This is a genomic window from Micromonospora noduli, from assembly GCF_003264365.1.
Taxonomy (GTDB): Bacteria; Actinomycetota; Actinomycetes; order Mycobacteriales; family Micromonosporaceae; genus Micromonospora; species Micromonospora noduli.
Window position 1 is genome coordinate 56,319 of the sequence record NZ_PYAK01000020.1, and the last position, 46,482, is coordinate 102,800.

The window sequence follows — 46,482 nt, forward strand, 5'->3', positions numbered from 1 at the left end:
CCTCGAAACGCTCCCGCGCCGGCGCGTCTGTCACGGTGAACTGCACCCGACCATCCAACCACCCGGCCCGGCGGCGCTCGCTGCGAGGCCGGCAGGGGACGCGACCCCACGCGCATTGTCCCGGCCGAAACGGGAACGCAACGCCTCCGGGCACATCGTGGGAGGAGACACGTCACCATGGCGAATCCATCGACGGACGGCGGCTTCGCCGTCGTCGAGATGTTCACGTCCCAGGGCTGCAACAGTTGCCCTCCCGCGGAGGAGTTGCTGAGCGAGATCGAGCGCGACGCACGGGACCGGGGCCAGAACGTCTTCACCCTCGGGTTCCACGTCGACTACTGGGACGACCTGGGTTGGCCCGACCAGTTCGCGGACGCGGCGTACACCGCGCGCCAGGAGGCGTACGCCCGCGCGTTCGGCACCCGAGGCCTGTACACCCCGCAGATGGTCGTCAACGGCACCGTCGAGTTCGTCGGTTCCGACCGCCGCCGGACGGCCGCCGCGATCATGTCCGCCATGGCCTCGACCGCCACCACACCACTGGCGCTCTCCATTGCCAACCTGGGCAATGACCGGGTGATGGTGGACTACCGGACCGAACAGCCACCGGAGCGCGCGGTGTTGCAGGTGGCGGTCGTGGAACGGGACCTGACCAGTGAGATCGCCCGGGGGGAGAACGCCGGGCGGACGCTGCGGCAGGACAACGTCGTACGCGCCTTCAGGTCGGTGGGCCTGGACGCCGAGCGGGGGCAGGTGGAGCTGGCGACACCACCTGGTCTCGATCCGGGAAGCGCCAGCGTGGTCGGCTATGTCCAGGAGAACGGCGAACGGGCGATCGTCGGCGCCACGGCCATCGACCTGTCCACCGCGTAATCTCGGCCCATGCGGATGGTGCGGGGTGCGAGGGTTTTCGGTGGCTGACGCGGACGACGTACGTCGGGTGGCGCTGGCCCTGCCGCACACGGTGGAGAACCCCAGTGACGGCTTCGACTTCCGGGTGGCCGACAAGGGCTTCGTCTGGTCCTATCCGGAACGGACACCGGGAAAGCCTCGGGTGATCCGGCTGGACATCGCTGTGCTGTTCGTCGGCGACGAGGCCGAGAAGCAGGCTCTCCTGCTCGGGGAGCCCGAGGTCTTCTTCACCGCGCCCGGTTACGACGGGCTGCCCCTGGTGTTGCTGCGTCTGGCGGCGGTCGACCTGGACCGGTTGACCGAGCTGGTGACTGACGCGTGGCGGATGCGCGTGCCGGACGCGCTGGTGAACGACCGAGAGGGCGAACCGCTGGGCGACCGTGCGGGCGCCGGCAAATAACGACATCAGCACGCAACGCGTTTGACACATTGACGGGGATCTCGGTACTCCATTACCGTGGCCGAGAGAGCGCTCTCTCACCTGACCTTCCCCCCAATTCAGACGCAAAGCGCTGGACCCGGCAAGGGCCGCACCCGGCGCGCGCGATGGAGGCACGATGAAACCTCCCGTCCCCCACCGCCGATGGGCCCTGGCCGCCGCCACCGCGCTGGCCCTGGTCGTCGGCGGCCTCGCCGTCCCCGTCACCCGCGCGGCCGAGGCCGCACCCGTCGGCGCCGGCAGCTACACCACCACCCCGGTCGGCCCGCTCCCCAGCGGCTGCGGCGCGATGTCCAGCAACCCCCGACAGTTCGCCACCGCCAACGCGCCCGCCGGGCCGATCCCCACCAACGACTGGTGGTCCTCGCTGCTGTGGAAGCGCACCGACTGCTCGTTCAGTGAGCCGCTGCACGCTCACCCGATCTCGTACGACACCTTCGGCGACGGGCTCGGCTTCTCCGCCAACTCCACGCCCGCCATCAGCGGCACCGCCACCGGTGTCGGTGAGTTCCACTACCCGTACGTGCAGGACATCCGGGTCGGTGTGGCCGGGCTCGCCGCACCCCTGGTGAAGGTCGACGGCTGGACGGACTGGACGGTCAGCCCGCACTGGAGCGACGGCACGCGCACCATGCGCGCGACCATCGGCCATGGTCTGCCCTTCGCGTACTTCCAGACCACCGGGGGGAACGCGCAGATCAGCACCGCCGGCACCCCGGACGTCTGGTCCAACAGCGGCGCCACCATCGGCTTCCGGGTCAACGGCCACGACTACGTCGGGTTCGCGCCCGGCGGCGCCAGCTGGACCGTGGCGTCCGGCCGGATCTCGTCCACCCTGGCCGGCCGCGGCTACTTCTCCGTGGCCCTGCTGCCGCCGACGTCCAGCGCGACCGAGCGCGCCGCGCTGGCCGCGACCTACGGTCAGTACGCGCACGCCCACGTGACCGGCACCCAGGTCTCGTACGCCTACAACCCCGCGACCAGCGGCCTGACCACCACGTACGCGTTCACCACGACCGCCCGGGAGGGCACCGCCACGCAGACAGTGGTCAGCCTCTACCCGCACCAGTGGAAGTCGCTGAGCGGTTCCACAGCGATCACGCCGACCTACCCGTCGGCGCGTGGCCGGATGAAGGTGCTCACCGGCGTCAACCAGTTCCGCACCGCCATGAAGTTCCAGGGCATCCTGCCGGAGCTGCCGGCCGTCGGCGACGGCAGCGGTGGTGATTTGTCGACGCTCACCGGGCACCTGGCCGCCACCCGCGCCAACCCGATGGACCAACGCGGCAACGACACCTACTGGACCGGCAAGGGGCTCGGCCGGGCCGCGCGGATCGCCGAGATCGCCGATCAGGTCAACGACACCACGACGCGCGACAGCGCGCTGAACGCGATCCGCAGCACGCTCACCGACTGGTTCACCGCGTCCAGCGGCAAGACCAGCCGAGTCTTCTACTACGACAACAACTGGGGCACCCTGATCGGCTACCCGGCGTCGTACGGGTCCGACCAGGAGCTCAACGACCACCACTTCCACTACGGCTACTACATCGCCGCTGCCGCGACCCTGGCGAAGTTCGACCCGGCCTGGGCGGCCACCAGCCGCTACGGCGGCATGGTCGACCTGCTGATCCGCGACGCCAACAACTACCGCCGCGGCGACACCCAGTTCCCGTACCTGCGCGACTTCGACATCTACGCCGGGCACGACTGGGCGTCCGGGCACGGCTCCTTCGGCTCCGGCAACAACCAGGAGTCCTCGTCGGAGGGGATGAACTTCGCGAGCGCCCTCATCCAGTGGGGGCAGACGACGGGTAACACCGCCATCCGCGACGCCGGCGTCTTCCTCTACACCACCCAGGCCGCCGCCATCCAGGAGTACTGGTTCGACGTCGGCGACCAGAACTTCCCCGCCGCGTTCGGGCACTCGACGGTCGGCATGGTCTGGGGTGACGGCGGGGCGTACGCCACCTGGTTCAGCGGCGAGCCGGAGATGATCCAGGGCATCAACCTGCTGCCGGTCACCGGCGGTCACCTCTACCTGGGCAACAACCCGGCGTACGTGCGGACCAACTATGCCGAGCTCGTCCGCAACAACGGCGGACAACCGACGGTGTGGCAGGACATCCTCTGGCAGTTCCAGGCCCTCGGCGATCCCGACGCGGCGCTGGCGAACCTCCGCGCGAACCCGGGCTACACCCCGGAGGAGGGCGAGAGCCGGGCGCACACGTTCCACTGGATCCGTAACCTCGCCGCCCTCGGCAACGTCGACACAACGGTGACCGGCAACCATCCGCTGTCGGCGGTCTTCTCCCGCAACGGGGCCCGCACCTACGTGGCGTCGAACCCGACGGCGACGCCGATCACTGTGACGTTCTCCAACGGCACCACGCTCGCCGTGGGAGCCGGCAAGACGGCCACCACCGGGGCGTACACCTGGAGTGGCGGCAACGCGGCCGGCGGTGTCCCCCCGACGACGCCGACGGACCCCCCACCGACGACCGACCCGCCGACGCCCCCGGGCAACCCGACGCGGTACCTGCTGCCCGGGGGCGGGTTGGGCGCCGCCGGTAGCCCGGCCACGACGACGGTCGCGGCGGCAAACGGAAACCACGACGGTACGCCCACCAACGCCCAGGTCTTCACGGCGACCGGCCTCAACCTCGCCTACGCCGGCGGGCAGACGGCATTCGACCTGTTCGTGGACGCCGGGACGGCGGTCGGCAACGGCGTGCAGGTGCGGATCTCCTACGACCTCACCGGCAACGGCAGTTGGGAACGGGTGGAGACGCTGCGCTACTTCGCCACCGACCCGGTCACCGGCTACGAGCACTACACGCAGAACGCCGGCCTGTCCTCGGCCACCGGCACCTTGGGCGCGCTGAGCAACGGCACGATCCGGGTGGAGGTCTGGTCGGCGATCGGCAACAACCCGACCACGCTGGGCATCGGCAACCAGTCGGTGTTGCGGCTTCCGTACTCCTGATCGACAGGTTCGAACGCGACACGACGTCGGCCGGTGTGGAGGACCAGGATCGGTCCTCCACACCGGCCGACGCTGTGCGGTCAGTCAGTCGTTCTCAGGAGGCGGTGCAGGTAGGCGTGATGCCGGCCCCACTGCCAGTGCCCTGGAAACCAAACTCGGTGACCTGGCCCGCGCCGAGGCGGCCGTTGTAGTCCACATTGGTGAACCGCACCGTGCCGGTCGAGCCACTGGCCGTCGCGCTCCAGGTGTTGGTGACACTCGCACCACTGGCAAGGGTGACGCCGACGTTCCACCCGTTGGTTCCGGCGGACCCGGCGGTCACCTTCACTGTGGCCACGAAGCCACCGGTCCACGAGTTCAGTGACACCGACGCCGAGCAACCACCCGTCCCCGGCGGCGGGGTGGTGGGCGGGTCCGTCGGCGGGTCGGTCGGCGGGTCGGTCGGCGGGTCCGTGGGGATGGCGGGGCCGGCGTTGAGGGCGTTCAGAACGTTGGTGTACGCGGCCTTCTTGTTGCCGTTGCAGTCGAACAGCAGGGCGTTGTCGGAACCACGCCACGAGTCGCAGTCCCGCACACCCCACACCGTGATGCCGGTGCAGCGCGAGACGTTCATGCAGGCACGGGTGACGGCGCCGAAGATGTTGGCCTGGTTGCCGCCGGTCATCACGTCCAGCTCGGTGATCTGCACATCCACACCGAGATCGGCGAACCGCTGCAGGTTGGCCTGGTAGTCACCGGCCAGCGAGGTGCCCAGGTGCGACTGGAAGCCCACGCAGTCGATCGGCACGCCACGGGACTTGAAGTCCCGCACCATGTTGTAGATGCCCGTCGACTTCGCGTTGATCCCGTCGGTGTTGTAGTCGTTGTAACACAACTTCGCACCCGGATCCGCGGCCCGCGCCGCCCGGAACGCCGCCTCGATCCAGTCGTTACCGGTGCGCTGCAGGTTCGAGTCACGACGCCCACCGCTACCACCGTCAGCGAACGCCTCGTTCACCACATCCCACGAGTGGATCTTCCCTCGGAAATGCGTCGCGACCTGGGTGACGTGGTTGATCGCCGCGTTACGCAACGCGCTGCCGGACATGCCCTGCGCCCAGCCCGGCTGCTGCTGATGCCACAGCAGCGCGTGGCCGCGCACGCTCATACCGTTGGCCTGCGCGTGACTGACCAGACGATCGCCGCCGGTGTAGCTGAACCGACCCTGCTGCGGCTCGGTCGCGTCCCACTTCATCTCGTTCTCGGCCACGACACTGTTGAACTCACGGTTCAGGATGGTCGCGTACACGCTGGTGGAGAGCTTGCCCGTCGCGACGGCCGCGCCGAAGTAACGGCCCTTCTCGGCCGCCGAGGCCCGCAGGGTCGTGCCGGCGCTGGCCGTGGAGGTCAGCGTCATCGTCATGCCGGCGGCGAGGGCGCCGGTAACGGCGATGGTCACCGCCGCTCGCAGGGCTCTTCTGTGATTCATGCGGATTCCTTCTCTGTGGTGGTGCAGCGATGGAGACGCACGCCCGAATCCGCTCCTGCGACATGGGAGACGTCAGCAACGGTCGCCGTCGCGGCAGCGGTGCGGGGAGTCCTGACCCGACGTCCGGCATGCCCTGGGCGGACGTCGCGGGTCGAGGTGCCACAGCAGGTTCGCCCGGTGAACCACAGGTGCGGCTGCCCTCAACCATCGACTGTGAGCGATAACATGCCGTTCGTCAAGTCGTAACCAACCGCGCTGGGAAACCTGTCGCTCCGTCGCAGTGGTGGGGCACGTCGCCGTGCTGCCGGAGCCGCGCCGAGCACGGCTCCGGCAGCACCCGTCACTGGAACGTAGCGTCGTCGACGAGGAGGCTGTCGGTGCCCTCGGCCGTCTCGACGTAGAAGGCGGCGCTGGTCAGGGTGCCGCTCCACGACACTGTCGTGATGCCGGTGAGCAGGGTCCAGCCGTTGACGTTCACCCCCACCGCAGGCGTCAGCTGGAGGTAGTTCGTCGTGCCGTTCGCGGTCAGCGACAGCGTCGCCTTCGCCGACGGGGTGCCGCCCTGTGCTCGTACCCAGACGTTCGTGGTGTAGCTCTTGCCGTTGGTGAGCTTGGCGGTCACGTCCTGACTGGGGCCGTTCCAGGCGCCGGTCCGGCCGGTGATCGACAGTGATCCGCTGCCGCCGTGCGCGACAGTGGTGTTCCTGGCGAGGGTGCCGCTGCCGTGCACACCCCAGCCCGTCGTGCCGTTCTCCACGTCGCCGTTGGTGATCAGGTTGGTGGCGCTGCCGCCACCGGTGCCGCCGAACTGCCACCAGTTGATGTTGAACAGGTTGCCGCTGCCGCCGGCGAAGCGCAGGTAGAGATCATGGGTGCCGGTCGCTCCGCTGACCGAACAGGTGCTGGTGGTCCAGGTCTGCCAGCCGCCGGTGCCGCCCACGGTGCAGGTGCCCACGGTCGGGCCGTTGGCGCTGTCGAGGCGTACCTCGATCCGGCCGCCGCTGGTGGCCGACGCGACCCGGGCGCTGAACGCTGTCGCACCCGCGCCGAACGCGACGCCCTTGACCTTGATGTAGTCGCCGTTCTCGATCCAACCGACGTTCATCCCGCCCTCGCTGGACGCCTCGGTCTCGATCCCCGAGCCCCAGGCGATCGTCTCCGCCTCCTGTCGCACGTACGGGTTCAGCGTGCCCACCTGCGGGGCACCGGTGTTCGTCATCGTGATGGCCGGGAACAGGCCATTGCTGGTGTAACTGAACTTCTCCACCGCGACCGAACGGGTGTAACCACCGCCACCGGGCAACGCCCCGTTGTGATAGAAGAAATACGAACCACCCTGGAAGTCGATCACACCCGCGTGATTGGTGAAGCTAGCGCCCTGCCGCGGCATGATCGTTCCCCGATATGTCCACGGCCCCGTCGGCCCGGTCGCTGTGGAGTACGCGATGAACTCGGAGCAGCACTCGGCCGCGAACACGTTGTAGTACAACCCGTTGCGCTTGAACACCCACGGCCCCTCCTCATACAGCGTCGGCCGACTCGCATTACCGTTACGGGTACCGAACCCCGCCGTCGTGAGGGGAATGCGTGTCGCACTGCCGGAGAACGAAATCATGTCCGGGTTCAACTTCACGTACCACAGACCCGGGTTACCCCAGTACAGATACGCCTGCCCGTCATCGTCGATGAACGCGTGCGGGTCGATTTCGTTGTTGCCGACCAGTGGTCGACCGAGCGCGTCGCGGAACGGCCCGGTAGGGCTGTCGGCCACCCCGACGCCGATGACCATCTGCCCGTTGGAGCGCTGGCGCACCGGCACGTACCAGTAGAACTTTCCGTTACGCGGAACGACCTGCCCGGCCCACGCGTTGGCGTCCGCCCACGCGAACGTCGCCAGATTCATCGGCGAGCCGTGATCGGTCCAGTTCACCATGTCGGCGGACGAGTACACCCGCCACTCACGCATTGTGAAATAGGTGGAACCGTCCTCGTCATGTCCGGTGTAGAGGTAGACGCGGCCGTTGTGCACCATCGGCGCCGGGTCGGCGGTGTAGATGTTCTGGACGATGGGGTTGTCGGCCTTGGCCGTCCCCGGGATCAGTGCGAGGACACAGCCCATGCTTGCCAGCCAGGCGATGGCGCGCCTGGCCCAGCGGGTGGCCCGAGTTGTGGTTCGATCCTTCACTTTCACGATTACTCCCACAGAGAGTGCGCGTGCGGATGTCTGACTGGGCGAGCGGCCGCCGTCGCGGCGGCCGCCCGAATGGGCTTTGCCGTTCGCGCGCCGGGCAGCACGACCGGCGGGCGTGTTAGCGCTAACAGTCTTAAGTGATTACCCCCTCCCCCATCTGAACTGGATTTTTCTGAGGCGCGGGATGACCGTCGTAACCACATCGCAGCATTGAGGTATCGACGTTGACATCGAAGATTTACGATGCACGGTACTGAGCTACCGGACGGGCGTCAACGGAGGGAAGGCCGTCGTCAACCGTCACGCACGGTAACGCTCCGATGATCGCGAGCCAGCCGGATGTCCGTTTCGGACCACAGCCGCCACCGGATGCGGTGACCCGGGCCAGGTCCTCGCGGGAATGGGTCACCGAGGTGCCCCGGGGGTTGCGGGCGTGTTAACGACGAACTATGTTAGCGATCACATCGATGTGCCGCGATAAGCGCAGGGGTGGGCACCCGGCGTCCACGGCGACCCACGTCCCACCCACCCCACCGCACCCGGCGTCGGCCCCCTTTGCCGCCGACGACCCACCGCCATCGATGGCGGGCCCGACGTACCCGGCCACCTGGAGGTTCCCCATGCCACCCCTGCCCCTCAGCCGCCGCCACCTGCTTCAGGCCGCCGGAGCCACCGTGGTGGTCTCCGCTAGCGGCGTCGCCGTCTCCCCCGGGAGCGCGTCCGCGGCCGTCGTGCCCCCGGCCCGGCCCGACATCGGCGTCTCGGCGTACGCCTTCGATCCGGGTCAGGTACGACTCACCTCCGGCCGTTGGATGGACAACCAGACCCGGACGCTCAACTACCTGCGGTTCGTCGACGTCGACCGGATGCTCTACAACTTCCGCGCCAACCACCGGCTGTCCACAAACGGCGCCGCCACCAACGGGGGCTGGGACGCACCGAACTTCCCGTTCCGGACCCACATGCAGGGCCACTTCCTGAGCGCGTGGGCGTACGCGTACGCGGTGCTGGGCGACACGACCTGCCGGGACAAGGCCAACTACATGGTGGCCGAGTTGGCCAAGTGCCAGGCCAACAACTCCGCCGCCGGGTTCGGCGCGGGCTACCTCTCCGGCTTCCCGGAGTCCGACTTCACCGCGCTCGAGGCACGGACACTTTCCAACGGCAACGTGCCCTACTACTGCATCCACAAGACCCTCGCCGGTCTGCTCGACGTCTGGCGCTACATCGGCAACACCCAGGCCCGTACGGTGCTGCTGGCCCTCGCCGGCTGGGTCGACACCCGGACCAGCCGGCTGAGCTCCAGCCAGATGCAGTCGATGCTGGGCACCGAGTTCGGGGGCATGAACGACGTGCTCGCCGACATCTACCAGCAGACCGGCGACAGCCGATGGCTCACCACCGCGCAGCGGTTCGACCACAACTCCGTGTTCAACCCCCTGGCCTCCGGCCAGGACCAGCTCAACGGGCTGCACGCCAACACGCAGGTGCCCAAGTGGATCGGCGCCGCCCGGGAGTTCAAGGCCACCGGGACCACCCGTTACCGGGACATCGCCAGCAACGCGTGGCGAATCACCGTCGGCGCGCACACCTACGTCATCGGCGGCAACAGCCAGGCGGAGCACTTCCGGCCGCCGAACGCCATCGCCGGCTACCTCAGCAACGACACCTGCGAGCAGTGCAACACGTTCAACATGCTCAAGCTGACCCGGGAGCTGTGGCTGCTCGACCCGAACCGGGCGGACTACTTCGACTTCTACGAGCGCGCGCTGATCAACCACCTGATCGGCGGGCAGAACCCGGCCGACAGCCACGGCCACATCACCTACTTCACCCCGCTGCGGCCGGGCGGACGTCGCGGTGTGGGCCCGGCGTGGGGTGGCGGCACCTGGAGCACCGACTACAACTCGTTCTGGTGCTGCCAGGGCACCGGCCTGGAGATCAACACGAGGTTGATGGACTCCATCTACTTCTACAACGGCACCACACTGAGCGTGAACCTGTTCACGCCGTCGGTGCTGAACTGGACGCAGCGCGGCATCACGGTCACCCAGACCACCAGCTTCCCGGTCAGTGACACCACCACGCTGACCCTGTCCGGCTCGATGAGCGGGTCGTGGAGCATCCGGGTGCGGATCCCGTCCTGGACCAGCGGCGCGACGATCGCCGTCAACGGCACGGTGGAGAACGTCACCACCACGCCGGGCAGCTACGCCACTGTCACGCGCACCTGGGCCGCGGGCGACACCATCACCGTGCGGCTGCCGATGCAGGTCGCCGTCAAGGCCGCCAACGACAACGCCAACGTCGGCGCGATCACGTACGGCCCCTCGGTGCTGGCCGGCAACTACGGCAACACGGCCCTGAGCACCCTGCCCACCCTCACCGTCTCCTCGATCACCCGGACCAGCACCAGCTCGCTCGCGTTCACCGCCAGCGCCAACGGGTCCACTGTGAACCTCGCCCCCTTCTACGACGCCCACGGCTACAACTACACGGTCTACTGGAACACCAGCGGCAGCGGCGGCCCCACCGGCAGCTATCGCCTGGTCAACGTCGGCACCGGGCTGGTCCTCGGTGTCCAGAACATGTCCACCGCCGACGGTGGTCTGGCCGTGCAGTGGGCCGACAGCGGCACAGCGGACCACAACTGGGTGGTCATCACCGACGGCAACGCGGTCCGGTTCCGCAACGTCAACAGCGGCAAGGTCCTGGGCGTGGAGAACATGTCCACCGCCGACAACGCCCGCGTCCTGCAGTGGGCCGACAACGGCACCGCCGATCACCGGTGGATCCTCGTGGACAACGGCGACGGCACCTACAAGATCCGCAACGTCAACAGCAACAAGCTGCTCGGGATCCTGAACGGGTCAACCGCCTGGGGAGCGCAGGCCGTGCAGGATCCGGACAACGGCAGCGCTGACAACCGGTGGAGGCTGGTCCGCAACGCCTGACCTCCGCCCCGCTCGACGGGCTCACCGGCGCGGTCACCCGAAGGCCGCGCCGGTGACGCCGAGCGGGCGCCCGCCAGCGGTCGTACAGTGGGGAGGGTCCTGGCCCCAGTGAACGTGGCGGACGTGTCGGCTCGTGCCGCTTCCGCCCGGAAGGAGCACAGTGAACCGCCCCCTCCGCACCACGCTCGGCGGCGCGTTGACCGCCGCCATGCTGGCCACCGTCGCCGTCGCGCCGGCGCAGGCGCACCCCGCCGGGCGGCCGCCGGCCGTCCTCGCCCTCCCCGACGGGTTCCAGCCCGAGGGCATCGCCACCGCCGGCCGGTACGCCTACTTCGGCTCCCGCGCTACCGGTGCCATCCAGCGCGTCGACCTGGTCACCGGCCGGGGCACGACGATCGGCGCGGCCACCGGCACGCCGTCGCTCGGCCTCAAGGTCGACCCGCGTGGCCGGCTCTTCGTCTCCGGTGGCACGGCTGGCGACGCCCGCGTGCTCGACACCCGCACCGGCGAGGTGCTGGCCCGCTACCAGTTCGCCACCGCCCCGACGTTCGTCAACGACGTCGTGCTGACCCGCGACGCGGCATACTTCACCGACTCGAACCGGCCGGTGCTCTACCGGCTGCCGCTCGGTCGCCGTGGGGCGCTGCCGCCGGCCGACGCCTTCACCACGATCACGCTGACCGGCGCGTACGAGCAGGTCGGCACGGGGGTCAACCTCAACGGCATCGCCACCACACCGGACGGCCGGGCGCTGATCGTCGTCCAGTCCACCACCGGCACCCTGTACCGGGTCGACCCGGCGACCGGGGCGAGCACCGTCGTGGACGTGCCAGGCCACACCTTCACCAACGGCGATGGGCTGTTACTGCTCGGCCGCACCCTCTACGTCGTGCAGAACCGCCTCAACCAGATCGCGGTGGTCCGGCTGAACCACGCCGGCACCGCCGGAGCGCTCACCGAAACCATCACCGATCCGAACTTCGACGTACCCACCACCGTGGCCAAGGCGCTGGGCCGGCTCTACCTGCCCAACGCCCGGTTCACCACGCCACCGACCCCCACCACGCCCTACACGGCCGTCGCGGTCCGCACACACTGAGCGACCCGAGGGGGTACGCGCCGCGCGGGTGCCCCCTCGGCCCACCGCTCTGGATCTCGATCGCCGATCGGCCGCCAGTAGGATCACTGGCACCCGGCGACGACTGTCGCCTCGTGCCCCCCGGAGTTCGTGTGGCTGCCCGTCCGTACCGGTTCCTGCGCCGAACCCTGGCCGTGGGCTGCCTTCTCGCCGCCGCCGCACTGCCGGCCGCGCGGCCGGCCACACCGTCGGCCACACCGCCGACCACGCCCACCAACGTCATCCCGGAACCCACGGTCCTGCGGATGCTCCAGATGAACCTCTGCAACAGTGGCCTCGCCGGCTGCTACACCGGCCACGCGATGGCCAGGGCCGCCGAGGTGATCACCGCCGAGGCGCCCGACCTGGTCACCCTCAACGAGATCTGCGCGGGCGACCTGTCGACCCTGCGCGGGGTGTTCCAAACCGTCCACCCTGGCCAGACCATCGTGGCCGCGTTTCAGGCCGCCGGCGACCGCCCGAGCGGAGACGACACCCGCTGTCGCAACGGCCAACGGTTCGGCATCGGGCTGCTGGCCCACGTGCGGACGCCGGCCGCCCCGAGCAACGTGTACGCCGGAACCCACCCGACGCAGGACCTCGCGGACCCCGAGGAACGAGCCTGGCTCTGCGTCGACGTCGACGGCGCCCTGCTCGCCTGCACCACGCACCTGTCGGCCACCGGCTACCGTGTGGCGCTCACCCAGTGCGACCACCTGCTCGACACCATCCTGCCGACGATCGCCCGCGACGCCGGGTACGAGCCCACCGTGCTGGGCGGCGACCTCAACCTGCGCGCCGGGCACGACCCCGACGTGCGGTCCTGCACCCCGCCGGGCCATCAGCGGGTCGACGACGGCCGACTGCAACACATCACGGCGACCACCGACATCACGCTCTGCTGTCGCGCCCTGGTGCCCATGCGCGGCGCCACCGACCACCCCGGGCTGTTGGCCACCCTCACCATCGGCCCCAGCCGCCGGCCGGCCTGATCCGCCTCCTCAGCGGGCGCGGACGGCGCGGGCCGGCCGTACGGCGTCAGCGCGGCGGCGTGTCCCGGCGGGACGGGAACGGAGTACCGGGCTGGCCGAGGGTGGAGCGGGCGCGCAACCCGACCGGGTCGGGAGCAGCGGTGGGCACCGGAGCCGCCGGCTCCGAGAGCCGCCGCCCGTCCAGGTACGCGGTGGCGGCCCGGTCGTCGTCGGTCGGAGCGGCGAGCAGCGCGTAGAGCAGACCGACGACCCCGAAGACCACCGCCAGCACGATCGGCACCAGCAACGTACTCACCCCGGCGCCGGTCACCTCGCCGGTCCGTTCGTGGCGGTGCACCGACAGGGCGCTCATGCCGGTGAAGTGCATCCCGTTGACGGCGATCCCCATGACCAGCGCGGAGGCGAAGATCGCCAACCCCCGCCGGACGGTCATCGCGAGCCACAGCGCGACGGTGGACGCCACCACGGCGATGACCACCGAGAGCACGACCCGGACCGTGTCGTAGCCGAGGCTGCCGTTGAGGCGCATGGCGGCCATGCCGGTGTAGTGCATGGAGGCCACGCCGGCGCCGGTGAAGATACCGCCGGCGATCAGGCGTACCGGATTCAGCCGGCCGGTGCCCACGATGGCCAGGCCGATACCGACCGCCACCACGGCGATGGCCGTGCTGGCCGCGGTCAGCGGCACGTCGTAGCGGATCCGGGTGTTCTCGACAGCGAAGCCGAGCATGGCCATGAAGTGCATCGCCCAGATGGCGGTGCCACCCAGCGCCCAGGCCGACAGCAGACCCCACCACGCCCGCTGGCCGCTCGTCCGGGCCGTGCGGATGCGCCCGGCGCAGACCAGACCGAGGATCGAACCGAGCACGGACAACGCGTAGCTCAGCCCGGGCGTGATCCACCCGTACTCAAAGTGATTGATCTCCGCCACGGCGGCTTTCTCCCCATTCGTTACCGACGCGTCAACAAGACGCCTCGGCAATGATCGGGGGTGCCGTGATCAGGCGCAACAGTGCCCCCCGGGCGATCCGAGGGGTGCCGTTGCGGTGACCGTCCGCTGCGTCGATTCACCGACGATAATGACTGAGCGTGATTGTCAGGCTGACGTGTGGTACGCGAGAACGCCTCGATTGACGGCCGCTATAGCCTGTCGGGCCGTCGACCGCAGCTCCGTTGTGGCACCGCCGGAGTCGGCAATCTGACCAAGCAGGTCGACGACCTGTCGGGCCCACCGGACGAAGTCACCGGCGGGCATCTCACCATCGATCTCGTGACCGCTGCCGAGCACCTTGGCCAGCGCCTCACCCCGGGCCCACCGGTAGACGGGCCAGGCGAAACCGAGATCCGGCTCCCGGGTCGCCGTCAGCCCCCGCGCCGCCTCGTCGGCCTCGATCTCCCCCCACAGCTTCAGCGTCTCGTCCACCGCGTCGGCCACCGGCCCGCGCGGCAGCGACGCCCGCTCGTCGACATCGCGGCGCGCCTCGAACACCACCACAGACACCGCGGCGGCCAGCTCGGCCGGGGACAACCCGTTCCACACCCCCCGGCGCAGGCACTCGGCGACCAGCAGGTCCGCCTCGGTCCAGATCCGGCCCAGCATCCGACCGGCGTCGGTGACCGCGCCGTCGCGGGCGAGGTAGCCACGCTCGGTCAGCAGCGCCACGATCCGGTCGAACGTTCGAGCGAGGGACCCCGTACGACCACTGACGCGCTCACGCAGCTCCTCGGTGTCGCGCTCCAGCCGCCGACGCCGCTCCGCCCAACGGGCGTGCTCCTCACGCTCGGGGCACGCGTGGCACGGGTGGTGACGCAGTTCGGTGCGAAGCTGGGTGATCTGGTGGTCCTCGCCGGTCACCTGCCGGGAACGGCCCCCGCGTCGGCCACCGTGCCGATCCAGGCCGGTGCCGCTGACCTCGGCGGCGAGATCCCGCCGGGCGCCCGGCGACCGGTGGTTGAAGTGCTTGGGCACCCGGATCCGGGCCAACACCTCGGCCGGAGTGGTGAAGTCGCCGGGGCTGACCCGCCCGGCCCAACGGTCCTGGGTGAGCACCAGCGGCCGGGGCTCACCGAACCCACCGGTCGCCGGGTCCAGCACCACGGCCAGCCCGGCCCGCCGCCCCGACGGCACCCGGATCACGTCGCCGACCCGCAGCCGCTCCAGCGAGGCCACCGCGGCAGCCTTGCGCTGGGTCTGCCCCTGCCGGGCGATCGCCTTCTCCCGGTCGGCGATCGCCACCCGCAGCGCGAAGTACTCGTCGAAGTCGCCGTGGTGGCAGGCGGCCTCCGCGCCGTACGCCTCAATGGTCTCGGTGTTGCGCTGCACCTGCCGGGCCAGGCCGACCACCGACCGGTCTGCCTGGAACTGGGCGAACGAGGACTCCAGCAGGGCCCGAGCCGGCTCCGCGCCGACAGTGCCGACCAGGTTCACCGCCATGTTGTACGACGGCCGGAAGCTGGAACGCAGCGGGTAGGTGCGGGTGGACGCGAGCCCGGCCACCTGCCGTGGGTCGGTCTCCGGGGACCACACCACGACGGCGTGCCCCTCCACGTCGATGCCCCGACGGCCGGCGCGCCCGGTGAGCTGGGTGTACTCCCCCGGGGTCAGGTCGACGTGCGCCTCGCCGTTGTACTTGACCAGCCGTTCCAGCACCACGCAGCGGGCCGGCATGTTGATGCCCAGCGCGAGGGTCTCGGTGGCGAAGACCGCCTTGACCAGGCCGCGGACGAACAACTCCTCGACGATCTCCTTGAACACCGGCAGCATGCCGGCGTGGTGGGCGGCCAGGCCGCGTTCCAGGCCGTCCAGCCACTCCCAGTAGCCCAGCACCGTCAGGTCCTCGCCGGGAATGGCGGTGACCCGCGACTCGACGACACGGCGGATCTCGGCCCGCTCCTCCGCCGAGGTGAGCCGCAGCCCGGCGGCGAGACACTGCTGCACCGCTGCGGCGCAACCGGCCCGGCTGAAGATGAACAAGATTGCCGGTAGCAGACCCTCCCGGTCCAGTCGGTCGACGATGTCCGGGCGCGACGGGCCACGCCAGCGCGGGCCACGCCGGCCGGCACCGGGCCCGGCGCTGCGCCCCTCACCCAACTCCAGCCGCCGCGCGGTCTCCCGGGTATAGCGCAGCAGCTCCGGGTGCACGTCGTGCTTGCGGGCGGCGTCGGCGTCGTGGAACAGGTCGAACATCCGCTTGCCGACCAGCATGTGCTGCCACAACGGCACCGGCCGGTGCTCGCTGACCACCACGGCGGTCTCACCGCGCACGGTGACCAGCCAGTCGGCGAACTCCTCGGCGTTGGAGACGGTCGCCGACAACGAGACCAGGGTGACGGAGGCGGGCAGGTGAATGATCACCTCTTCCCAGACCCCACCGCGGAACCGGTCGGCCAGGTAGTGCACCTCGTCCATCACCACGTACGCGAGGCCCTGGAGGGTGCTGGAGCCCGCGTAGAGCATGTTGCGCAGCACCTCGGTGGTCATCACCACCACCGGCGCGTCGCCGTTGATCGCGTTGTCGCCGGTCAGCAGGCCGACCTGCTCGGCGCCGTACCGGGCGACCAGGTCGTGGTACTTCTGATTGGACAACGCCTTGATCGGCGTGGTGTAGAAGCACTTGCGCCGGGCCGGTGGGGTCGTCGCGTCGGCGGCGGGCACCGGGTCGTCGGGCCGCCCACGCAACGCCAGGTGGACGGCGAACTCCCCGACCACCGTCTTACCGGCGCCGGTGGGAGCGCAGACCAGCACACCGCTGCCCCGCTCCAGCGACTGGCACGCCTCCCGCTGGAAGTCGTCGAGATCGAACCCCAACTCGAGGGCGAACTCGTCCAGCGCCGGAAACTGTGCGGCTTGTGCGGCCTTGCGGCGCGCCGCTGCGTACCGCTCGGCGGGGCTCGACATGGCACCAAGATTAGTGCGTGCCGAGCCATGTCACCCCACAAGGCCGTCCCGAGGCACGGTCGGGGGCGGTCGGTAGGGTGCACGGCGTGCCGGACCATGCCGAACCGCCCCAGACCAGTCCGCCGGGCACCGCCGAGGCGCCCGCCGCCCGCCGGGCGTCCCGACGCCCTGTCAAGGCGGTGCTCTTCGACTTCCACGGCACCCTGGCCCAGGTGGAGGACCCCCAGCGGTGGGTGCTGGAGGCCGCGGCGGCCTGCGGCGTCACCCTGGACCGGGTCCGCGCCACCTCGCTGGCCGACCGACTGCTGACCGCCGGCCGCGCCGGCGGGCCACTGCCGGCACGGGTGCCGCCCCGACTCGCCGAACTGTGGGCCGACCGGGACCTCTACCAACACGCCCACCGGGGCGCGTACACCGGGTTGGCCGAGACCGTCGACGCCGGCATCGACGGCTTCGCCGACGCGCTCTACGAGCGGCTGCTGACCACCGAGGGCTGGCTGCCGTACGCCGACACCGCCCCCACGCTGACCGCGCTGCGCGACGCCGGGGTGCCGGTGGCGGTGGTCAGCAACATCGGCTTCGACCTGCGGCCACACTTCGACTCCTGGGGGCTGACCGACCTGGTCGGCGCGTTCGTGCTCTCCTACGAGGTGGGGCGCTGCAAACCCGACCCGGCGATCTTCTGGCGTGCCTGCGGCATGCTGGGCGTCGACCCGGAGCAGACCCTGATGGTCGGTGACACCCCGGCCGACGCGGGCGCGGTGGCCGCCGGCTGCTCGGTGCTGGTGCTCCCGGCAGCCGAGCCGGGCCGGGAGAACGGGTTGGGCGCGGTGCTCGACCTCGCCCTACCCGGCTGACCGGCGCTGGCCCGACCCGTGCGCACCGTTGGTCACGCCGGTGGACACCGCCGCAGGTTGGCCAGGGCGGACAGCCTACCGTCGTGCCCGTGACCGAGATCCTGCTGCCCACAACGGCGCCGGCCGACACGCCACCAGCCCGGCGCGGTGGCGTCGCCGCCGTGGGGCTGGTGCTCGGCGGGGCCCTGTCGGTGCAGTTCGGCTCCGCCGTGGCCGCGTTGCTCTTCCCGCGTACCGGGGTGGCCGGCGCGGTGACCCTGCGGCTGACCATCTCGGCGGTGCTGCTGCTCGTCGTGTGCCGACCCCGACTGCGCGGACACGACCGGTCGGCCTGGCTCGCGGCCGGCGCGTTCGGGCTGGCGCTGGCCGGCATGAACTCGCTGTTCTACCAGGCCATCGAACGCATCCCGCTGGGCCCGGCGGTGACCCTGGAGGTGCTCGGCCCCCTCGCCCTGTCGGTGTTCTCCGCACGCCGACTGGCCAGCTGGGGCTGGGCGGGTCTCGCGCTGGCCGGGGTGGCGCTGCTCGGGCAGGGCGGCTTCGACCGGCTGGACCCGGTCGGGGTGGCCTTCGCGTTCGGCGCGGGCGCCATGTGGGCCGCGTACATCGTGCTGAGCGCCCGGGTCGGTGGCCGCTTTCCCGGCGCGGACGGGCTGGCCCTGGCGCTGACCCTCGCCGCGCTGGTCACCCTGCCGCTGGGCATCATCGACGGCGGCGCGGTCCTGCTCGACCCGCCGGTGCTGGCGCTCGGCGCCGCCCTCGCGGTGCTCGCCTCCGGGCTGCCCTACACCCTGGAGCTGCTGGCGCTACGGCGGATGCCCACCGCCACCTTCGCGGTGCTGATGAGCCTCGGCCCGGCCGTCGCCACACTCGCCGGGTGGCTGGTGCTGCGGCAGGCGCTGACAGTGCTGGAGTGCGCCGCCATCGTGCTGGTCATCACCGCCAGCATCGGCGCGGTACGGGTCAACGCAGCAGCCGCAGGGCGCCCGGAACCGCGCTGATCGTCACCGGCAACCGCAGGGAGCGTTCCCCGTCGGCGTACGAGGTGATGCCCTCGGCGGCCAACTCCACTGTGCGGGCCCGGAAGCTCCGCACCAGCGGGTGGCTGACGTGGGTGCCCTGGTAGATGCGCGGCTTCACCCGGATCAGGGTCCGCCGGTTGACCCGACCCGCCACCACCACGTCGAGCAGCCCGTCGGTCGGGTCCGCGTCGGGGCAGATCCGCATCCCACCGCCGTACGTGGGGCAGTTGCCCACCGCCACGAGCACCGCGTCCAGGTCGTGCGGCACCCCGTCGAGGCGCAGCGTGTAGTGGCGTGGGCGCAGCCGGGCCAGCTCGACCAGGATCGCCAGGTCGTATCGGCGCGGGCCGCGGGGCCAGCGCATCCGGTTGGCCCGCTCGTTGACGATCGCGTCGAACCCGGCCGCGAGGACCGCCCCGTACCAGCGTTCGGTGCCGTCGACCCCCACCATCCGGGCCAGGTCGACCGGTTGGCTGCGGCCGTCGCGCACCGCCTCGGCGATCACCGCCGCCGCAGCGAGGGGGTCGGCCGGGAAGCCGGTGTCCAGGGCGAAGTCGTTGCCGGTGCCGGCCGGGATCGGGCCGAACGGCACGGCGGTGCCGGCGACCGCCTGCAACGCCCGGTGCACCGTGCCGTCCCCACCGACCGCCACCAAAGCGCCAGCGCCGTCGGCGACGGCGGTACGGCACGCCGCCTCCGCCTCTGCGGGGCTGGACGCCGGCAGCAACCGGATCGGCCGTCCGGCGGCGGCCAAGCCGTCCAGCAGCCGGGGCAGCAACGCCCTGTGCCGTCCACGACCGGCGGTCGGGTTGGCGAGCACGGCGACCGGGCCGGGCAGGTGATCGTCTGCGGTCACGGGCAGCACCGTACCGGTCGGACACCCGCCGTTCACCAGGGGCAGGCGCCGTCACCATCAGTTCCGCCGCCGACGCGGGAGGTGACGCGACGACGCCGCCCCCGGTGAACGGGGACGGCGTCGGTGGACCGGTCGGCGCGGGGCCGTCAGGTCATGTCGTCGTAGCGGCGTTCGATCGGCGCCGGTGGGGCGACCGGTTCGGGTACGCCGATCGGCGCGGTCGAGTCGACCCGCTGCCCGGCCACGACCGGGTCCGCGTCGAACTCCAGCGGCGACACCTCGTCGTCGTCGATGCCGGCGTAGATCTCCTTGCCCCGCCCACGCCGCTTGTCGTTGAGGAAGGCGATGCCCACCGCACCGAAGTAGAGCGCGGAGAGGCAGATCGCCAGGGCCGTCATCCCGAACGGGTCCGGGGTCGGGGTGACCACTGCGGAGAACGCGAAGAACACGAAGATCGCCACGCGCCACCAGCTGAGCAACCGCTTCGCGCTGGCGATGCCCACGAAGTTGAGCATCAGCACGACGAGCGGGAACTCGAAGGCCACACCGAACAACAGGATCAGGTTGGTGACGAAGGAGATGTACTTGGTGATCTCCAGAGTCGTGCTGATCTCGCTGTCCGAGATGCTGAGCAGGAACTCCAGGCCCTTGGCCGTGACGAAGTACGCCAGCACCGCGCCGGCCGCGAACAGCGGCGCGGCGAGGGCGGTGAAGAAGTACGCGTAGCGCCGCTCGTGCCGGTGCAGGCCGGGCGCGATGAACGCCCAGAGCTGGTAGAGCCAGATCGGCGCGGCCACGATCAACCCGACCCAGAGCGCGACCTTCAGGTTGAGCAGGAACAGGTCGGCCGGGCCGAGCTGCACGAACTCACACTTGCCGTCGACATATCTGGCCTGCGGCAGGTCACAGTAGGGCTGCTGGAGCAGGTGCAGCACCGGCTTGGCCAACCAGAAACCGAAGCCGAAGCCGATAAGGATCGCCACGGACGCACGGAACAGACGGTTGCGCAGCTCACGGACGTGCTCGATGAGCGTCATCGAGCCGTCGGCGGCCCGCTCGAACGCCTTTGGGCCACGTTTACGCAGTGCGAAGGCCACGGGAGTGGGGCCCTTCGGTCAGTTGTCGCGGACGCGGTGCACCGGGTCGACGACCGGCTGCTGCGGCGGCGCCTGCTGGTACGGGGCCTGCTGCGGCTGACCAGCGAACGGCGCCTGCTGCCCGGCGTGCGGCGGCAGCGGCTGGTAGCCGGCCTGCGCGTCGGCCTTCTCGGCGAGGTCGCGGTCGTCGTCCTGCAGGCTCTTGGTCTCGGCCTTGATGATCCGCAGCGACCGACCCAGCGAGCGGGCCGCGTCGGGGAGCCGCTTCGCACCGAAGAGCAGGATCAGCACAACCACGAGAACAGCGATGTGCCACGGCTTGAGGGCACCCATGAGAAGCTCCAGTCGCTCTGTGTCCGGGAGGTGGTACGCAGCCCATCGTACGTGCGGATCGGCTGCCCGCCACCCGCTGGGTGGTGGTGGTCTGGGCGGGAGGGTGAAGTCTTGACCAACCCGCGATGATCCGTCAACCACCGCCGGGTGCGTACCCGATCAGCCGCGCTTGGCCTTGATCACCGCGAGTCGCCGGGAGGTGGTGTCGAGCCGACGTTGGACTTCCTCGGCACGCTGTTGCAGCGCCTCGGCGGTATCCCGCAGCGCCTCGGCCTCGGCGGCCCGCCGCTGCAACGCCACGGCGGCGCGGCGCAGTCGGGGCAGCCGGGCCAGCACCGGGCGCACGGCCAACGTGAGCGCCACGAGGGGTAGCAGCACCACCGCGAGCACGATCCAGATCAGCACGGCGGTCAGCCTACTGGGTGCGGCCGGCCACCGCCGGGTCACCCGACGGCGCGCGCTGTGGGTCGACCTCGGGCGGCCGGGGCACGGCCGTGGGCGTGGGCACCGCGTACGCGTCCAGCGCTGCGGCCGCCGTCGCCCGCACCTGCTCAGCCAACTCGACCGGGGCGACCACCGTCACCTCCGGGCCGAGGCCCAGCACGAACCGGCGGGCCCACCCCAGGTCGGTGACCCGCAGGGAGACGAGCCACTGGTCGCCGTCGCCGGCCTCCACCCGCTCGCACGGGTAGTACTCGGTGATCCACCGCTCACCCCGGCCGATGCGCAGGGTGATCAACGGAAGGTCGGCCGAAGGGCGGAACACGCCCTCGGTGAGGTCGTGCGGAACGGCCTGCGGCGGCACCGTGGCCGGCTCGTCCAACTCGGTGACCGCGTCGATCCGGTCGGCACGGAACAGCCGGACGGCCTCCGCGCGCCGACACCACGCCTCCACGTACGCCCGGCCACCGACCATCAGCATCCGCAGCGGGTCGATGACGCGCTCGGTGGTCTCGTCGCGGGCGGCCGTGTAGTAGGTGATCCGCAGGGCCTTGCCGCCCTCCACGGCGGCGCGCAGCGCCTCGACCCGCGGGGTGTCCCCGGGCAACCGGACCGCCACCGGCGCGCCCACCAGGTCGCCCGCGGCCTCGATCTTGGCGAGGGCCCGTTCGACGGCCTCCCGGTTGGCCACCCCGGGCGTCTCGGCCAACATCCGCAGCGCCACCACGAGGGCCAGGGCCTCATCGGGGGTCAGTCGCAACGGCCGGTCGATGCCGGCGTCGTAGGTGATGGTCACCCGGTCACCGTCGAACGCCATGTCGATCAGATCACCGGGGCCGTACCCGGGGAGCCCGCACACCCAGAGCAGCTCCAGGTCCTCCCGGAGCTGGCGCTCGGTGACACCCAGGTCACCGGCCGCCTCGGCGATCTCGATGCCGGGCCGGGCCAGCAGGTAGGGCACCAGGTTGAGCAGTCGGGCCAGCCGGTCGGCGGACGCGCGGGAACCGTTGCGGGCGGCCGGACGGGTCACCGGGCACCCCCGCTGACGGCCAGCTCGTCGTGGCGCACGGCGATCTCCTTGAGTCGTTGGATGACCGCCTCGCGGACCTCCGGTGGGTCGAGGACCCGCACGTCCGGGCCGTAGCCGACGAGATGACCGGCCAGCCCGTCCGGGTCGGCGTACGGCAGGACCAGCCGGTCGCCGTCCGGCCCGGCGGTCACCTCCACCGCCCAACGGCGCAGCCCGGCGGCCCGCCCCGGCGCGGCCAGCACGGTGGCCCGACCGGTGCGCTCCACCGGACCCGACCAGCGGGCCACGTGGCTGATCAGGTCGACGTTGGCCGGCGGCTCGTACGCGCCGGGGGCGCCGGTCACCCGGACCGCGCCGACGACCCGGGACAGCCGGAAGCAGCGGGTCGCCTCCCGGTCCTGGTCGTGGCCGACCACATACCACCGGCCGCGCCAGCAGACCACGCCCCACGGTTGCAGCCGTCGCCGGCTGGGCGCGTCGCGGTCGGGCACCCGGTAGTCGAACCCCACCTCGCGGCGGTCCCGGGCAGCGGCGGTCAGCGGCGCGAACGCCGGGTCGACAGTGACCATCGGCTCCAGGCCGAGGGTCGCCTGCGGGTCCACGTCCACCCCGGCGGCACGCAGCTTGGCCAGCCCCGACGACGCGGCGGCGGCCAACCCGGCGTGCTGCCACAGCCGGGCGGCGATGCCGACCGCTGCGGCCTCGTCCGGTTCGAGGAGGATGTCGGGCAGCGCGTATTCGCGGTGGGCGATCCGGTAGCCGGGCTCGGCGTCGAAGGCGCTCGCCGTGCCGGTCTCCAGTGGCACACCCAGCTCACGCAGCTCGGCCTTGTCCCGTTCGAACTTGCGCTGGAACGCCTCGTGGTCGCGCGCGTCGTCCGGATCGTGCTCGTAACCGGGCACGGTCGCGGCGATCTGCGCGGCGGTCAGGAACCGTCGCGTGGACAGCAGGCAGATCACCAGGTTGACCAGGCGTTCGGTGCGGGTCCGCGACACGCGGTAGACGCTAGCAGCCGACCCGCCCACACCGTGCACCCACGGCGGGCGTGCCGCACACTTGTTCGGATCGGGCCTCCCCCGGCGCGTCGCCGTCCGCGGTCATAGGGTGATCCTCATGTCGCAAGCGGACGCCAGGCCCGAGAGCGAGAGCGTCGGCACCGTCGTCGTCGCCGGCGCCGCCAACCTCGCCATCGCGGTCGCCAAGCTGATCGCCGGGCTGATCTCCGGATCAGCCGCGATGCTCTCCGAGGCGGCGCACTCGGTCGCCGACACCACCACCGAGGTGCTGCTCTTCCAGGCGCTGCGCCGCGGCGCCCGCCCGGCCGACCAGCGACGCCCCTTCGGGTACGGCAAGGAAAGCTACGTCTGGGCGTTCTTCGCGGCCATGTTCACGTTCGTCGCCGGCGCCGGTTTCGCCGTCACCCACGGCGTCACCACGATCCTGGTGCACGAACACAGCGGCGACTACCTCATCTCGTACATCGTGCTCGGGGTGTCGTTCGTCATCGAGTCGATCTCACTGGCCCGGGCGGTGCGGCAGGTCCGCCGCGAGTCGCAGCGCTGGCGGACCACGCCGCGGCGGTTCCTGCGGCTGACCGCCGACACCACCGTCAAGGCCGTCTTCCTGGAGGACAGCGCGGCGCTGATCGGTCTGGTGCTGGCCGGGCTCGGCGTCGGCCTGTCGCACGCCACCGGCGACGAGGTGTGGGACGGCGTCGCGTCGATCCTGATCGGGCTCCTGCTGCTGGCGGTCGCCGGGGTCCTCGCCGCCAACAACCTGTCGCTGCTGGTCGGCCGGGCCGTCCCGGAGCGGCTGCGCCACGAGATCGAGCAGGATCTGGCCGGGCTGCCCGAGGTGGAGCGCATCGACACCCTGTTGACAATGCAGCTCGGCCCGCAGGACATCCTGGTCGCCGCGAAGGTCGACTTCCGCGACGAGGCCACCGGCGCGCAGATCGAGGCCACCGCCGACGAGGCCGAGCGGCGGCTCACGAACCGGTACCCGGAGATCAGGTTCGTCTTCCTCGACCCGACCCGTTCGATGCCGGGCGCCACCGGCACCGCCCGGCACACCCAGGCCGGGCCGAGCCCGGCCGCCGGCGGCCCCGAGCCGACCTGACCCACACCCGGGCGCGGACCGCCACGCCCGCGCGGCTAGCGTGCCCGTCATGGTGCGATGGCGTACGGGGACGGTGGCGACGCTGCGACGGCAGTGGACCGGGGCGGTGGAGCTGGACGTCGACCTGCCCGACGGCACGCGGATGCGGGCGCTGGCCTACCCGGAGCTGGTCGGCACGCCCGAGCCCGGCGACCGGGTGCTGCTCAACGCCGGCGCGCTGCTGATGGGCCTGGGCACCGGCGGGTACGCCCTGGTGGTCGCCCTGCCGGACCGGCTGCCGCCGGACCCGCCGGACGTCGCCGACACCCGCGACGCCGGGCACCTGGTCAAGGCCCGCTACACGCCGTTGCAGCCGATCCTCCTCGGCGTCGACGAGGATGCCTCTCCGCACCGCGACGTGCTGGCCGACGCGGACGACCTCGGCGGCCTGCCGGTGGTCACCGCCGACCTGCACTCGGCGCTCCCGGCGATCCTGGCCGGCATCCGGGCCGACGCCCCGCAGGCGCGGGTGGCGTACCTGCTCACCGATGGCGGGGCGCTGCCCGCCTGGTTCTCCCGCACCCTCGCCGGGCTGCGGGCCGAGCTGGCCGGCACGATCACCGTCGGGCAGGCGTTCGGTGGCGACCTGGAGGCCACCACCCTGCACGGCGGTCTGCTCGCCGCCCGGTACGTGCTGAACGCGGACGTGGCGATCGTGGCGCAAGGACCGGGCAACCTGGGCACCGGCACCCGGTGGGGCTTCTCCGGCGTCGCCGTGGGCGAGGCGGTCAACGCGATCGCCACGCTGGGCGGAAAGCCGGTCGGCTCGTTGCGCATCTCCGACGCCGACCCCCGCCCCCGACACCGGGGCGTGTCCCACCACAGCCTCACCGCGTACGGTCGGGTGGCGCTCGCCCCGGCGGAGCTGGTGGTGCCCGAGGACCTGGCGCCTTCCCTTGCGGCCGAGGTGCACGCGGCGCTGGCGCCCCTCGCGGAACGGCACCGGATCGTCCGGGTGCTCACCGACGGTCTGGACGCCGCGCTGCGGGCCAGCGCCGTGCCCCTGTCCACCATGGGCCGTGGCCTCGACGCCGACCGCGCGTACTTCCTGGCGGCAGCCGCCGCCGGCCGCCACGCCGTAACCCTCCTCCCCTGACCCCCCGGGCTCCGGCCCCGCACCCGGTTGATCATGGAGTTATTGCCCGTCGCCCCGGCGTGTCATGGCAATAACTTCATGATCAACGCGAGCTGGGGCGGGGGCAGGGGGCAGGGGGCAGGGTGGGGGGGGTTAGGCCAGGAAGATCAGGGCTAGCCAGCCGCCCACGATGAGCACCAGCGCCAGGGCCAGCACCCAGGTCGGCACCGTGTATTCACCGCGCCGGTTACGGTCGATCTCGGCGCGGATCTTCTCCCGCCGGCGTTCGATCCAGTTCTGCCGCTCGGTGCCGCGCTCGGGGCGGTCGGAAGGTCCAGAAGTCGTCATGGCGCGCTCAGCTTAACCGCTCAGCGCGCCGGGCTGACCGGCCCCGTCGGCGCAACGCACCGACGGGGCCGGCGACCGGTCACATGCTGGCGATCAGCCGCTCCACCCGCTCGTCGTACGCCCGGAACGGGTCCTTGCAGAGCACGGTGCGCTGCGCCTGGTCGTTGAGCTTCAGGTGCACCCAGTCGACGGTGAAGTCCCGGCGCTTCTCCTGGGCGTGCCGGATGAACTCGCCCCGCAGCCGGGCCCGGGTGGTCTGCGGCGGGGTCTCCTTGGCCTCGAAGATCTCCGGGTCGGTGGCCACCCGGTCGACCTCGCCGCGGCGCTCCAGGAGCCCGTAGAGGCCCCGGCCGCGGCGCACGTCGTGGTAGGCCAGATCCATCTGCGCCACCCGGGGGTGCGACAGCGGCAGGTCGTGCTTGCGCTGGTAGCGCTCGATCAGCCGCAGCTTGCTGACCCAGTCGATCTCCCGGGAGACCGGCTCCAGGTCGCCAGTCTCCACCGCGTTGAGCACCCGGCCCCACAGCTCGACGACCCGCTTGGCGGCCTGGTCGCCACCGCGTCGCTCGACGAACTCGGTGGCCTTGGCGAGGTATTCCTGCTGGATGTCCAGGGCGCTGACCTCCTTGCCGTTGGCCAACCGCACCTTGCGCCGGCCGGTGATGTCGTGCGACACCTCCCGGATGGCCCGGATCGGGTTCTCCAGGGACAGGTCGCGCATCACCACCCCGGCCTCGATCATCCGCAGCACGATGTCGGCGGTGCCGACCTTGAGCAGCGTGGTGACCTCGTTCATGTTGGAGTCACCGACGATCACGTGCAGCCGCCGGTAGCGCTCGGCGTCAGCGTGCGGCTCGTCCCGGGTGTTGATGATCGGGCGGCTGCGGGTGGTCGCCGAGGAGACGCCCTCCCAGATGTGCTCGGCCCGCTGCGAAAGGCAGTAGACCGCGCCGCGTGGGGTTTGCAGGACCTTGCCGGCCCCGCAGATCAACTGCCGGGTGACCAGGAACGGGATGAGCACGTCGGCGAGCCGGCCGAACTCGCCGTGCCGGGAGACCAGGTAGTTCTCGTGGCAGCCGTACGAGTTGCCGGCCGAATCGGTGTTGTTCTTGAACAGGTAGATCTCACCCGCGATGCCCTCGTCGTGCAGCCGCTTCTCCGCGTCGACGAGCAGGCCCTCCAGGATCCGCTCGCCGGCCCGGTCGTGGGCGACGAGATCGGTCACCGAGTCGCACTCCGGTGTCGCGTACTCCGGATGCGACCCGACGTCCAGGTAGAGCCGGGCCCCATTGCGCAGGAAGACATTGCTCGACCGACCCCAGGACACCACGCGACGGAACAGATACCGCGCGACCTCGTCCGGGGACAGCCGCCGCTGCCCGCGATAGGTGCAGGTGACGCCGTACTCGGTCTCGAGGCCGAAGATTCGCCGCTCCATGGTGTGACATTAGCCGCCCGGAGGCCCGGTTCGTCACTGTCAGACCACAGGTCGTGCCCCGAGCGCTGTCACATACCGGTTGAGTGCGACATTCCGTCCGGACCGAGGCTCGCCACGAACCGCCGGCAGCTGTCGTACTCCGGAAGCAGGCCCCGCTCGCGCGCCTGCGCCAGAGTCGGCGCCGCGTCGTCGCGCGCGGACAGCTTTGGAACGTCGGCGGGCCACTCGATGCCCAACTCCTCGTCCAGCGGGTGCACAGCGTGCTCGCCGGTCGGGTTGTAGGTGGCCGAGCAGAGATAGCTCAACGTCGCGTCGTCGGTCAACGCGCAGAACCCGTGCCCCAGCCCCTCGCTGAGGTAGACCGCCCGACGGTCGGTGTCGTCCAGTCGGACGCCCTCCCAACGACCGAAGGTCGGCGAGCCCACCCGCAGGTCCACGATCACGTCGAGGACCGCGCCCCGCACACAGGTGACGTACTTGGCCTGCCCGGGCGGGACGTCGGCGAAGTGGACGCCGCGCACCACGCCACGCGCGGAGACCGACAGGTTGGCCTGGGCCAGCCGCAGCGGATGCCCCACCACCTCGGCGAGCTTGTCGAAGCGGTACCACTCCATGAACATGCCGCGCGGGTCACCGTGCTGCTGGGGGGTGATCTCCCAGGCACCCTCGATGCTCAGCTCCCGGATCTTCACCAGGAACCCCCGTCGTCGCCGGCCTTGTCGCTGAGCAGACCGAGCAGGTAGTTGCCATAACCGCTCTTGGTCAGCGGCTCGGCGAGCGCACGCAGCTGCGCGTCGTCGATCAGGCCGGCCCGCCAGGCAACCTCCTCGACGCAACCGATCTTGAGGCCCTGCCGCTCCTCGACCACCCGGACGAACTCGGCGGCCTGCATCATCGAGGTGAACGTGCCGGTGTCCAGCCAGGCGGTGCCCCGATCCAGCACCGTCACCGCCAGCTCCCCGGTCTCCCGGTACACCTCGTTGACCGCCGTGATCTCCAGCTCGCCGCGGGCGCTCGGGGTGAGCTTGCGGGCGATGTCCACCACCCGGTTGTCGTAGAAGTAGAGGCCGGGCACCGCGTAGCGGGACTTCGGGCGGGCCGGCTTCTCCTCGATCGAGAGCACCCGACCGTCGGCGTCGAAGTCGACCACGCCGTACTCCTGCGGGTTGGCCACCTGATAGGCGAAGACCCGCCCGCCGACCGGGTCACCGTGGTCGGCGAGCTGCCGACCCAGACCCACGCCGTGGAAGATGTTGTCGCCGAGGACCAACGCCACCGACTCGGTGCCGATGAAGTCCGCGCCGAGGATGAACGCCTGCGCGATGCCCTCCGGGCGCTCCTGGCTGACGTACTCCAGCCGCAGCCCGAACTGGCTGCCGTCGCCGAGCAGCCGACGGAACTGGTCCTGGTCCTCCGGAGTCGTGATCACCAGGATCTCCCGGACCCCGGACATCACCAGGGTGGAGAGCGGGTAATAGATCATCGGCTTGTCGAAGACCGGCATCAGCTGCTTCGAGACCGCCCGGGTGATCGGCCAGAGCCGGGACCCGGTGCCGCCGGCAAGTAGGATTCCGCGCATCGGGGAAGCCTAACCGCACCCGGACACGTTGTGCGGGGGTCGCATACCAGGAGCCGCGCCGTCCGTCGCGTATACTTCCGGACCCGTGAGGATCCTCGTCACCGGCGGAGCCGGATTCATCGGGTCGGAGTACGTTCGTCTGCTGCTGGGCAAGCCCCTCGGCAGTGCGGACGGCGTGCCGCCACTCGAGCCGGCCGTCGTGACCGTACTGGACAAGCTGACCTACTCGGGCAACCTGGCCAACCTCGAGCCCGTCCGCGACGACCCGCGACTGCGGTTCGTGCAGGGCGACATCTGCGACCCGGTCGTGGTCGACGAGGTGGTGGCCGAGCACGACGTGATCGTGCACTTCGCCGCCGAGTCACACGTCGACCGCTCGATCGCGGGCGCCGCGCCGTTCGTCACCACCAACGTGCTGGGCACCCAGACGCTGCTCGACGCGGCGCTGCGCCACGGCACCGGCCGGTTCGTGCACGTCTCCACCGACGAGGTCTACGGCTCGATCGACGAGGGCTCCTGGACCGAGACCTGGCCCCTCGCCCCCAACTCGCCGTACTCGGCATCCAAGGCCGGCTCCGACCTGCTCGCGCTGTCGTACCACCGCACCCACGGCATGGACGTGGTCGTCACGCGCTGCTCCAACAACTACGGCCCGTACCAGTTCCCCGAGAAGGTCATCCCGCTGTTCGTCAGCAACCTGCTCGACGGCGGCACCGTCCCCCTCTACGGCGACGGCGGCAACATCCGTGACTGGCTGCACGTGCACGACCACTGCCGGGGCATCGCGCTCGTCCAGCAGAAGGGCCGCGCCGGTGAGGTCTACAACATCGGCGGCGGCACCGAGCTGACCAACAAGGAACTCACCGGCCTGCTCCTGGACGCCTGCGGCGCCGGGTGGGACCGGGTCGTCCCGGTCACCGACCGCAAGGGCCACGACCGCCGGTACTCCCTCGACATCACCAAGATCAGAGAAGAGCTCGGCTACCACCCCAGCATCACCCTGGACCAGGGCCTCGCCGACACCGTCCGCTGGTACCGGGACAACCGCAGCTGGTGGGAACCCCTCAAGTCCGCGCCGACCGCATGACCCGAATCCTCGTCACCGGCGCGGGCGGGATGCTCGGCCGGGACCTGATCACCGTGCTGGGTGCACGGCCCGACCTCAAGGTGACCGCCGCCACCCGCACCGACCTGGACGTCACCGACCGCGCGGCGGTCCACGCCGCCGTCGCCGGGCACGACCTGGTGATCAACGCGGCCGCGTGGACCAACGTCGACGCCGCCGAGGCCGACGAGGCCGCGGCGACCGCCGTCAACGGCCACGCCGTGGCCAACCTGGCCGCGGCGTGCGCCACCGACGGAACCCGGCTGATCCAGGTCTCCACCGACTACGTCCTCGCCGGCAACGCGGACACCCCGTACCCGGAGGACGCGCCCACCGCGCCGGTCAACGCCTACGGGCGCGGCAAGCTGGTCGGCGAACAGGCCGTCGCGCGGCTGCTGCCCGACACCGGGTACGTCGTGCGCACCGCCTGGCTCTACGGCGCGCACGGCCCGAACTTCGTGGCCACCATGCTCCGACTCGCCACCCAGCGCGAACACCTCGACGTTGTCGACGACCAACACGGCCAACCCACCTGGTCGTACGCGCTCGCCGAGCGGCTCGTCGCGCTCGCCGACGCCGCGCTGGCCGGTCACGCGACGCCCGGCGTCTACCACGGCACCTGCGCCGGGCAGACGACCTGGTACGGGCTTGCCCGCGCCGCGTTCACGCTGGCCGGACTGGACCCGGACCGGATCCGACCCACCACCAGCGACCGGTATCCGCGTCCCGCCCCCCGGCCTGCGTACAGTGTGCTAGGGCACAGCCGCTGGGCAGCCGTGGGTCTGCCCGCGCTTCCAGACTGGCACCGCGCCCTGGTTGACGCGTTCCACTCCCCCGCTCCACCCGCCCCGTGGAAGGTCGCATGAAGCTCACCCTCGTCACCGGCCTGACCGGCCTGCTGCTCCTCGGCACCATCGTCGAGCTGTTGCGCCGCCGTCAGCTGCGCGAGAAGTACGGCATGCTCTGGCTCGCCGTACTGATCATCGTGATTCCGCTGTCCCTTTTCCCCCGGCTGCTCGACAACGTCGCCGAACTCCTCGGCGTCGCCTCCGGTGTCAGCCTGGTGCTCTTCCTCGGCATCGTCTTCCTGCTGCTGGTGTGCGTACACCTGAGCTGGGAGGTCAGTGCCCTGGAAGAAGAGACCCGCACCCTGGCCGAAGACTTCGCCCTGCTGCGCGCTGAAATCGACGCGGACCGGGCAGCCCGAGACGAACTGGTGTCGACCGATGGTTAACGGCAAGCGCACACTGATCATCATCCCGGCTCTCAACGAGTCGGGCTCGATCGCCGACGTCGTCGGCGAGGTCCGTGGCGAACTGCCCGGCGTCGACGTGCTCGTCGTCGACGACGGCTCCACCGATCGCACCGCCGCCGTCGCCGCCGCCGCCGGAGCCCTGGTCGCCAAACTGCCGTACAACCTCGGCGTTGGTGGGGCCATGCGCCTCGGCTACCGCTACGCCCGGGACCACGACTACGACGTCGCCATCCAGATCGACGCCGACGGCCAGCACGACCCCCGGTACGTGCCGAAGCTCGTCGACCTGCTCGACGACAACGACCTCGTCATCGGCGCCCGCTTCGCCGGTGAGGGCGACTACAACGTCCGCGGCCCCCGCCGCTGGGCGATGGTGATGCTCTCCGCCGTGCTGTCCCGGGTCGCCCGCACCAAGCTCACCGACACCACCTCCGGCTTCCGGGCCGCCAACCGGCGGGTCATCGAGATGTTCGCCGGCTGGTACCCGGCCGAGTACCTCGGCGACACGGTGGAGACCCTGGTGCACACCGCCCGCCGCGGCTACCGCATCCGCCAGGTGCCGGTCGCCATGCGCAAGCGGATGGCTGGCACACCCAGCCACTCCCCCGCCAAGGCGATGGTCTACCTCGGCCGCGCGTTCGCCGTTCTCACGCTGGCGCTCATCCGCCGGTGATCCGACGGCTACTGAGCCTGGTCCCGCCCGGCACCGTCGCTGTCGGTGCCGGGCTGGCCCTTCTCGGGCTCGCCTCCTACGTTCACCTCGCAGTCGCCGGCCACAGCCTCAGCCAGGCCGACTACTCGTCCCTGTCGGTGCTCTGGTCGATCGTGTTCACCCTCGGCATCGGCGTGTTCATGCCGATCGAGCAGGAGGTCGCCCGGGTCGTCGCCGCCCGACACAGCCAGGGCCTGCCCCCCGGGCCGGTACTGGCCCGCGGCGTCACCGTCGCCGCCGTGATGCTCGCGGTGCTGGTGTTGGCCGTCACCATCGGCCGTCAACCGCTCGCCGACAAGCTCTTCGCCGGTGACGGCAACCTGGTCACAGTGCTGATCGGCGCGCTCGCCGCGATGGCCGTCGCCTACGCCACCCGAGGCGTCCTCTCCGGCCTGCAACTGTTCCCCTGGTACGGCGCTCAACTCGGGATCGACGGCGGCCTGCGGATCATCATGGTCGCCCTGCTCGGGCTGGCCGGAGTGACGTCACCCGTCTGGTACGGGCTCGTGCTCGTCGCCGCCCCACTGGTCAGCGTCCTGCTCACCCTGCCGCCGGTGCTGCGCGCCATCGGCGGAGGCCCGCCGGTGGCCTGGGCCACCCTGCTACGCGGCCTCGGCCTGCTCACCGCCTCCAGCCTGCTCTCCCAGGTCGTGGTGAACATCGGCGTGATCAACGTGCAGCTACTCGCCCCCTCCGACGCGGCGGCCGCTGGCGCACTGCTCTCCGCCCTCGTGCTGGTCCGCATCCCCCTGTTCGTCTTCGGCTCCCTACAGGCGTCACTGCTGCCCGGCCTGGCCACCACCGCCACCACCGGCGACCAGGCCGGCTTCCACAGCCTGCTGCGCCGGGCGCTCGGCATCGTCACCGCACTCGGCCTCACCGGCGCCCTCGGCGCCGTGCTGCTCGGCCCATGGCTGGTCGGCACCCTCTTCGACGCACCCGGCGTTCTCGGCCACGGCGACTTTGCCTGGTTGGCGGCCGCCACGCTCGCCTACCTGTGGGCGATGGTGCTCGGTCAGGCCCTACTCGCCCTCGACCGGCACCGCGCCCAGGCCCTCGCCTGGACCGCCGGCGTCGCCGCCCTGATCGCCGTGACGCTGATCCCGGCTCCGGTCACCCTGCGAGTCGAACTGGCGTACACCATCGGCTCCGTCATCGTGGCCGCCACCATGGCGATGCTGCTGCGCGGTGGCGTCCGCCGACCCACCACCCCCACCCGGCCGCTCGCCGAGGCCGTCGCCCCTGCCGCATCCGGAGGCATCCGATGACCCGACCCCGGGTGAGCGCCGTCATGCTCGCCTACGGCCCGGAGCCCTACCTCGTCGACGCCGCCCATGCGGTGCTGGCCAGCACCGACGTCGAGATCGACCTCATCGTCGTCGACAACGGCTGCACCGGGGACGGCATCGACATCGTCAAGGGCCTCCCCGGGGTGCGGGTGATCCGACCGGAGGAGAACACCGGCTACTCCGGCGGCTGCCGGGTCGGCGCGGCCGAGGCCACCGGTGACTGGCTCGCGTTCGTCAACTCCGATGCCGTCGTCGCACCCGACGCCCTGGCCAAGACCACCGCCGTAGCCGCCGAAGCGGGCGTCGGCGCGGCCATGGCGTCCATCCGGTTGGCCGACACCCCCGAGCTGATCAACACCAGCGGTAACCCGCTGCACTTCACCGGCCTCTCCTGGGCCGGCGGCAACGGCGAACCGGCCAGCAACCACGCCGAGCGGCGGGCCGTACCCTCCCTCAGCGGCTGCTGCTTCGTGATCAGCCGGCAGCTCTGGCGCGAGCTCGACGGCTTCGCCGCCGAATACTTCGCGTACCACGAGGACACCGAACTCAGCCTGCGACTGTGGCAGCGCGGACTACGCCTGGAGTACGTGCCGGACGCCGTCGTGCGTCACCACTACGAGTTCTCCCGCAACGCCCTGAAGCTCTACCTGGTCGAGCGCAACCGACTGGTCACCCTGCTCACCGCCTACGAGGCGCGGACACTCGTGGTGCTCGCCCCGGCACTGCTACTCACCGAGGCCGCCATGCTCACCGCCGCGGTCGTCGGCGGCTGGTCCCGGCAGAAGCTGCGGGGCTGGGGCTGGTTGTGGCGCAACCGCGACTGGGTTCGCGGCCGTCGACGGCAGCTACAGGCCGAACGCCGGGTGCCGGACGGGGTCATCGCGGAGCTGATGACCGGTCGGGTCACCCCGTCCGGTGTGCCGACCACGCCCGGCCTGGGCGCGTTCAACGCCGTCGCCGGCGGTTACTGGGCCCTGGCCCGGCCCCTGCTGCGCCGAGGATGACCGCTGGTGCCGGCCCCGAACACGGGCCCGGCACCAGCGGGCGAAACCCTAGCGCTCGCCGCCCTCCGCGGGCCGGTCCTCCAGGTCCGCGGAACCGGCCGAGCTCGTCGGCTTGTGCCCCTCCGTGGTCGGCACGACCGGCTCGGCGGGGCCGCCCGCCGCATCCGCCGCCTGCCCCTCGGCCGCCGCATCCCCGTCCAACAGAGCGGTCAGCGCGGCCCCGGTGATCCGCCGGAACGTCCGTCCGATCCGCTGACGGTCCAGGACCGCCACCTCGAGCTGGTTCGCGGCGATCGTGCGGGCGGCACCGCCCTCACCACCGACGGTGCTCAACGCCTGCACCGCCACCCTGACCGCCTCGCCCAGGGACATGTCCGCCCGATGCTGCGACTTCAACACGCCGGTGATCGCCTCGGCCTGACCACCCATGGCCATCCGCCCCGGCTCGTCGTTGACCGAACCGTCATAGGTCAGCCGGTACAGCTCGTCCGCCTCCGGGGTGGCACCGACCTCCGCCACGCAGATCTCCACCTCGAACGGCTTCGACTGCTCGGTGAAGATCGCACCCAGGGTCTGCGCGAACGCGTTGGCCAGGGCCCGACCAGTGACGTCACGCCGGTCGTAGCTGAGCCCGTTCAGGTCGGCCATCCGGACACCGGCGCGCCGCAGGTTCTCGAACTCGTTGTACCGGCCGACCGCGGCGAACCCGATCCGGTCGTAAATCTCGCTGACCTTGTGCAGGGCGCTGGAGAGGTTCTCCGCGACGAAGAGGACCCCGCCGGAGTAGCTGAGGACCACAGCGCTGCGACCCCGAGCGATGCCCTTGCGGGCCAACTCGGAGCGGTCGCGCATGATCTGTTCGGGAGAGGCGTAGAACTGCATGGCCACGTCGGCGGTTCTCCTTACGGCGCTGTGCTGACGACTGCTGACTGGTGAGGTGCGGGTCTCAACCGCCCGGGTTCTCCATCCGGCCGGCAACAACACCCTCGGCGATCGCCGCCGTCTCGGTGTCGGTCAACCGGCGGGTGCCCTCGGCGGTCGCGGTCATCACCACGGGGTAGATGCGGCGGGTCAGATCCGGCCCACCGGTCGCGGTGTCGTCGTCGGCGGCGTCGTAGAGCGCCTCGACCGCCAGCCGCGTCGCGTCCTCGACGGACAACCCGGCCCGGAACCGCTTCTTCAACGCGGACTTCGCGAACAGCGACCCGGACCCGATCGCGTCGTAGCCGGTCTCCTCGTACGGGCCACCGGTCACGTCGAAGCTGAAGATCCGACCGGCGCGCGCCGGGTCGGCGGCGGCCAGGTCGAACCCGGCGAAGAGCGGCACCACTGCCAACCCCTGCATGGCCGCACCCAGATTGCCCCGGATCATCGAGGCCAACCGGTTGGCCTTACCGTCCAACGAGAGCATCGCGCCCTCGATCTTCTCGTAGTGCTCCAGCTCCACCTGGAACAGTCGCATCAGCTCGATGCCGATACCGGCGGTGCCCGCGATGCCGACCAACGAGTACGCGTCGGCGGGGTGCACCTTCTCGATGTCGCGCTGAGCGATCAGATTGCCCATGGTGGCCCGTCGGTCGCCCGCCATCACCACACCCTCGGCGGCCGCGATGGCCACGATGGTGGTCGCGTGCGGCGCCAGGTCGGCGGCCATGCCCGGCGGCAGCGGTCGCCGACCGGGCAACATCTCGGGGGCCACCCGACTCAGAAACGTCGTGAAGGAGGACGTCCCCGCGTTGGTGAACACATCTGGAAGACGCCCGGATGGATCAAAGCCCGCTGCCACGTGGTTCCTCTCAGGTACGTGATCGCCCTGGCCAGCCTCATGGGACTGTCACGGAACTGGCCAAGACCACCGTTGCAGTTGAAGCAGAGTATCCCGCGCACCCATCCGGTGCGATGATCGTGGTCCAGATGTTGAGGGTCGGCACCGCCACAGATCGCGCAGACCCCGCCCTGCTCGGCCAGGAGCTCCTGAAACTCTTTCTCACCCACGCCGTATCGCCGCCGCAGGTGGTACTCGCGAGTCCCGCCGTAGAGTCGCTGCGCTGTCTCCTTGCCGCGGGCATTGTGGCAGGGTTTGCAGTAGCTGTGCCGGCCACTGGCCTTGGTAGTGGTGGTGGGAAAGTCGTCCAGAGACTTGATCTGCTCGCAGTCCGGACACCACTTGAGACCTTCACCGACGGGCGTGGACGACTTTCGCTGTGGGGCGATGCCGCGCTTACGCCGGCTCGCCTCAGACCGGACGGCGGCACAGGCTTTGCAGTAGAAGACGAGACCGTCTACCCGTCGGCGGTCACGGTGGAACTCCGTACCGGCCAGCGTTCTCTTGCACTGCGGACACGTCTTGTCCGGGTGGTCCGGCGAATCGAACATATGCCTCTATTGACCCCCTTTCTGGACGTAGCCCCTCACGAACTCCTCTGCGTTCTCTTCCAGGACGGAGTCGATCTCGTCGAGGAGGTCGTCGACGTCCTCGGTGATCTCGGCGTGCCGCTCGGCCACCTCGGGGTTGGCCTCGGTGGTGACGTCCTCGATTTCCTCGCCCTGACGGGACTTGCCGGACTGCGACTGGCCGCCGCTGTCATGAGTGGCCATGGCTGTCTCCTCCACGATCGTCTGGGATGAAATCTACCCCGCGCAGACGACAGAAAGCCCTCACGTCCGCCGTGTTCGGGTCGGGGGCGTTCGATTGCGCCGAAGCGGTCAGCTCCGAGGAGCCGACGCGTCGGCCGTGGCTGGCACCGGCACCCGCTCCGGCTGCCGCTCCCCCGAGGCCTCCGCCGGTGGCTCCCCGCGCCGCAGGCGGGGCGTCCAGTCCTTGAACCGCAGCGCCTGCTTCTCCACCAGATGCCAGGACACGAACGCCAGGACGACTGTGAAGACCATGACCACCGCGAAGTAGCCGACGAACCCCCAGGCAGCCGCCCCCAGCCAGGCCAGCATCTGCTGCACGACGAAGGAGTAGATGTAGATGCCGTACGAGTAGTCGTTCTTCTGGCCCACGCGGTGCAGCAGCCGTGGCAACCGGACCGCGAGGTAGAGGATGGCGTACTCGTAGGTGAGCAACGCCGGGCCGAACAGGTGGCCCTCCAGGGTCTGCCAGCCGGTCACCACGATGGCGAGCACGCCAAGGACGTCGCTGATGGGCAGCTTGTCGCTGTACAGGTCCGCCACGGCGCCCACCAGGAACATGAAGCCGAACCGCAGGAACCAGATCTTGCTGAGCGTGCCGAGCAGCGGCAGCGTAGCGGCGGAGCCGCTGGTGAAGTACGTCGACCCGCCGAAGCGCAGCGCCTCGTACTGGTTCCAGAGCAGCAGACCGAAGACGAGAACGGCGGCCGCGAGCACCAGCCAGCGGGCACGGCGCAGCACCGCCACCACGGCCAGCGAAGCCACGATCAGGTAGCAGAAGATCTCGTAACTGAGCGTCCAGAGTGAGCCGTCGAGGACGCTCTTACGCACCAGGTCGCCGTACGGCGTGTCCCGGAAGACGTCGACGATCCCCTGCTGACGGTAGCCACCCCACCAGTTCGCCTGCAGGAAGGCGACCACGCCGGCCGGGTGCCGCCACAGGCCGTCCAGATTGCCCCGATCGGCGTACCAGACGATCGGGGCCACCACGAAGCCGATGAACAGCAGACACACCCAGAGGCCCGGCCAGATCCGCAGGGCCCGGTGCCACAGGTAGCGGGGCAGGCTGGCCCGCCGGGCGCTGCGGGTGATGAGGAAGCCGGAGATGCCGAAGAAGCCAGCCACCCCCAGACCGGCCACGTCGACAACCTCGGTCAACGGTCGGGGGACGGCCTAGCATGCCACAGAGCGATCGCCGGTGGAGGCACCGGATCTCAGCCCCCGGTCAACGTCTCCAACAGGTCCTTGGCGCTGGCACAGCGGTCGAACAACGCCCCGACGTGCGCACGGGTGCCCCGCTCCGGCTCCATCATCGGAACCCGGACCAACGACTCCCGGCCCACGTCGAAGATCACCGAGTCCCAGCTCGCGGCAACGACCTCGGAGGCGTACTGGGCGAGGCAGCGACCGCGGAAGTAGGCCCGGGTGTCCTCCGGCGGCTCGGTCATCGCGCTGCGCGTCTCGTCGTCGGTGAGCAGCGTCTTCATCGCCCCCCGGCTGACCAGGCGGTGGTAGAGGCCCTTCTCCGGCCGGACGTCGGAATATTGAAGGTCGACGAGCTGGAGCTTGTGCGAACCCCAGCCGAGCTTCTCCCGCTCCCGGTAGCCCTCCAGCAGCCGCAGCTTTGCCACCCAGTCCAACTCGTCGGCGCAGAGCATCGGATCCCGGCCCAGCCGGTCCAGGACGCTCTCCCAGCGGTCGAGCACGTCGATGGTCTGCTCGTCGGCGTCGGTGCCGTACCGGTCGTCGACAAAGGACCGGACCCGCTCCAGGTACGCCCACTGCAGGTCGAGGGCGGTGAGCCGACGGCCGTCGCGCAGTCGCATGCGGTGCGTCAGAGTCGGGTCATGGCTGACGGCGCGCAGCTCGCTGACCGGGTCGGCGATGCCGAGGTCGGCGCCAAGGGCCTTCTCCTCGATCATGGTGAGGATCAGCGCGGTGGTGCCGACCTTGAGGTAGGTGGAGATCTCGGAGAGGTTGGCGTCGCCGATGATGACGTGCAGCCGGCGGTACTTGTCGGCGTCGGCGTGCGGCTCGTCGCGGGTGTTGATGATCGGCCGCTTGAGGGTGGTCTCCAGGCCCACCTCGACCTCGAAGAAGTCGGCACGCTGGGAGATCTGGAAGCCGCTCTGGCCGCCGTCCTGGCCGATGCCGACCCGGCCGGCGCCGCAGACGATCTGCCGGGTGACGAAGAACGGCGTCAGGTACGCCACGATGTCGGCGAACGGCGTCTGCCGGCGCATCAGGTAGTTCTCGTGGGCGCCGTAGCTGGCGCCCTTGTTGTCGGTGTTGTTCTTGTAGAGGTGGATCGGCTGGGTGCCCGGGATGGTGGCGGCCCGGCGCGACGCCTCGGCCATCACCCGCTCGCCGGCCTTGTCCCAGCGCACGATGTCCCTGGGGGTGGTGACCTCGGGGGTGGAGTATTCGGGGTGGGCGTGGTCCACGTAGAGCCGTGCGCCGTTGGTGAGTATCACGTTGGCCAGGCCGAGGTCTTCGTCCGCGAGGGCCTCGGCGGGGTCGTACGCGGCGCCGGAGTAGGTGAAGCCGCGGGCGTCGCGCAGCGGCGACTCTTCCTCGTAGTCCCACCGGGCGCGGCCGCCCCGGTTGAGTTCGGGGCGTGCCCCATAGGCGTTGACCACCTGCGACGAGGTGACCATCGGGTTGGCTCCGGCCTGCCCGGGCACGGAGATGCCGTATTCGACCTCGGTGCCCATGATCCGTCTTACGCTCATCGACCTACCCGCTTCGCTCGCCCGACCCGGTCCCCCGTCAGGTCGAGCGTAGTCCGCCCTGAGCACCTGCACTCTGCAGGTGAGTGCCGGCGGGGCGGAACAGTTCGGTGGATTCGGTGTCGGAACGCTCAATGGTCGGCGTCGGGTCGTCGCTCGCGGTGGAGCGCGTGGTCCAGACGAGCCACCCGAACAGCACCAGGCCGAGGCTGGCGCTCAGCAGCGGGATCACCGAGCCGACCACCGGGTGCCAGTCGCCGGCGAGGGGGTTGAGACTGCTCAACCCGATGTTCGCGGGCAGGCCGTTCTGCCAGCGAACCATCGTGTACGCCAGGCAGAAGAGCTGGATCGGCAGGAGGAGCAGCACGGCGAGTCGGGTGAACGAGCGGGCCCGGGCGATCTCGAAGCCGCGTTGTTCGGCGATCCACGCGGCGTAGAGCAGGACGCCGACCAGCATGGGCAGCATGTAGCGGCCCTGGGTGACGAAGCCGCTCTCGTTGACCAGGGCGATCTGCATGAGGGAGGGGACGGCCACTCCGCCGCCGAGCAGCACGAGCAGCCGCCACCGGTCGAGTGTGCTGCCCCAGACGACACCGATGAGCAGCAGCGCGCCGGCGACGAGCTGCCAGATCAGGTACGGCGGGGCGGGCATCCGGGTGTCCAGCCAGGAGGTGACCCCGACGATCTGGTCGAGGTATCCCCGCCACCGGTCGGCCTCGCGCAGCGCCGCCTGCCCATAGGTGAGCCGGTCGGCGGAGTAGTTGCCGAGGTCGGAGGTCTGTTGGCGGACGGACCAGGCGACCACGACGAGGGTGGCCAGGACGATGCCGCCCGCCCAGAGCTGCGCGGCCCGGTCCCGTAGCAGGCCGAGGAGGTTGCTGCGGCGCAGTGGGAAGGCGAACGCGATGAAGGCGGTCGCCAGCCAGAGCGGGCCGGTCTGGCGCAGCACCGCCAGGAGCAGCGCGCTGATCCCGACGAGGACGATGAGGCCGCGCCGTGGGCCGGGTGGGCCGAGCAGCAGGGGGATGACCGCGCTGAAGAAGGCGATGCCGGCGGCGATCTCCAGGCCGTTCGGGTTGACCGCGCTGGCCATGTGCACGGCCATCGGGGTGGTGACGACGACCAGGGCGCCCATCATGAGGCCGCGACGGGAGCGGTTGCGGATCACGACGTACGCGCAGGCGAGCAGCGCGGCGCAACACAGGGCGCTGATCATGCGGGCGAGCAGGACGCCGGACCAGCCGGGCCAGAGCACTGTCGGCGCGCCGACGAGGGCGTAGTAGGCGGGGAAGTAACGGCCGGCCCCGGTGCCGGCCCGGGTTGGCGTGTCGTCGCTGCCGGGCGGCTGGGCGCAGGCCGCCGAGACTTCCTTCTTGAACTGCCAGCACTGCTCGCGGACGAGACCACCGGGGACGGTCTGGAAGGCTCCGGTGCCCTTCTTCGCGGCGGCCGGCGGGGGTGCGATCTGCCCGGCGGCGACACCGGCTGCCCGGACGATGTGCTCACGCTCGTCCGGGGTGCCGTCATAGGGGGCGGCCATCGACCAGGCGAAGATGATCAGGAAGAACGCGGCGAAGGCGAGGGCCCAGTGTCGTCGGGCGGTGCTCGTGGTGACTGCCGGGCTTGCGCCGGCGGCCGGCGGCGTCACTCTTCCGGGATCAGGCACGTCAACCTCGCGGCTCGCGCGGGCAGGCCCCGCTGGGTGGATGGACAGACGATAGACTCCCTCGTCGTCCTCACCGCTCCGGGTCCCCCCTTGGAGAACTCTTTGCTGTCACCTGTTGCCGATTCCGTCCGCCACCTGTCCCGACACAGTGCTGTGCGGTTCCTGGTTGTCGGTGGTCTGAGCGTTGCCGTGGACACGGGATCACTCTTCGTGTACCACGGAGTTCTCCGGATTGTCCTGCCCGTTGCGGCCGCCATGTCGTTCCTGACCTCGTTCTGGGTCAACTTCGGGCTGAACCGGGCGTGGTCGTTCGGCTCGTCCGCCCAGATGGTGCCGCAGGTGGGGCGCTACTTCGCGCTGGTCCTCGCCAACCTGACCGCCAACGTGGTGCTGGTGTCCGCGTTGACCTGGGCGGGCATGCCGTACCTGCTGGCGAAGCTGCTGGTGACGGCATCGTTGTCGGCGGCGAACTACGTGGTGTCGAAGCGGTGGATCTTCGCGGCCTGACGACGCACTGACATACCCGCAGCGAGGGTGCCCACCGTCAGGTGGGCACCCTCGCTGTTGGGGTCAGAGGTACTGGCCGGTGTTGCTGGCGGTCTCGATGGACCGGCCGGCCTCGGCGCCCTTGCCGCCGGAGACGAGCGTGCGGATGTAGACGATCCGCTCACCCTTCTTGCCGGAGATGCGCGCCCAGTCGTCGGGGTTGGTGGTGTTGGGGAGATCTTCGTTCTCGCGGAACTCGTCGACGCAGGCGTCGAGCAGGTGCTGCAGGCGCAGCCCCTTGCGACCCGAGGTGAGGAACTCCTTGATGGCCATCTTCTTGCTCCGGTCGACGATGTTCTGGATCATCGCGCCGGAGTTGAAGTCCTTGAAGTAGAGGACTTCCTTGTCACCGTTGGCGTAGGTGACCTCGAGGAATCGGTTCTCCTCGGTTTCCGAGTACATCCGCAGCACCACGGCGTCGATCATCGCCGCGACGGTGGCCTGGGGGTCGGTGCCGTGTTCGGCCAGGTCGTCCGGGTGCAGGGGCAGCCCGGAGAGGATGTACTTGGAGAAGATGTCCTTGGCCGCCTCAGCGTCCGGTCGCTCGATCTTGATCTTCACGTCGAGACGACCGGGGCGAAGGATCGCCGGGTCGATCATGTCTTCCCGGTTGGAGGCGCCGATGACGATGACGTTCTCCAGCCCCTCCACGCCGTCGATCTCGCTGAGCAGCTGCGGAACGATGGTGTTCTCCACGTCGGAGGAGACACCGGAGCCGCGGGTCCGGAAGATCGAGTCCATCTCGTCGAAGAACACGATCACCGGCGTGCCCTCGCCGGCCTTCTCCCGGGCGCGCTGGAAGATCAGCCGGATGTGCCGCTCGGTCTCACCGACGTACTTGTTGAGCAGCTCCGGGCCCTTGATGTTGAGGAAGAAGCTGGTGTGCTTCTCCTTGCCCTGCCGCTCGGCGATCTTCTTGGCCAGCGAGTTGGCCACCGCCTTGGCGATGAGCGTCTTGCCACAGCCGGGTGGGCCGTAGAGCAGGATGCCCTTGGGTGGGCGGAGCTGGTGCTCACGGAACAGGTCCGCGTGCAGGAACGGCAACTCCACCGCGTCGCGGATCTGCTCGATCTGCGACTGGAGGCCACCGATGTCGCCGTAGTCGACGTCGGGCACCTCCTCCAGGACCAGCTCCTCGACCTCGCTCTTCGGGATCCGCTCGTACGCGTACGCCGAGCGGGGCTCGATCATGAGCGAGTCGCCGGCCCGGATCGCCGAGCCGATGAGCGTCTCGGCGAGGTGCACGATGCGCTCCTCGTCGGAGTGGGAGACCACCAGCGCCCGGTCGCCCGGCCCGCCGTTCGGTCCCTCCAGGATCTCCTTGAGCATCACCACTTCGCCAACCCGCTCGTAACCGAACGCGTCGACGATGTTGAGCGCGTCGTTGAGCAGGACCTCCTGGCCGCGCCGCAGGTCACCCACGTCGAGCGAGGGCGAGACCGCGACCCGCAGTTTGCGGCCACCGGTGAAGACGTCCACCGTGCCGTCCTCGTGCTTGGCCAGGAAGACTCCGTAACCGCTCGGCGGTTGCGCGAGCCGGTCGATCTCTTCCTTGAGCGTCACGATCTGCGTGCGAGCTTCCTTGAGGGTGCTCACCAGCCGGTCGTTGTTTTCTGTCAGCCGCGCCAACTGTGCCTGGGTGGCCGCCAGCCGCTCTTCGAGCTGCCGGACGTGTCGGGGGCTTTCGGTCAACTTGCGCCGCACCAGGGCGAGTTCCTCTTGCAGGAACGCGACCTGCGTGGAGAGATCGTGGGCTTCCTTCTCCCACCGTGCGGCGCGCGAGTCCGCGTCGTCGCTACGTGCTGCCACGTCCCACCTCCCCGGGGGGCTTGAACGTTCTGCCCTAACACTAGCCGCTATGAGGCCGATTCGGTCCCACGCAACACCCTCGTCACCGAACCTTGATCGCCAAGGGTGGCCTGACGGGCCGTTACCGGCGTTCGGGTACCGTCGGAGCGTGGCACGGGAGAACATGGGGGGTGCACAGGTGGCCGAGGTCGCGACCGACGAACTGCAGGTCTGGGTCGACCAGGACCTCTGCACGGGCGACGGGCTCTGCGTGCAGTACGCGCCGGAGGTGTTCGAGTTCGACATCGACGGTCTGGCCTACGTCAAGGGCGTCGACGGTGAGCTGCGGATGGCACCGGGCAGCCGGGTCGACGTCCCCGCGCACCTGCGACTCGAGGTGATTGACTCCGCGAAGGAGTGCCCGGGCGACTGCATCCACGTGGTGCGCGGCGACGGCGTCGAGGTCGCCGGCCCGGACGCCGAGGAAGACTGACCCACCGGCCGGGCCGCGAAGGCCCGGCCGGGCCCGGTTCGGGGTACGCCTCAGAGCATCGGACGGCCGACGACCGAGGCGACCAACCGCGCGAACTCCTCCAACCGGGCGATCTGCCCGGCCCCGCCGTCGTCGAGGGTCTTGCCGAAGCGCAACGCGTCGTGCCGGGGTGTGCCGGCCATCTCCTCGCTCGGCGGCGCCTCGTCCAACGAGGTGAGCAGCAGGTAGACGTCGATGCTGTCGACCCGGATCTCGCCGCTCTCGGCACGGTTGAGCCGCCGCCGGCAGCCCACCTCGGTGACGGTGGAGACCGGCACCACCCGCAGCGACGAGGTCATCGAGCCCGGCGGGCCCTCCTCCGGCGGTACGTCCTCGCCGTGCCAGAGGATGAGCCGGCTGCCGTCGCAGACCACGACCTCCTGCCACACCCCGTTGACCTCGTTGACGAAGCGTTCCAGGGTGAAGCCGAGCACCGACGCGCCGCGCAGCACGCCGCCGAGCGCCTCCAGGGCGACGTCCGGGTCACGCAGGTAGGCCCGCGCCGCCGACTCCAGGTCCTGGTAGGGCGACCAGTCGGGAAAGACCGCGGGGAGGTCTCCACCGCCGTAGCCCGGTCGGCTCATGCCAGCGTCTCCCCCTGCTCGGCGCTGCCGACACCCAGCTCGATGGTCACGGCCTGTCCATCTCCCCCGCACCGTTGGGCTGCGCGCCTGCGGCCTGCGCGGCGGCGGCCTGTCGGGCCGCCTCCGCCTCGCGCAGGTCCTGGCGGCGCTGCGCGTACGCCTCGGTGCCCTTGCTGGGCTTGCGCCGGCGCGGCGGCGCGGTGACCCCCGGGGCCAGCTTGCGCGCGGACACCAGGAAGGCGGTGTGCGCGATCATCCGGTGGTCCGGACGGACGGCGAGGCCCTCGGCGTGCCAGTCGCGCACCAGGGACTCCCAGGCCCGCGGCTCGGTCCAGCCGCCGCGCTCGCGCAGCGCCTCCACCAGCTCGGAGAGCTGCGGTGTGGTGGCGACGTAGCCGATGAACACCCCACCGGGCACCAGCGCCCGCTCGACCATGTCGAGGGTCTCCCAGGGGGTCAGCATGTCCAGGATGATCCGGTCGAAGCCGGTCTCCCGGCACTGCGCGACGTCGCCGACGTGCAGGTTCCACGAGGGGTGCGGCCCGTTGAAGAACGCCTCGACGTTGCGCTTGGCGATCCGGGCGAAGTCGTCGCGCAGTTCGAACGAGTGCAGCTCGCCCTCGGTGCCGACGGCTCGCAGCAGGGAGCAGCTCAGCGCGCCGGAGCCGGCGCCGGCCTCGAGGACCTTCGCGCCGGGGAAGATGTCGCCCATCGCCACGATCTGCGCCGAGTCCTTGGGGTAGATCACCTGGGCGCCGCGCGGCATGGACAGCACGTAGTCCGACAGGAGCGGCCGCAGGGCCAGGAACGCGGTGCCGCCGCCGGCGGTGGTCACCACGCTGCCGTCGGGGAGCCCGATCAGCGCGTCGTGCGCCAGGATGCCGCGGTGGGTGTGGAACTCCTTGCCGGGCTCCAGCGTCACGGTGTGCATCCGCCCCTTGGGGTCGGTCAGCTGGACCCGGTCGCCGGGCCGGAACGGCCCGCGGTGCACGGGTGTCAGCGCCGGGTTGGCGGGGTCGGCGGCGACGGTGGAGGGAGTTGCGGTCACGGTGTCATCTTCCGGTTGGGTTCGAGGAGCTGTGCCAGGTCCGCGATGTGCAGAATGCCGACGACATCTTCGCCTGACGTCACCACGTACTGTGCGCCCGGGTGGGTCTGTACGGCCTCCATCACCCGCTCGCCGTCCCACCCGACCGACAACGTGGGAAGGGTGCCCAGCGACCGGGCGACGGCGTCGACCGCCAGCCACGGTCGGCGCTCGACCGGCACCGCGTCGGCCGCCGCCGGGTCGACCAGCGCCACCGGTCGACCGGTGGAGTCGGTGACCAGCAGCGCGGCGTCGGGCTGCCCGCTCTCGGCGCGTCGGCGCTGGGCCTCGGCCAGCGGCGTGCCGGTGGCCACCGGCCACACCGGCCGGGCCAGCCGGGCGAGGTCGATCAGCGGGAACC

Annotated in this window: 43 protein-coding genes and 1 pseudogene (1 of these 44 cut by a window edge); 18 read left to right on the forward strand and 26 right to left on the reverse strand. The window is 70.6% G+C overall.

Going from position 1 to position 46,482, the window contains the following annotated elements:
• On the reverse strand, window positions 1–46 hold the beginning of the coding sequence (locus GUI43_RS17165) for a GNAT family N-acetyltransferase (protein ID WP_091408758.1). 257 nt of this gene lie to the left of the window's left edge; the window shows 46 of its 303 coding nt (coding positions 1–46); the start codon lies at window positions 44–46; the stop codon falls past the left edge of the window.
• A gap of 131 nt (window positions 47–177) precedes the next feature.
• On the opposite strand from GUI43_RS17165, the gene GUI43_RS17170 reads away from it, so the two are divergent.
• From GUI43_RS17170 to GUI43_RS34940, 3 genes are all read left to right on the forward strand, one after another.
• Window positions 178–873 carry a DUF1223 domain-containing protein gene (locus GUI43_RS17170; protein ID WP_112699252.1) on the forward strand — a complete coding sequence of 232 codons (696 nt, stop codon included), beginning with the start codon at window positions 178–180 and terminating at the stop codon, window positions 871–873.
• Between the two features lie 40 nt (window positions 874–913).
• Window positions 914–1,312, forward strand: a complete 399-nt coding sequence (locus GUI43_RS17175) for an MmcQ/YjbR family DNA-binding protein (RefSeq protein WP_181518380.1) — start codon at window positions 914–916, stop codon at window positions 1,310–1,312.
• 157 nt (window positions 1,313–1,469) lie between these two features.
• On the forward strand, window positions 1,470–4,337 hold the full coding sequence (locus GUI43_RS34940) for a glycosyl hydrolase (RefSeq protein WP_112699253.1): 2,868 nt from the start codon (window positions 1,470–1,472) through the stop codon (window positions 4,335–4,337).
• Window positions 4,338–4,431: 94 nt separating this feature from the next.
• Here GUI43_RS34940 and GUI43_RS17185 read toward each other — a convergent pair whose 3' ends face one another.
• The gene (locus GUI43_RS17185) at window positions 4,432–5,805 is read right to left on the reverse strand and encodes a glycoside hydrolase family 10 protein (protein ID WP_112699254.1); all 1,374 of its coding nucleotides are present in this window, start codon (window positions 5,803–5,805) and stop codon (window positions 4,432–4,434) included.
• Between the two features lie 340 nt (window positions 5,806–6,145).
• On the reverse strand, window positions 6,146–7,924 hold the full coding sequence (locus tag GUI43_RS17190) for a family 43 glycosylhydrolase (protein WP_112699255.1): 1,779 nt from the start codon (window positions 7,922–7,924) through the stop codon (window positions 6,146–6,148).
• A 692-nt stretch (window positions 7,925–8,616) separates the two neighbouring features.
• On the opposite strand from GUI43_RS17190, the gene GUI43_RS17195 reads away from it, so the two are divergent.
• From GUI43_RS17195 to GUI43_RS17205, 3 genes are all read left to right on the forward strand, one after another.
• Window positions 8,617–10,950 (forward strand): beta-L-arabinofuranosidase domain-containing protein, encoded by a 2,334-nt coding sequence (locus GUI43_RS17195; protein ID WP_112587283.1) that lies wholly within the window; start codon window positions 8,617–8,619, stop codon window positions 10,948–10,950.
• A 160-nt stretch (window positions 10,951–11,110) separates the two neighbouring features.
• Window positions 11,111–12,049, forward strand: a complete 939-nt coding sequence (locus GUI43_RS17200) for an SMP-30/gluconolactonase/LRE family protein (protein ID WP_112699256.1) — start codon at window positions 11,111–11,113, stop codon at window positions 12,047–12,049.
• 131 nt (window positions 12,050–12,180) lie between these two features.
• Window positions 12,181–13,059: an endonuclease/exonuclease/phosphatase family protein gene (locus GUI43_RS17205; RefSeq protein WP_249037774.1), complete on the forward strand. Its 879-nt coding sequence runs from the start codon at window positions 12,181–12,183 to the stop codon at window positions 13,057–13,059.
• Window positions 13,060–13,105: 46 nt separating this feature from the next.
• Here GUI43_RS17205 and GUI43_RS17210 read toward each other — a convergent pair whose 3' ends face one another.
• Both GUI43_RS17210 and GUI43_RS17215 read right to left on the reverse strand, forming a co-directional pair.
• Window positions 13,106–13,990 (reverse strand): MHYT domain-containing protein, encoded by an 885-nt coding sequence (locus GUI43_RS17210; protein ID WP_112587290.1) that lies wholly within the window; start codon window positions 13,988–13,990, stop codon window positions 13,106–13,108.
• A 165-nt stretch (window positions 13,991–14,155) separates the two neighbouring features.
• Window positions 14,156–16,957, reverse strand: a complete 2,802-nt coding sequence (locus GUI43_RS17215) for a DEAD/DEAH box helicase (protein WP_112601110.1) — start codon at window positions 16,955–16,957, stop codon at window positions 14,156–14,158.
• A gap of 86 nt (window positions 16,958–17,043) precedes the next feature.
• On the opposite strand from GUI43_RS17215, the gene GUI43_RS17220 reads away from it, so the two are divergent.
• Together GUI43_RS17220 and GUI43_RS17225 are read left to right on the forward strand one after the other, a co-directional pair.
• The gene (locus GUI43_RS17220) at window positions 17,044–17,814 is read left to right on the forward strand and encodes an HAD family hydrolase (protein ID WP_112587894.1); all 771 of its coding nucleotides are present in this window, start codon (window positions 17,044–17,046) and stop codon (window positions 17,812–17,814) included.
• An 83-nt stretch (window positions 17,815–17,897) separates the two neighbouring features.
• On the forward strand, window positions 17,898–18,815 hold the full coding sequence (locus tag GUI43_RS17225; RefSeq protein ID WP_112699258.1) for an EamA family transporter: 918 nt from the start codon (window positions 17,898–17,900) through the stop codon (window positions 18,813–18,815).
• Here the strand turns inward: GUI43_RS17225 and GUI43_RS17230 are convergent.
• The 6 genes from GUI43_RS17230 to GUI43_RS17255 all read right to left on the reverse strand — a co-directional run bounded on the left by GUI43_RS17230 (window position 18,778) and on the right by GUI43_RS17255 (window position 23,588).
• Complete coding sequence (locus GUI43_RS17230) at window positions 18,778–19,701, reverse strand: diacylglycerol kinase (RefSeq protein WP_112699273.1); 924 nt, start codon at window positions 19,699–19,701, stop codon at window positions 18,778–18,780. The genes GUI43_RS17225 and GUI43_RS17230 overlap by 38 nt on opposite strands.
• 137 nt (window positions 19,702–19,838) lie before the next feature.
• On the reverse strand, window positions 19,839–20,789 hold the full coding sequence (gene tatC, locus GUI43_RS17235) for a twin-arginine translocase subunit TatC (protein WP_112638572.1): 951 nt from the start codon (window positions 20,787–20,789) through the stop codon (window positions 19,839–19,841).
• Between the two features lie 18 nt (window positions 20,790–20,807).
• Window positions 20,808–21,122, reverse strand: coding sequence for a Sec-independent protein translocase subunit TatA (tatA, locus tag GUI43_RS17240; protein WP_112587298.1), 315 nt, complete (start codon window positions 21,120–21,122; stop codon window positions 20,808–20,810).
• A gap of 159 nt (window positions 21,123–21,281) precedes the next feature.
• Complete coding sequence (locus GUI43_RS17245; RefSeq protein WP_112699274.1) at window positions 21,282–21,527, reverse strand: hypothetical protein; 246 nt, start codon at window positions 21,525–21,527, stop codon at window positions 21,282–21,284.
• Between the two features lie 10 nt (window positions 21,528–21,537).
• Complete coding sequence (locus GUI43_RS17250; protein ID WP_244220616.1) at window positions 21,538–22,593, reverse strand: helix-turn-helix transcriptional regulator; 1,056 nt, start codon at window positions 22,591–22,593, stop codon at window positions 21,538–21,540.
• Complete coding sequence (locus GUI43_RS17255) at window positions 22,590–23,588, reverse strand: helix-turn-helix transcriptional regulator (protein ID WP_091408906.1); 999 nt, start codon at window positions 23,586–23,588, stop codon at window positions 22,590–22,592. The genes GUI43_RS17250 and GUI43_RS17255 overlap by 4 nt, the downstream gene beginning before the upstream one ends.
• 118 nt (window positions 23,589–23,706) lie before the next feature.
• Here GUI43_RS17255 and GUI43_RS17260 point away from each other — a divergent pair, with 118 nt between their 5' ends.
• The gene (locus tag GUI43_RS17260; protein ID WP_112699259.1) at window positions 23,707–24,711 is read left to right on the forward strand and encodes a cation diffusion facilitator family transporter; all 1,005 of its coding nucleotides are present in this window, start codon (window positions 23,707–23,709) and stop codon (window positions 24,709–24,711) included.
• A 49-nt stretch (window positions 24,712–24,760) separates the two neighbouring features.
• Window positions 24,761–25,846: a DUF3866 family protein gene (locus GUI43_RS17265; protein ID WP_112699260.1), complete on the forward strand. Its 1,086-nt coding sequence runs from the start codon at window positions 24,761–24,763 to the stop codon at window positions 25,844–25,846.
• A gap of 132 nt (window positions 25,847–25,978) precedes the next feature.
• Here the strand turns inward: GUI43_RS17265 and GUI43_RS17270 are convergent, their stop codons facing one another.
• The 4 genes from GUI43_RS17270 to rfbA form a co-directional block, all read right to left on the reverse strand.
• Window positions 25,979–26,173, reverse strand: a complete 195-nt coding sequence (locus GUI43_RS17270; RefSeq protein WP_091408694.1) for a hypothetical protein — start codon at window positions 26,171–26,173, stop codon at window positions 25,979–25,981.
• Window positions 26,174–26,252: 79 nt separating this feature from the next.
• The gene (pafA, locus tag GUI43_RS17275) at window positions 26,253–27,611 is read right to left on the reverse strand and encodes a Pup--protein ligase (protein WP_088989658.1); all 1,359 of its coding nucleotides are present in this window, start codon (window positions 27,609–27,611) and stop codon (window positions 26,253–26,255) included.
• Window positions 27,612–27,679: 68 nt separating this feature from the next.
• Entirely contained in the window at window positions 27,680–28,303 is a 624-nt protein-coding gene (gene rfbC / locus GUI43_RS17280; protein ID WP_112699261.1) for a dTDP-4-dehydrorhamnose 3,5-epimerase, read from the reverse strand.
• On the reverse strand, window positions 28,300–29,190 hold the full coding sequence (gene rfbA / locus GUI43_RS17285; RefSeq protein WP_112699262.1) for a glucose-1-phosphate thymidylyltransferase RfbA: 891 nt from the start codon (window positions 29,188–29,190) through the stop codon (window positions 28,300–28,302). Before rfbA ends, rfbC begins: the two co-directional genes overlap by 4 nt.
• Before the next feature lie 85 nt (window positions 29,191–29,275).
• Between rfbA and rfbB the strand changes: the two genes are divergently transcribed.
• Genes rfbB through GUI43_RS17315 form a run of 6 tightly spaced genes read left to right on the forward strand, consistent with a single transcriptional unit; the run spans window position 29,276 to window position 34,555 of the window.
• Window positions 29,276–30,277 carry a dTDP-glucose 4,6-dehydratase gene (rfbB, locus tag GUI43_RS17290; protein ID WP_112699263.1) on the forward strand — a complete coding sequence of 334 codons (1,002 nt, stop codon included), beginning with the start codon at window positions 29,276–29,278 and terminating at the stop codon, window positions 30,275–30,277.
• Window positions 30,274–31,161, forward strand: a complete 888-nt coding sequence (rfbD, locus tag GUI43_RS17295; RefSeq protein ID WP_112699264.1) for a dTDP-4-dehydrorhamnose reductase — start codon at window positions 30,274–30,276, stop codon at window positions 31,159–31,161. The genes rfbB and rfbD overlap by 4 nt, the downstream gene beginning before the upstream one ends.
• Window positions 31,158–31,529, forward strand: a complete 372-nt coding sequence (locus GUI43_RS17300; protein ID WP_112587313.1) for a DUF2304 domain-containing protein — start codon at window positions 31,158–31,160, stop codon at window positions 31,527–31,529. The genes rfbD and GUI43_RS17300 overlap by 4 nt, the downstream gene beginning before the upstream one ends.
• Window positions 31,522–32,223: a glycosyltransferase family 2 protein gene (locus tag GUI43_RS17305; RefSeq protein ID WP_112587315.1), complete on the forward strand. Its 702-nt coding sequence runs from the start codon at window positions 31,522–31,524 to the stop codon at window positions 32,221–32,223. The genes GUI43_RS17300 and GUI43_RS17305 overlap by 8 nt, the downstream gene beginning before the upstream one ends.
• Entirely contained in the window at window positions 32,220–33,530 is a 1,311-nt protein-coding gene (locus GUI43_RS17310) for a lipopolysaccharide biosynthesis protein (protein ID WP_112587318.1), read from the forward strand. The genes GUI43_RS17305 and GUI43_RS17310 overlap by 4 nt, the downstream gene beginning before the upstream one ends.
• A complete protein-coding gene (locus GUI43_RS17315; RefSeq protein WP_112587320.1) occupies window positions 33,527–34,555 on the forward strand; it encodes a glycosyltransferase family 2 protein in 1,029 nt (342 codons plus the stop codon). The genes GUI43_RS17310 and GUI43_RS17315 overlap by 4 nt, the downstream gene beginning before the upstream one ends.
• A 48-nt stretch (window positions 34,556–34,603) precedes the next feature.
• On the opposite strand, the gene prcA is transcribed toward GUI43_RS17315, so the two are convergent.
• The 7 genes from prcA to GUI43_RS17350 form a co-directional block, all read right to left on the reverse strand.
• A complete protein-coding gene (prcA, locus tag GUI43_RS17320; protein WP_112587322.1) occupies window positions 34,604–35,443 on the reverse strand; it encodes a proteasome subunit alpha in 840 nt (279 codons plus the stop codon).
• A gap of 58 nt (window positions 35,444–35,501) precedes the next feature.
• On the reverse strand, window positions 35,502–36,341 hold the full coding sequence (gene prcB / locus GUI43_RS17325) for a proteasome subunit beta (protein ID WP_181518379.1): 840 nt from the start codon (window positions 36,339–36,341) through the stop codon (window positions 35,502–35,504).
• Entirely contained in the window at window positions 36,260–36,931 is a 672-nt protein-coding gene (locus tag GUI43_RS17330; protein ID WP_112699265.1) for an endonuclease VII domain-containing protein, read from the reverse strand. The genes prcB and GUI43_RS17330 overlap by 82 nt, the downstream gene beginning before the upstream one ends.
• A 6-nt stretch (window positions 36,932–36,937) precedes the next feature.
• Window positions 36,938–37,153, reverse strand: coding sequence for a ubiquitin-like protein Pup (locus GUI43_RS17335; RefSeq protein WP_030332902.1), 216 nt, complete (start codon window positions 37,151–37,153; stop codon window positions 36,938–36,940).
• Window positions 37,154–37,261: 108 nt separating this feature from the next.
• Window positions 37,262–38,329, reverse strand: a complete 1,068-nt coding sequence (locus GUI43_RS17340) for an acyltransferase family protein (RefSeq protein ID WP_170158747.1) — start codon at window positions 38,327–38,329, stop codon at window positions 37,262–37,264.
• 74 nt (window positions 38,330–38,403) lie between these two features.
• Window positions 38,404–39,921: a depupylase/deamidase Dop gene (gene dop / locus GUI43_RS17345; protein ID WP_112587330.1), complete on the reverse strand. Its 1,518-nt coding sequence runs from the start codon at window positions 39,919–39,921 to the stop codon at window positions 38,404–38,406.
• A gap of 37 nt (window positions 39,922–39,958) precedes the next feature.
• Window positions 39,959–41,584, reverse strand: coding sequence for a DUF2142 domain-containing protein (locus GUI43_RS17350; protein WP_146758858.1), 1,626 nt, complete (start codon window positions 41,582–41,584; stop codon window positions 39,959–39,961).
• Window positions 41,585–41,737: 153 nt separating this feature from the next.
• Between GUI43_RS17350 and GUI43_RS33905 the strand changes: the two genes are divergently transcribed.
• Window positions 41,738–42,091 carry a GtrA family protein gene (locus GUI43_RS33905; RefSeq protein ID WP_170158748.1) on the forward strand — a complete coding sequence of 118 codons (354 nt, stop codon included), beginning with the start codon at window positions 41,738–41,740 and terminating at the stop codon, window positions 42,089–42,091.
• A 63-nt stretch (window positions 42,092–42,154) separates the two neighbouring features.
• Here GUI43_RS33905 and arc read toward each other — a convergent pair whose 3' ends face one another.
• Window positions 42,155–43,939 carry a proteasome ATPase gene (gene arc, locus GUI43_RS17360; protein ID WP_030332887.1) on the reverse strand — a complete coding sequence of 595 codons (1,785 nt, stop codon included), beginning with the start codon at window positions 43,937–43,939 and terminating at the stop codon, window positions 42,155–42,157.
• A 178-nt stretch (window positions 43,940–44,117) separates the two neighbouring features.
• Between arc and GUI43_RS17365 the strand changes: the two genes are divergently transcribed.
• Entirely contained in the window at window positions 44,118–44,411 is a 294-nt protein-coding gene (locus tag GUI43_RS17365; RefSeq protein WP_091408893.1) for a ferredoxin, read from the forward strand.
• Window positions 44,412–44,461: 50 nt separating this feature from the next.
• On the opposite strand, the gene GUI43_RS17370 is transcribed toward GUI43_RS17365, so the two are convergent.
• The 3 genes and pseudogenes from GUI43_RS17370 to GUI43_RS17380 all read right to left on the reverse strand — a co-directional run.
• Complete coding sequence (locus GUI43_RS17370; protein WP_091408625.1) at window positions 44,462–45,034, reverse strand: hypothetical protein; 573 nt, start codon at window positions 45,032–45,034, stop codon at window positions 44,462–44,464.
• 46 nt (window positions 45,035–45,080) lie between these two features.
• A complete protein-coding gene (locus GUI43_RS17375) occupies window positions 45,081–46,082 on the reverse strand; it encodes a tRNA (adenine-N1)-methyltransferase (RefSeq protein ID WP_428842219.1) in 1,002 nt (333 codons plus the stop codon).
• Window positions 46,079–46,482, reverse strand: a pseudogene (locus tag GUI43_RS17380) (peptidase M50); the annotation flags it as partial. The pseudogene GUI43_RS17380 and the gene GUI43_RS17375, both read right to left, overlap by 4 nt.

Excerpts from the sequence above, each read along its gene's own strand:
- GUI43_RS17185 (WP_112699254.1), bottom strand. The coding sequence starts at position 5,805 with ATGAATCACAGAAGAGCCCTGCGAGCGGCGGTGACCATCGCCGTTACC.
- pafA (WP_088989658.1), bottom strand. The coding sequence starts at position 27,611 with ATGGAGCGGCGAATCTTCGGCCTCGAGACCGAGTACGGCGTCACCTGC.
- tatA (WP_112587298.1), bottom strand. The coding sequence starts at position 21,122 with ATGGGTGCCCTCAAGCCGTGGCACATCGCTGTTCTCGTGGTTGTGCTG.
- GUI43_RS17300 (WP_112587313.1), top strand. The coding sequence starts at position 31,158 with ATGAAGCTCACCCTCGTCACCGGCCTGACCGGCCTGCTGCTCCTCGGC.
- GUI43_RS17195 (WP_112587283.1), top strand. The coding sequence starts at position 8,617 with ATGCCACCCCTGCCCCTCAGCCGCCGCCACCTGCTTCAGGCCGCCGGA.
- GUI43_RS17315 (WP_112587320.1), top strand. The coding sequence starts at position 33,527 with ATGACCCGACCCCGGGTGAGCGCCGTCATGCTCGCCTACGGCCCGGAG.
- GUI43_RS17370 (WP_091408625.1), bottom strand. The coding sequence starts at position 45,034 with ATGAGCCGACCGGGCTACGGCGGTGGAGACCTCCCCGCGGTCTTTCCC.
- GUI43_RS17215 (WP_112601110.1), bottom strand. The coding sequence starts at position 16,957 with ATGTCGAGCCCCGCCGAGCGGTACGCAGCGGCGCGCCGCAAGGCCGCA.
- GUI43_RS17335 (WP_030332902.1), bottom strand. The coding sequence starts at position 37,153 with ATGGCCACTCATGACAGCGGCGGCCAGTCGCAGTCCGGCAAGTCCCGT.
- GUI43_RS17265 (WP_112699260.1), top strand. The coding sequence starts at position 24,761 with ATGGTGCGATGGCGTACGGGGACGGTGGCGACGCTGCGACGGCAGTGG.
- GUI43_RS34940 (WP_112699253.1), top strand. The coding sequence starts at position 1,470 with ATGAAACCTCCCGTCCCCCACCGCCGATGGGCCCTGGCCGCCGCCACC.
- dop (WP_112587330.1), bottom strand. The coding sequence starts at position 39,921 with ATGAGCGTAAGACGGATCATGGGCACCGAGGTCGAATACGGCATCTCC.
- GUI43_RS17190 (WP_112699255.1), bottom strand. The coding sequence starts at position 7,924 with ATGGGCTGTGTCCTCGCACTGATCCCGGGGACGGCCAAGGCCGACAAC.
- GUI43_RS17270 (WP_091408694.1), bottom strand. The coding sequence starts at position 26,173 with ATGACGACTTCTGGACCTTCCGACCGCCCCGAGCGCGGCACCGAGCGG.
- GUI43_RS17170 (WP_112699252.1), top strand. The coding sequence starts at position 178 with ATGGCGAATCCATCGACGGACGGCGGCTTCGCCGTCGTCGAGATGTTC.
- GUI43_RS17305 (WP_112587315.1), top strand. The coding sequence starts at position 31,522 with ATGGTTAACGGCAAGCGCACACTGATCATCATCCCGGCTCTCAACGAG.
- GUI43_RS17330 (WP_112699265.1), bottom strand. The coding sequence starts at position 36,931 with ATGTTCGATTCGCCGGACCACCCGGACAAGACGTGTCCGCAGTGCAAG.
- rfbA (WP_112699262.1), bottom strand. The coding sequence starts at position 29,190 with ATGCGCGGAATCCTACTTGCCGGCGGCACCGGGTCCCGGCTCTGGCCG.
- rfbD (WP_112699264.1), top strand. The coding sequence starts at position 30,274 with ATGACCCGAATCCTCGTCACCGGCGCGGGCGGGATGCTCGGCCGGGAC.
- GUI43_RS17260 (WP_112699259.1), top strand. The coding sequence starts at position 23,707 with ATGTCGCAAGCGGACGCCAGGCCCGAGAGCGAGAGCGTCGGCACCGTC.